Source organism: Rhodococcus maanshanensis NBRC 100610 (assembly GCF_001894865.1).
GTDB classification, from domain to species: domain Bacteria; phylum Actinomycetota; class Actinomycetes; order Mycobacteriales; family Mycobacteriaceae; genus Rhodococcus_G; species Rhodococcus_G maanshanensis.
In genome coordinates this window covers 1-55,335 of sequence record NZ_BCXA01000013.1, presented here as the reverse complement: position 1 = coordinate 55,335, position 55,335 = coordinate 1, and the positions used below count along the sequence as shown (strand labels likewise).

Genomic DNA, 55,335 nt, shown 5'->3' with positions numbered 1-55,335 from the left:
TTACGGCCTAGCGTCGGTCACATGACCTTCGAGCCGATCGTGCGGCAGTCCGCGTCAGGAGCCGTGTTCGAACAGATCACCGCCCGCGTCCTCGGCGGCGAGCTCGCCGTGGGCGATTCGCTACCGAGCGAGCGCCACCTCGCGGAGGCGCTCGGGGTCTCGCGGCCCGCAGTCCGGGAGGCGCTGCAGAAGCTGGCCCACTCCGGCCTCGTCGAGGTGCGGCAGGGAGATTCGACCTCGGTCAGGGACTTCCGGCGCCACGGCGGCCCCGAACTGCTGCCGAGGCTCCTCATCCGTGACGGGCAGCCCGACTGGGCCGTGGTGCGCAGCGTCCTCGAGGCCCGCACCATGATCGGCGCCCAGGTCGCCCGGTTGGCGGCCGCCCGGTCGGGGGCCGAACTCGTCGCACAGATGCGGGATGCGGTGCACGCACTCGACACGGACGCCGACCCCGTCGCGATGCAGCGGCACGCACTGGCCTTCTGGGAATGCGTCGTAGACGGCGCCGACTCCATCGCCTTCCGCCTGATCTTCAACAGCCTGCGCCAGGCCTACGAACCCACCATGGCCGCCCTCGGCGAGGTGATGAAAGCCGAAGTGGGCCAAACGGATGCGTACATCCACCTCACCGACGCCATCGCCGCGCGGGACGAGGAGGCCGCGGAGCGCCTGGCCGTCGAGCTCCTGGAACTGGGCACCACCGCGATCAGCACCATCATCGACAGCCTGGAGGGAACGAGATGAGTACGGCCACACGACCCGCGCGCGGCAGGAAGCCCGTCGATCTACGCACCGCCGCAACGGAATTCTGGCGACACCCCTCCCCCTGGATGATCTCGGCGATCCTGGTGGCCGCCCTGGGCGGCCGCCTCGTGGTCGGCGACTGGCAACTGAGCGACGCCGTGCTGCCGGTCGTCATGCTTGCCGCGTTCCCGTTCGTCGAGTGGACCATCCACGTCTGCATCCTGCACTGGCGACCGAAGACCGTCGCGGGCCTTACGCTCGACTCCCTGCTCGCCAGGAGCCATCGCGAGCACCATGCGGACCCGCGCGACGTGCCACTGATCTTCATCCCCTGGCAGACCCTGGTCTGGCTGATCCCGACGCTGGCCGTGCTGGCGGCACTCGCCTTCCCGCGACCGGGCCTCGCCCTGACCTTCCTCACCGTGATCGGTGCGATCGGACTCGTGTACGAGTGGACGCACTACCTGATCCACAGCGACTACCGCCCGAAGTCCCGTGTCTACCATGCGATCTGGCTCAACCACCGCCAGCACCACTACAAGAACGAGCACTACTGGTTCACCGTGACCACCTCCGGCACCGCCGACCGGGTCCTGCGCACCTACCCGGATGCCAAGCAGGTGCCGACCTCACCCACCGCGAAGAACCTGCACTCCGGCGCCGGAACCGGCGGCTAGGGCGCGCGCTGCTTGAGCACCTGCGGCGCGATCGGGGCCGCGGGCCACAGGCGCAGGTGATAGCGGTCGTCGCCCTCGAGCCCGTCTTCCGACAGGGTGTCGAGCCCGCCGTAGTACACGCGCACGCGGTAGCTTCCGGGCGCGATCGGGATGCGGGCTGCATCGGGCAAGTAGTCGGTGCAGCCGGCGATCACCAGCTTGTCGCCCCGGACCTGGAGGCTGCATTCGGTCGCATGGTCCCAGTCCGCGAGGTCGAGCGCAGGCTCGGCATCGAGAAGCTCGACCGTGACCGGGACGTCCATGTTGCGCGCAGTGCCCACGCCCACCGCGCCGTCGCCCACGGCCAGCATGCGCGCGACCGCTTCGTCGGTCCAGGCGTCGGACAGGTCCCCGTCGGTGGCCTCGTCCTGCAAGTAGAACTGGAAGTAGTCGGCAAAAAGCTCGTAGCGGTGCATGCTGAGAGGATACGAAACGGACAGGCCCGGGGGATCTGTCGAATTGCACGAACCTGCGCACTGAGCCTGTCGATCACGCGCTCGGACGGTCTCGCGGTGGACTCGGCACCAGCATCCACCGACTCTCCGACGGCAACGGTCGACCACTGGTGCTGCGATCACGCGGGTTAGGAGACATGCCCTAGGCCGTGCCCCCTGGCGAGCGGTCCACGGCATCGAGGGCCGCGAGGTAGCCGAACACGATCGCGGGTCCGATGGTCGCGCCTGGACCGGCGTAGGTGTGGCCCATGACGGGCGAACTGGTATTGCCCGCGGCGTAGAGCCCCTCGATGATCGACCCGTCCTCGCGCAGCGCCCGGCCGGCGCTGTCGGTGTTGACGCCGCCCTTGGTTCCCAGGTCTCCCGGCACCATCTTCGCGGCGTAGAACGGCGCCTTGGTCAGCTCGCCGAGGCTGGGATTGGGCTTGTTGGTGATGTCGCCGTAGTAGTGGTCGTACCTGCTCTCCCCGCGGTGGAAGTCGGGATCGGTGCCAGTACGCGCGTTGGCGTTGAACCGCTCGATCGTCTCCGTGAGGGCGTGCTCGGGCACGCCGATCTCGAGCGCCAACTCGGCGATGGTCCCGGCGGTGACGATCGCGCCCGATCGCAGCCAGGATCGGGGTAGCGGCCTGCGGGCGGGGACACCGGCGAACAGATACCGATTCCGGTAGGTCTGGTCGAAGATCAGCCACGCCGGGAGGTTCTCGGCCGGACCGTCGCCCTGCCCGTACGGACCGCCGAACATCGCATGGGTCGCTTCGACATACGGAAGGGACTCGTTCATGAACCGCTGCCCCCGGTCGTTGACCATGAGGCTGCGCGGCAGCGACCGCTCGGCGAGGGCGAACCACGGTCCCTTCGGCAGCGGGATGGACGGGGCCCACCAGGCGTCGTCCATGTAGGAGATCGCCGCGCCCGACTCGAGCGCGGCGGTGATCCCGTCGCCGGTGTTGGTGGGGGCGCCCATGGTCCATTCCGGACTGCTGGGTGCCCGGTGATACTTCTCCCGCATCGCACCGTTGTTGTCGAATCCGCCGCACGCCAGCACGACCCCGCGGCGAGCGAGCAGGCGCGATCGGGTTCCGCCGTGCTCGACGACCACACCGGCCACCCGGTCTCCGTCGGTGATCAGGTCCGTCATCGCCGTGTCGAGCCGCACGGGCACGCCCGCGTCGCGCACGCCGATCATCAACTGCGACATCAGGGCCGGGCCGAGCCCGAGCAGCTTCTGTCGGCGTGCCTTGGCCAGCATCGACCGAGCACCCACCTTCAGCATCCGCGCAGGTCCGCGCCAGCTTCGCAGGCCGGTGCTGAGCCACCGATAGTCGGACTGCTGGACGACGACGTTGAGAGGCGCCTTCATGTAGGGCGGGTGCAGGGTGGCCAGGTCCTCGTCCGCCAGGGCGCGCGCATCGAACGGAGCAGGCTCGCACGAACGCCCGGTGGCGCGGCCTCCCGGCGCCTCCGGAAAGTAGTCGGAGTAGTCCCGCACCCATTCGAGATCGAGCGCCGAGTTGTCGATCAGGAAGTCCAGGGCCTCGGGCCCGTGATCCACATACGCGGCAATGCGATCCGCGTCGGCGTCCTCCCCCACGATGCTCGTCAGGTACGCGCTCGCCGCCTCGCTGTCGTCGGCGGGCGCCTGGCCGCGCAACACCGAATTGCCCGGTATCCACACCCCGCCGCCCGACCGGGCGGACGAGCCGCCCCAGAACTGCGACTTCTCCACGATCACCGTGGTGAGCCCGTGCCTCGCCGCGGTGATGGCCGCGGCCATCCCCGCCGCACCCGACCCCACCACGACCAGGTCGACGACCTCGTCCGCGCCGCCGGACATGTTTTCGGTCGACTGTGTCATTTCGCCACCCCCGAGTACTTGTTCGTCGGAATCATCATGCGAATCATCAGCTTTCGACTCCCTTGCCCTCATTGCCATCCGCCATGCCCCATCGGGGGTGCAGCACCGCATCGAGCGCCCCCTCGACGCAGACCGGGAGCGATGCCCCGCGGTTGCGTGGACTGCGAATCCACTGGCGGTAGCCGAACTCCGCGGCGGCGAGCATCAGGTGCACGAGAAGACCTGGGCGACTGTCGACCTCGGGATCGCGCCCCATTCGCTGTGCGACGAGCTCGACGAGCCTGGCCCGGTGCTCGGGCGCGATCAGCGTGACGCGATCCATCAGGTGGGGCGCGGTCCGGAAGGCCGCACGCCAGCGATCGATCTCCGATGCGCCGAGGGTGGTCGAGCGCGACAGGATCGCCCGCGCCAGCGCCACGTCGGCCGGCTCGGATTCCGGCCGCTGTTCCACGAGCGCCACGATGCCTGCACCACCTTCGTGCACCGGCTCCAGCAGCAGGTCTTCCTTGCTGCGCACGTGACGGAAGTACGTACTCGGCGACACCCCCGCGGCCGCCGCGATCTGTTCGGTCGTCACGGCATCGAAGCCGTCCCTGGCGAACAGCTCGAACGCGGCGCGCTGGAGGTCCGCACGGACCTGGAGCCGCTGCCTCTCACGAAGCGACATGGACAACGCCTTTCTCCCACACCGAAACCGGCCCGACCGCGCCGAGGCGATACATGCGATTGAATCGCCGATTGACAGCATCTACGAATGTGACAGTTTCTGTCAAGAACGGAGATGCTCTCGTGCCCGGGCTCGAACGGTTCATCGGAAAGCGCGCCTCACGGATCGGAGGGCGCTCGTCAGGGCAGCAGCCCCCGGCGCCTGGCCTCGACAACGGCCTCGTGGCGGCTGCCCACCTCGAGCTTGGCCATCAGGTTGCGCATGTAGGTCTTCACCGTCTCGACACTGAGCGAGAGGCGATCGGCGATCTCCGCGTTGCGGCAGCCGAGCGCGACATACGAGAGCACGTCGAACTCGCGCGCGGACAGTGTCACCGACGGATCCGCACCGCCTGCGGTCAGCGACCGCAGGGTCTCCTCGACCGCGCGCAGCTGCGCGCCGAGCGCCTCGTCGGCGACCCTTCCTGCGAGGTCGCGCAGCGCGAGGTAGCTCTCGATGATCCGCTCGGACGCCGCCGCGCCGCGTCGGTGCGCCCCCGGCCCCGCACCTGCGTTGGCGAGCATCGTGACGCGGCGGTCCACCTCGTCGCGGATCTCGATCTCCCGCGCCAGCCGGGTCGCGGACCGCATCACCTCGCCCGCCATCACGTCGCCGATCGGTTGTCTCGATCGCAGGCCTCCGTAGATCGCCGCCCGCGTGGCACCGCGCACGACGACCGGGACCGCGAGCAGGGACTCGATGCCCTCCCTGGCGACCTGGACGTCGTAGTCGTGGGTGATGTGGCTGGAGTTGAAGTAGTCGGCGGCGGCCTCGGGACGCTGCTCGGCCATGGCGCGGCCGCCCAGCCCACAGCGGGCGTCGATCACCAGGCCACGCAACACCGCGCTGCGGGTCCCCGCGAACCCGGACAGTCGCATCCGGCCGTTCTCGACGGCGCCTGCGAACAGGACGGGGAAGGGCGTGCGACCGCGCAGGAGCCGCAGCTCACCGCGCAGCGCGTCCTCGTCGCTCGGTCTCATCACGTCGTTCATCAGCACATACCCACTTTGTAGGGTAGCGGCCGCGCGCGAGTGGGCCATAGCGTCGTCGGCAACCGTCTGTAAGCCCCGTCACACGAGGTAGCCGCATGCCCACCACCCCGACCGCCAACCACTCCGAGCTCAGCCCGCTGCGCTTCCTGGAACGCTCGGCGGCGGTCTTCCCCGACCGCACCGCGATCATCCACGGCCACCGGCACTACACCTACCGGGAGTTCGCGGCGGAGGTCGAGCAGCTCGCGCACGCGCTGCGCGAGCGGATCGACCCCGGCGACCGGGTCGCCTACCTCTCGCCGAACACCCCTGAACTGCTGATGGCGCATTTCGCGGTGCCGCTGGCCGGGGGTGTGCTGATCGCGCTGAACTCGAGGCTGGCCGGGCCCGAGCTCGAATACATCCTCGAGCACTCCGGCACCCGCATCCTGTTCGTCGACTCGGAGTTCCTCGGCTCGGTCACCACAGTCCGCGACCTGGTCTCGTCGGTGCAGGAGATCGTCGAGATCCCCGACTCCACCATCACCGTCACCGACCCGGTGACCGGCGTCGCCACCGCCCTCTACGACGACTTCCTGCGCACCGTCGACGGCGTGCAGGAGCCGCTGGTGTGGGGCGTCGACGACGAGCAGCGGATCATCGCGATCAACTACACCTCGGGGACCACGGGAAAACCCAAGGGCGTCATGTACTCACACCGCGGGGCCTACCTGAACTCCTTCGGCGAGACCTTCCACAACGGGTTCACCGGTGACACCAAGTACCTGTGGACGCTGCCGATGTTCCACTGCAACGGGTGGTGCACGCCATGGGCTGTCACCGCGGCAGGCGGCACCCACGTGTGCCTGCGCGCGGTGCGGGCCGACGCCATCTGGGATGCGATCGACACGCTCGGCATCACCAACCTGTGCGGCGCGCCGACCGTGTGCTCGACCATCGCCGACGCGCCGCAGGCGCACCCCCTTGCGACCCCGCTGCGGATCACCACCGCGGGGGCTCCCCCGTCCCCGACGGTGATCGGGCAGCTCGAGACGCTCGGCGCGACGGTCGTGCACGTCTACGGCCTCACCGAGGTGTACGGGCCGTACACGATCTGCGAGTACCAGGAGTCCTGGGACGAGTGCTCGCCCGAGGAACGCGCGGTGCTGATCTCGCGGCAGGGCGTCGGCATGCTGCAGGCCGAGACGGCACGCGTCGTCGATCCGCAGATGCGCGACGTGCCTGCCGACGGCGAGACGATGGGCGAGATCGTGCTGCGCGGCAACAACGTGATGCTCGGCTACTACCGGGACCCCGAGGCCACCGCGGAGGCCTTCGCGGGCGGCTGGTTCCACACCGGCGACCTCGGCGTCATGCACCCGGACGGCTACATCCAGCTCAAGGACCGGGCCAAGGACATCATCATCTCCGGCGGCGAGAACATCTCCACCGTCGAGGTGGAGCAGGCCATCGTCTCGCACCCGGCGGTCGCCGACGTCGCGGTCGTGGGGGTGCCCGACGAGAAGTGGGGTGAGCGGCCCAAGGCATTCGTGCTGCTCAGGCCCGGCGCCGAGGCGACAGTGGACCAGCTCGTCGCGCACACCCGCGGCCTGCTCGCCGGCTACAAGGTGCCGAGGGACATCGCCTTCGCGACGGACCTACCGCGCACCCCGACCGGGAAGATCCTCAAGTACCAGCTGCGGTCCGGCGCCGAGGCCGCTACCCGCGGGTAGCAGAATGACCCCCGAGACAAGACGACCGACACGCGTTTGGAGATGACAGTGGAGCTAGTCGGAGTGATCGGTGGCGGCACCATGGGTGCCGGCATCGCAGAGGTGTGCGCCAAGGCCGGGAGCTCGGTTCTCGTCCTGGAGACCAAGCAGGAGTTCGCGGACGCCGCCCAGGCCAGGATCGCGACGTCGATCGGCCGTGGCGTCGCCAAGGGCAAGATCACCCAGGAGGAGGCGGACGCCGCGATCGCGCGGGTGCGCGTGACCCTCGACATCGAGGAGTTCGCGGACCGCGACCTGGTCATCGAGGCCGCCCCCGAGATCGAGTCGCTGAAGTACGAGATCTTCGGCAAGCTCGACAAGATCGTCAAGCCGTCCGGCATCCTGGCGACCAACACCTCCTCGATCCCCGTCATCAAGGTCGCGGGCGCCACCCAGCGCCCCGAGCAGGTCGTCGGCGTGCACTTCTTCAACCCGGTGCCGGTGATGCCGCTGGTGGAGATCATCTCCACGCTGGTGACCTCCCCCGAGGCCGCCAAGGCGGTCACCGACTACGCCAAGGACACCCTGCGCAAGACCACCGTGCAGGCCGGGGACCGCTCGGGCTTCATCGTCAACGCGCTGCTCATCCCGTACCTCACGTCGGCGATCCGGATGCTCGAGTCCGGCTACGCCACCGCCGAGGACATCGACGCGGCCATGAAGGGCGGCTGCGGCTACCCGATGGGCCCGCTCACGCTGCTCGACACCGTCGGCCTCGACGTCACGCTGGCCGCGGCGGAGTCGCTGTACGCCGAGTTCGCCGAGCCGCACTACGCCCCGCCCGCGCTGCTGCGCCGGATGGTCGAGGCCGGTCGCCTCGGCAAGAAGTCGGGCCGCGGCTTCTACGATTACAGCAAGTAGGCGCTTCGCGCCTGTGCGCGGTTGACGAGTCCCCTGGACTCATCAACCGCGCACGGGCGGCGCAGCCGCCCGAGGGAGGCAACGATGACTCTGCTGATACCCAGCCGATTCAACGGCCCGGACAACTCCGGCAACGGCGGCTACGTCGCCGGCCTGCTCGCCGCCACCCTCGACCCGGGACCGGTCACCGTCTCGCTGCGCCGGCCGCCGCCGCTCGACACCCCGATGGATGTGGCCACCGCGGACGGTCGCTCCGTTGCGCAGGACGCCGACGGCGCCATCGTCGAGGCCCGGCTCGCCGCCCGAGGGGAGGAGCTGCCGCGGGTGCTCGCGGTCGACCTGCCCGCCGCGCGGGCGGCGGCCGAGCGGTTCCCCGGCCACGTCGCTCACCCGTTCCCGCGCTGCTTCGTGTGCGGCAGCGCCCGCGACCGCGGCGACGGCCTGCGGCTGTTCTCCGGGCCGCTCGGCGACGGGCGCTCCGCGTGCGTCTGGCACGTCGAGCCCGACATCGCCGGGCAGCCGGAGTTCGTGTGGGCCGCACTCGACTGCCCCGGCGCGTGGACCGCACACGACAAGATGCCGATGGTGCTCGGCTCGATCACCGGGCTGGTCTCGACGCTGCCCGAACCCGACGAGGACTGCGTCGTCCTCGGCGAGTTCCTCGGCACCGAACGTCGCAAGGTGTGGACCGCGACCACCGCGTACGGGTCGGACGGCCGCGAACTCGGCCGCGCACACGCCACGTGGATCACGATCTAGCGGCGTAGCGTTCGGCGCATGGACGCGCTGGGTGCGACGGTCCGCCTGCGCTCGACCAAGGGCCGCTGGGTGGTGCTCGCGACGGTCCTCGGCTCCGCGCTGGCCATGCTCGACGCGACCGTCGTCAACATCGCGTTGCCGCGGATCGGCGAGGACCTCGACACCGACGTCGCCGGCCTGCAGTGGGTGCTGAGCGGGTACACCCTCACCCTGGCCTCCCTGATCCTGTTGGCGGGCGCGCTCGGCGACCGCCTCGGCAGGCGCAAGATGTTCATCTGGGGCACCGTCTGGTTCGCCGCCTCCTCGCTGCTCTGCGGGCTGGCGCCGAGCATCGAACTGCTGGTGCTGGCCCGGATCCTGCAGGGTGTCGGGGCCGCCCTGCTGACCCCGGGCAGCCTGGCGCTGCTGTCCGCCGCCATCGACCCCGACGACCGCGGCGCGGCGATCGGGCTGTGGTCCGGGCTCGGCGGTGTCGCGGGCGCGGTCGGTCCGCTGCTCGGCGGCTGGATCGTCGAGGTGTCGAGCTGGCGGGTGGTGTTCCTGATCAACCTCCCGCTCGCGGCCGCGGTGGTGTGGGTCGCCGCGCGGCACGTGCCGGAGAGCCGCGACCCGCACGCCCACGGCCGGCTCGACGTGCTGGGCGCCGCGCTCGCCGCCCTCGCCCTCGGCGCGCTGACCTACGGCCTGATCGGCGGGCAGTGGGCCGCCGTCGTAGTCGGGCTGCTGCTGTTCGCGGCGTTCGTCGTCGTCGAGCGGCGCTCCGGCAATCCGCTGGTCCCGCCCGCGCTGTTCCGCTCGCGGGTGTTCGTCGCCGCGAACCTGGTGACCCTGGCGGTGTACGCCGCCCTCGGCGGGGTGTTCTTCCTCCTCGTGCTGGAGCTCCAGCTCGCGGCCGGCTACTCGCCGCTGGCCTCCGGCCTCGCCACCCTGCCCATCACCGGCCTGATGCTGGTGCTCTCGTCGCGGGCGGGCCGCTTCGCCCAGCACCACGGGCCGCGCCTGTTGATGACGGTCGGGCCGCTGCTCGCCGCGACGGGCCTGCTGCTGATGCTGCGGATCGGCCCAGGCGCCTCGTACCTGACCGACGTGCTGCCCGGCGTCCTCATGTTCGGGCTCGGGCTGTCGGCGCTGGTGGCGCCGCTGACCGCCGCGGTGCTCACCTCGGTGTCGACCGACAGGGCCGGGATCGCGTCGGGGGTGAACAACGCGGTCGCGCGCAGCAGCCAGCTGCTCGCGGTCGCGGCGCTGCCGGGGCTGGCCGGGATCGCGGGCACGGGCTTCGCCGATCCGGAGGCCTTCTCGCACGGATTCGACATCGCGATGCTGATCTGCGCGGGCCTGCTGGTGATCGGCGCGGCGCTGGCCGCGGCGATGATCCCGGCGGGGGTCCCCGCGGTGGTCGACGAGGAATCCGTGGCCTGCCGCCCGCACTGCGACATCTCGGCCCCCGCCGTGCAGCCCGGCCGGAGGCCGTGACGCATGCCCGGTTCATCTGGGCGTCCGCCGATCGTGGAGGATTCGCGACGCCGTGATCGCGAGCACGATCACACCCAGTCCGGTCCGACCAGAAAAGAGTCCCCACCCGATGCCCCGTCACCGCCGAATCCCCACCCTCGCCGTGACCGCCGCCTGTGCGGTCGCGTTGTCCGCCTGCAGCACCGCCGACGTGACGGACGCCGCGGCACAGCTGTCGGCGCGCGCACAACAAGCCGTCGACGGCTCCGTCGCCGCCCGCGATGTGTTGAGCGCCGAGAACGGCATGGCGGCCGCAGCCGCGGCCTGCGAGCTGTACGCCGGATGGGAGGGCATGAACGCCGACGTGCGGTCCGCGCTCGCCCCGGTGGTCACCGACCAGCTCGAGCGGTACACGACCGACGGCGACCCGGTGGTGGCATCGGTCGTGCAGCTGACGATCGCCCTCGTCGGCGGCGGCGCGGTCGACGCGAACCAGACACTGGTGGCCCAGCTGCAGGAGTCGTGCCGGGCACTCTGACACCGTTCGGTCTTCCCAAACGACACCACGGCTGGAAGCGTGGTCGGTGAGCTTCGAACCATCTGTGAAACCAGAGGAGCAGACATGCCGACTCGTTCGAGCTACAAGCAGGGAACCCCGAGCTGGGTCGACCTGTCCACCACCGACCCCGAGGCCGCGAAGGCGTTCTACGCCGGGCTCTTCGGCTGGGAGTTCGAGGACATGCCGACCGCCGAGGGTGGCATCTACTCGATGGCGAAGCTGCGCGGCGAGTACGTCGCCGCGGCCTCCGCGATGCCGCCCGATGTCCCGGAGGACCTGCCGCCGGTGTGGAATACCTACCTTGCGGTCGACGATGTCGACGCGGCCACCGCGCGGGTGACCGCCGCGGGCGGCCGGGTGTTGGCCGGCCCCTTCGACATCGACCCGTCGGGCCGGATGGCGTTCGTCGTCGACCCGGTCGGCGCCGCGGTCGGCCTGTGGCAGGCAGGCACCCACATCGGTGCGGGACTCGTCAACGAGGCGGGCACGCTGATCTGGAACGAGCTGATCACCGCCGCGCCGGACGAGGCGCTCCCGTTCTACGAGGCCGTGCTCGGCCTCACCGGGACGACCACGGACATGGAGGGCGGGCAGTACACGGTGCTCCAGGTCGGCGAGGATCAGGTCGGCGGCTGCGCCCGGCCCCGGGTGCCGGGTATCCCCGCCCACTGGCACATTTACTTCGCCACCGAGAACGCCGACGACACCGTCGCGGCGATCAGGGCGTCCGGCGGCAAGGTCCTGGCCGAGCCGTTCGACGTGCCCGAGGTCGGCCGGATGGCCGTGGTGTCGGACCCACAGGGGGCGGTCTTCAGCGTGATCCAGCCACCGGCCGGACAGTGAGAACCCGAGGAGCCTGACATGGCGCTGGGATGGCTGGAACTGCAACGCCGCTCCCACGTCGAGTTCGGGACCCGCATCGAGGCGGTCACCGACTGGTCCGCCCCGACCCCCGACAGCGACTGGGACACCGAGCAATTGGTGCGGCACGTGATCGCCGAGCAGCAGTGGGTGCCGCCGCTGCTCGGTGGGCTCACCGTCGCGAAGGCGCAGGCGCACGTGCACCCGCTCGGCGACGACCTCGTCGCGGAGTGGCGGCGCTACTCGGGGCTGGCGACCGCGGCGTGGGCCGTGGCTCCGCCCGCCACCGAGGTGCACCTCTCGTACGGCACAGTGGCCCTCGAGCGGTACCTGCGCGAGCAGGTGTTCGACGTGACCGTGCACAGCTGGGACCTGGCCAGGGCGGCAGGCCTCGACGAGGACCTAGACCCCGAGCTGGTCGCCGCGGTCTGGGAGGAGGCCGAGGCGCAGCGCGAGATGCTGAGTGCCAGTGGACTGTTCGCACCTCCCGTCGCGGTGCCGAACGACGCGCCGCTGCAGGTGCGCCTGCTGGCCCTCACGGGGCGCGATGCCCGTTCCGTGCCAACACCGGACCGACCGGAGGATGATGATGAGCGTGCCCACTGACCCGAACGCCCCCGACATCAAGCCCCGCAGCCGCGACGTCACCGACGGCCTCGAGAAGACCGCCGCGCGCGGCATGCTGCGGGCGGTCGGCATGGGCGATGCCGACTGGGGCAAGTCGCAGATCGGGGTGGCGTCCTCGTGGAACGAGATCACCCCCTGCAACCTCTCGCTCGACAGGCTCGCCAAGGCATGCAAGGACGGCGTGTTCGCGGGCGGCGGCTATCCCCTCGAGTTCGGCACCATCTCGGTCTCGGACGGCATCTCGATGGGTCACGAGGGCATGCACTTCTCGCTGGTCTCCCGCGAGGTCATCGCCGACAGCGTCGAGACGGTGATGCAGGCCGAGCGGCTCGACGGCTCGGTCCTGCTCGCCGGTTGCGACAAGTCGCTGCCGGGGATGCTGATGGCCGCGGCACGGCTCGACCTCGCCAGCGTCTTCCTCTACGCCGGCTCGATCCTGCCCGGCATCGCGAAGCTGTCGGACGGCAGCGAGCGCGAGGTGACGATCATCGACGCGTTCGAGGCGGTCGGCGCGTGCTCGCGCGGGCTGATGAGCCGCGAGGACGTGGACGCGATCGAGCGGGCCATCTGTCCCGGCGAGGGCGCCTGCGGCGGGATGTACACGGCCAACACGATGGCCAGCGCGGCAGAGGCGATGGGCATGTCGCTGCCCGGCAGCGCGGCACCGCCCGCCACCGACCGGCGACGCGACGGCTACGCCCGGCGCAGCGGCGAGGCCGTGGTCGAGCTGCTCCGACGCGGGATCACCACCTCGGACATCATCACGAAGGAATCGCTGGAGAACGCGATCGCGGTGGTGATGGCCTTCGGCGGGTCCACCAACGCGGTCCTGCACCTGCTCGCGATCGCACACGAGGCGAGCGTCGACCTGAGCCTGGACGATTTCGCCCGCGTCGGCGCCCGCGTCCCGCACCTGGCCGACGTGAAACCCTTTGGCAAGCATGTGATGACGGACATCGATCGCATCGGCGGCGTGCCGGTGATGATGAAGGCCCTGCTCGATGCGGGCCTGCTGAACGGCGACTGCATGACCGTCACCGGGCGCACGGTGGCGGAGAACCTCGCCGAGATCGCCCCGCCCGACCCCGACGGCAAGGTGGTCCGGGCGATGAGCGCACCGATCCACCCGACCGGCGGCATCACGATCCTGCGCGGGTCGCTGGCGCCCGGCGGCGCGGTGGTCAAGTCGGCCGGTTTCGAGTCCGACGTGTTCACCGGCACGGCAAGGGTTTTCGATCGTGAACGGGCCGCACTCGACGCCCTCGAGGACGGCACCATCACCTCGGGCGACGCCGTCGTGATCAGGTACGAGGGGCCAAAGGGCGGGCCCGGCATGCGGGAGATGCTCGCGATCACCGCGGCCATCAAGGGCGCGGGCCTCGGCAAGGACGTACTGCTGCTCACCGACGGCCGCTTCTCCGGCGGCACCACCGGGCTGTGCGTCGGGCACGTGGCGCCCGAGGCCGTCGACGGTGGCCCGATCGCGTTCGTGCGCGACGGCGACCAGATCCGGCTCGACGTGGCGTCGGGCAGGCTGGACGTGATGGTCGAGGAGACCGAGCTGACGCGGCGGGCGGAGGGCTGGTCGGCGCTGCCGCCTCGCTACACAAGGGGCGTGCTGGCCAAGTACTCGAAGCTGGTCGGCTCGGCGTCGCGCGGAGCCGTGTGTGGCTGAGGACACCGCGAACGGCCGCCCCACCCCGCCCGAATTCGCACTGATCCAGGCGGAGGTGGAGCGGAACCTGCTCGGCGGCGACGTCAAGTACACGCGCGCGCAGGCGACCGCGGCGGCAGGCGTGCCCCTCGAACGCGCACAACGGCTGTGGGTGGCGATGGGCTTCGCGGTGGACTCGAACCCGGACACGCCGATGTTCACCGATGTGGACGTCGACGCCCTGCGCACCATCACCTCGCTGGTCGACATGGGAATCATCGACGCCGAGCTCGAGGTGCCGGTCACCCGAGCGCTGGGACAGTCCTTCGCGCGGCTGGCGGAGTGGCAGCTCGGGCTGCTCAACAGCCACATCCTCGACCGGGTGAAACAGGCGGGCGGATCCGATCAGGCCGACGTCCTCGCCGTCGCGGCACAGGCGACCCTGGTCGCCGAACAGATGCTGCCTGCGCTGGAGAAGCTGCAGTCGTATGTGTGGCGCAGGCACCTCGCCTCCAACGCCGCACGGTTTCTCGACAGCGCGGGCGACGGCACCGACAGCCGCACCCTGGTGATCGGATTCGCGGACATGGTCGGCTACACCAGCCTGACCCGGCGCATCGACATCGATGAACTGACCCGCCTGCTCGAGGACTTCGAGTCGACCGCGATGACGGTGATCAACCAGGGGCGCGGTTGGGTGATCAAGAACCTCGGTGACGAGGTGATGTTCGCGGTCGAGGACCCCGCCGACGCCGCGCGGATCGCGCTCGCGCTGCAGGATGCCGCCCTCGCCACCGTGGACCTGCCCGCCCTCCGGGTCGGCCTGGCCATGGGCCCGGTCCTGCTGAGATTCGGTGATGTGTACGGGTCCGTGGTGAACATCGCTGCGCGCCTGACCAGTTCGGCCCGGCCCGGGGCCGTGCTGGTCGACGCCACGCTCGCCGCGGCGCTGGAGGGTGAGGACGATCTCGAGCTCAGGTCGCTGCGGTCGCTGCGTGTGCGTGGGTTCAGCCGTCTCAAGGCATACGCGCTGCGGCGAGCACACGACACCTGAGCCGGACCGTCGCCGAGCGTCAAATCTGTATTCACCGGCCCGTCACCTCTGACCTGCACACTGCGGCCCATGCCAGCAGTACGTCCCCAGGCCGCGCCCCTGCGCGGCCGGTACATCTGTCTCGAACCCCTTTCTCCCGCAGACCTTCCCGAGCTCTGTACGGCGATCGCGGACCCCCGGGTGTTCGCGGGCGGTTTCGGCGGCGGCAGCGCGGGCTACCGGCCCGACCGGGACGACTTCCTGGCCTGGGCGAGGGAGTACCTGCAGTTCGACCGCTGCAACGTCTACGGGGTCCGGGTCCGCGGTGGCGCGCACGACGGCGCCCTCGTCGGCACCACCTCCCTCGGCGACTTCGACGAGGCCACCGAATCCGCACACATCGGCTGGACCGCCTACGATCCCCGGGTCTGGGGCAGCGCGGTCAATCCCGAGGCGAAGCTCCTGCTGTTCGGGCTCGCCTTCGAGAGCGGCTTCGGCCGCGTCAAGATCCAGGCCGACGCCGCGAACGTCCGCTCGCGCTCGGCCATCGAGCGGCTGGGCGCCGTGCTCGAGGGCGTGCTCAGGCGAGACAAGCGGAGAGCGGACGGCGCCTGGCGCGACACCGCGATCTACTCGGTGCTCCGCGCGGAATGGCCGGCAGTGCGGTCCGGGCTACACGCGCGGCTCGACGCGCTCGGGGGCGAACCCATCGGGTACCGGGCCGTCGACCAGGCGCTCAGCGCCTGACCGGCCGGGCAGGGGACTGCCGCGTTCACCCCTGCCCGCGCAGTCGCTCCCCCTCCGCCTCGAGCAGCTCCTCGTAGGCCGCCGCCAGCTCCCGCAGCGCGCCTGCGCAGTCCCCGGTGTACGCGGGTCCGTGCATGAGCCCGAGGGTCCTGGGCGCTAGGTCGGCGAGCCCCCGGATGGTCGGGCCGAGGGCGGGGGTCAGCGCCGTCGGGTGCGCCATCTCCTCCCCCGCCAGCGTGGGGCCGACGATCTCGCTGTCCGTGACGGCGGGGTGCCTGCCGAACGCGGAGAACAGATCGCCGCACAGCAGCGTCGACGTCGTCTCCTCGTATACCAGGCAGGCGTCCCAGCCGTGCGGCACGTGCGGGGTGTCGATGTGACGCACGCGCCGAGCGCCCACCTCGATCACCTCGCCGTCCTGCAGCGGTCGGGGCCGCCGGTCCGCCAGATCGTCGACCTGGACAAAGCAACTCAGCGCGCCGTGTGCGACCTCCGCGTTGGGCGCGGCCGCCAGCCACGAGTTCATCGACCCGCACTCGTCGGCCTCGACGTGGCCGAACGTGATCCACCGCAGCCGCTCGAGTGGGAGCACCCGGCCGACCGCCGCGGAGGTGAAAGGGAACAGCGCGCGCTGGCCCATGTGGAACAGCAGGGGTTCGTCACCGTCGATCAGGTACTGGTTCATGACCAGGTTGGCGTCGCTGACGTAGGTCGAGAATCGGTAGACATCCGGTGCGATCTCGGTCGTCTCTGTGTCCATGTCCGGCTCCGCTCGCGTCACGGCCCCCCGACTCAGCGTGCGCGTCCGCGATGGCGAGCACAAGGCCCGCAGCGGCTACCGGAACGCCGACGCGCCTGTCAGCGCCTGCCCGATCACCAGTTGGTGCATCTCGGAGGTGCCCTCGTAGGTGAGGACCGACTCCAGGTTGTTGGCGTGCCGCAGCACCGGGTACTCGAGGGTGATGCCGTTGGCGCCGAGGATGGTCCGGCATTCGCGGGCGATCGCGATGGCCTCACGGACGCTGTTGAGCTTGCCGAGGCTCACCTGCTCCGCACGCAACTCGTGGCGATCCTTGAGCCGCCCCAGGTGCAGCGCCAGCAGCTGCCCCTTGCCGAGCTCGAGCGCCATGTCGGCCAGCTTCGCCTGGGTCAGCTGGAATGCGGCCAGCGGCTTGTCGAAGACCTCGCGGCTGCCCGCGTAGTCGATCGCGGTCTCCAGGCAGTCGCGGGCGGCTCCGAGCGCACCGAAGACGATGCCGAACCGGGCCTCGCCGAGGCAGCTGAGCGGTCCCGACAGCCCGCGCGCCTCGGGCAGCATCGCCGATTCGGGGAGCCGCACGTCCTCGAGCACGAGCTCCGCGGTGACCGAGGCCCGCAGGGACAGCTTGTGTTTGATCTCGGGGGCCGAGAATCCGGGGCTGTCCGTGGGGACCAGGAATCCGCGGATGCCGTCGTCGGTGCGCGCCCACACCACGGCGACGTCGGCGACCGATCCGTTCGTGATCCACATCTTGGTGCCGCTGAGCACCCAGTCGCCGCGGTCCCGCTTGGCGGAGGTGCGCATCCCCGCGGGGTTGGAGCCGAAGTCGGGTTCGGTCAGCCCGAAGCAGCCGAGCGCCTCCCCAGCGGCCATCCGCGGCAACCACTGCTGCTTCTGCTCCTCCGAACCGAAGCGGTGGATTGCAAACATCGCCAGCGACCCCTGCACCGACACCAGGCTCCGGACGCCCGAGTCGACGGCCTCGAGCTCCAGGCAGGCCAGTCCGTAGGCCGTCGCGCTCGTGCCTGCACAGCCGTAGCCGTCGAGGTGCATGCCGAGCAGCCCCATCCCGCCCAGCTCGGCCGCGAGCTCACGCGCAGGCAGCGTGCCCTGCTCGAACCACCCCGCGACGTGCGGCCGGATCCGCTCCGCGGCGAACCTGCGGACGGTGTCCCGGATCGCCAGCTCCTCGTCGTCGAGCAGCGAGTCGAGCGAGAACAGCTGGGAGACGCTCTGGGGCACGGACATCGAGATACCTCCGCTGCGATCAGGCGCCCGTCGGCGCTGGTTCGATCAGACGCCGTCGGCGCCGAGCGCGTCCAGCGTGCTCTGCGCCTCGGCGAGCTGCCTGCTCAGTTCCTCGACCCGCTTGGCGGCGGCATCGCGCGCCGCGGTGAGCACGGAAGCCACCGCCTGTTCGGCAGCGGGATCACCGAGCTCGCGCACCGCTCGCTCCACCGCATCGGCCGACACGGGGGCCGCGCGGCCAGGGCGCCGCTCGCCGTGGGTCACGGTGACCGTCCACTCGTTGCCCGCCTCGGCGTGCAGGGTGACGCTCACGCTCGTCGGATCCTTCGGCCGGCGTACACGTTTCGCGGGCGTGGCCGCCGGTCCGTCCTGGTGAGCCGATTCCGGCTTCGGCGCGAGCGTCATCGATGCGGGGGTCTTCGGTGCGGTCACGGGCGCCTTCGATCGGGTCGGGGTTGGTGCAGGTGCCGCGGGCTGCGCGGTCTTCGCCGGGCCTGCGGCCTTCACAGGGGCCGTCGTCGCCGGTTCAGCCTTCGCCTGTGTGGCCTTCGTCGGCGTGGCCTTCGCGGCGGCCGCCTTGGCGGGAGCAACCTTGGCGGGAGCAGCCTTGGCGCCCTTCGCCTTTGCCGGGGCCGCGGGGATCCGGGTCAGCCGGAGCTCATCGGCCTCGAACGGCAACTCGTCGTTGACGCCCTTCGGCCGCAGCATCAGCGTGGTGCCCTGCACGGAGAGCACGCGCGCGGAACAGCCCGCGGCCAGGTTCAGGCTCGGTGTGGGTTCGATCAGGTAGACGGTGGCGCGCTTCCCCGCGGCGAGTGCCTCGGTCAGCTCGATCAGGTTCTGTGCGGTGAGGCCGTCGCCGCTTCGCTTACGTGGTGGCATTCCGGGTTAGATCGGGCGATAGCCCGCGCCAACGCCACCACGGGCGTTGATGTCGGCCATGATCACATCGATATTGGTGCCGAGTTCCGGTCCGATGCATGCGAATCCCACGTAGGCGTTGACCATGCCGACCAGGGTAGTGCCCCGGACAACCGGGCTTCCGGAGTCACCCTCGATAACGCACATCTGGGTCCACGTCTCGTTGGTCTGGACCAGGTCACCCCACGTGATACCGCAGGTGTTGCCGGTGCGCAGGCCCTCCTTGCACACGATGTCCGGGAAGTTGGCCGGTGCGCCGATGCCGGTGATGGTGACGCCGCCGACCCGGTTGACCGGGACGACCTTGGCCGGGTTGAACTCGATCACCGCGTAGTCCCACTGGGTGCTCTTGCTGACCATGTGGCCGACGATGCCGGCTTCCTCGTTGTGCGAGGACGTGATTGCCATGCCCGGCTCGCCGCAGTGTCCTGCCGTGATACCGACCAGTCGACCCGCTCCGTCGTGCCCGATGGTGGTCAGCGTGCACATCGCCTCACCGCCGACGATGATCCCGGATCCACCTCCGAGCACCGCTGGACCGGCGGCCGCCGCGGGGCCGACTCCGACGAGGGCGACCATGGCCGCCACCATGGCGAATAGCACTGCGAGTCTTTTCAACATCGTCTGTCCCCTCCGGACGTCTGTCGTCGTCATGTCTCGGCCCCATCTCACCATTGATGATCGACTGGTTTTGTCGGCTGGGCCTCACGATCGAGCCGTGGGGTGCCTTCGATCATAGATCCGCGACTGCGTCGGCACCCAGCCTTTAGAGGGTGGAGGATTGTCCCGCCGACGCGCGGGCCGCCAGGAAGTCGTCGACGATCCTCGCGCAGGCCTCGGGGCCGAGCGGCCGCAGCGTCGCGAGTTTGGTGAACACCAACGGGCCGAGGAGCTGCGCCAGGGCCAGCTCGTAGTCGGTGTCCCCGAGCAGAGCCCTTGCCTCCGCGGTCGCGAAGATCCTGTCGAACGGGGTCCGGTACTGTTCGGCGATCTGGCTGCGCAACGAGCGCAGCTCCGGGCGATCGGCACCGCCCGCGCCCTCCTTGGCGGCGCGTTCGTCGAGCCCGGGCCCCATCCCGAGCCAGCACAGCGCGGTCAGCTGCATCGGTGCGGCCTCGATCAGCCGCGCCTGGTCCGTGAGCAGAGCGATGAGCTGCGCCCGCAGGTCACCGCCCTCCGGCACCGTCGCCGCAGGCGAGATCAGCCGGCCGAACGCGGCCGCGACCAGTTCGGTTCCGCTGTCGAAGTGCCGGTACAGCGTCGCGCGGGCCACCCTGGCCGCCCTGGTCACCGCGTCGATGGTGACGGCCTCGGTGCCGCCCTTGGCCAACAGCGCGGTGGCCGCGTCGAGCAGTCGCGCACGCGAGCGGACCTTGCGGGGGTCCTCGCGGGAATCGGTTTCGGCCGCCTCGGCGGGCTCGTCGCCCATGCCACCTCCAATGACTGCGGGGTTGTGGAACCGTCGGTCTTCAAACGATACTGACAGTCTTGTTTTCTCCACCGGAGGCGCTGATGAACCGTCCGACCGAGTCCGCCAGGACCAAGATGTCCGCACGAGAAGTATGGACGCTCACCGTGGTGTGCTCGGCCGTGGCGATGGTCATCGCGGCGGCGGCCGGACTGAACTCGGCGCTGCCCGCCCTCGCGCTCGACACCGGCGCCACCCAGAGCGAACTGACCTGGATCGTCGACGGCTACACCCTGACGCTGGCCGCGCTGCTGCTGCCCGCCGGGGCACTCGGCGACCGATACGGCCGTCGCGGGGTGCTGCTGGTCGGGCTGCTGATCTTCGCGGCGGCCTCCGCGCTGCCGATCTGGCTCGACTCCCCGCAGTGGCTGATCGGCTCGCGGGCGATCGCGGGGATCGGCGCGGCACTGGTGATGCCCGCGACCCTGTCCCTGCTGACCGCGAGCTTCCCGCCCGAGCAGCGGTCCCGCGGCGTCGCGATCTGGGCGGGCGTCGCGGCGTCCGGCGGCATCGCGGGTCTGTTGGTGTCCGGCCTGCTGCTCGAGAAATGGCAGTGGCAGTCGATCTTCGTCGGGTTCGCCGCGGCCGCGGTCGCCCTGTTCGCGATCGCCTGGACGGTGCCCTCGTCGCGCGAAGAGGACTCGCCGCCGTTCGACCTACTCGGCGCGGTGCTCGCCGTCGCGGCCGTGGGACTGGTCGTGCTCGGCCTGCTCGAGGGTCCGGCCCGCGGCTGGCTCGACCCCGTCGTGCTGCTCGCGGTGGTCGGCGGGCTGCTCGCGGCTGTCGCGTTCGCGATCGTCGAGATGCGACGCGCGCATCCCCTGCTCGACGTCCGACTGTTCGGCGTGCGCGGGTTCGGCGCTGGTGCGGCCTCACTGACCCTGCAGTTCCTCGCCTCCTTCGGATTGTTCTTCCTGGTCATCCAGTACATGCAGCTCGTGCTCGGCTACAGCCCGTTGCAGGCCGGAATCGCACTGGCGCCCATGGTCGTTCCGATGGTCGCGGTCTCCGCGATCACGCCGTGGCTGATCCCGAGGGTCGGCCAGCGCGCGCTGGCACTGTGCGGACTTGCGCTGGCCGGGGTCGGCCTGATCCTGCTCGGCGGGCTGGACATCGACGGCGGGTACGGCCAGGCGGTGGTGGCGTTGCTGATGTTCAGCGCCGGCCTCGGTCTGTGCTCGGCGCCTGCCACCACCTCGATCATGGAGAACACGCCGGACGACAAGCAGGGCGTCGCCTCCGCGGTCAACGACACCGCGCGCGAGATCGGCGCGGCGATCGGCATCGCGGTGGCGGGCAGCCTGCTCGCCGCCACCTACACCCGCGAGATCGCTCCCGCCGTCGCCGCGGTGCCGGAGGTCGCCAAGGAGCCGGTCGGGGCGTCACTGGCTTCGGCGCTCGAGGTCGCCAAACGTGCTGGCCCGCAAGGCGAGCAGCTCGCCGATTTCGCTCGCGACGCCTTCATGGCCGGAATGTCGCACTCGTCGTATGTCCTGGCCGCGGTGATGCTGGTGTCGGCGGTGCTCGTCGGCGTCTGGGCACCGGGACGCGTGCGGACCGCAGGAACCGATGCCGAGGCGGCACCGACGGAGCTGGTCGCGGCGGCCGAACCCGAGTGATCCGGCGCCTCTGGGGGGGTGCGTTCCCGGGCGGGTGAGCGTCAGGCGCCGGTGACGGTGAGAACCAGCAGCGCGAGGTTCAGGGCGACGATGACGGCCGTCGCCGCCCAGGCCGCGACGGTGGTACCGCGCCGGTTGAGGTGCTCGCCCATCAGCCCGCGCTCGGAGGTCATCCGCACCAACGGCACGAGCGCGAACGGGATACAGAAGCTCAGCACCACCTGACTGATCACCAGCGACAGCGTCGGATCGGCGCCCATGGCGAGCACGACCAGCGCCGGGATCAGCACCAGGATCCGGCGCAGCAGCATCGGGATCCGGAAGTGCAGCAGGCCCGACATGATCTCGGCGCCCGCGGCGCAGCCGACGGAGGTGGACGCGAGACCCGAGGCGAGCAGGCCGATCGCGAAGATCACCGCGACCGCGGGGCCGAGGGCGCCGGAGATGGCCGCGTGCGCGCCCGCGATGGTGTCGGTGCCCTCGATCCCGCGCAGCGCGGACGCGGCCAGCAGCAGCATCGCGATGTTTACCGAGCCTGCGACGATCAGCGCGCCAACGACATCGATCTTGGTGGCCTTGAGCAACCGGGGCAGCCTGCCCGGCTCGATGTCGCGGCCGTGCCGATCGCGCGCGAGCGCCGAGTGCAGGTAGATCGCGTGCGGCATCACGGTGGCGCCGAGCATGCTCGCCGCCAGCAGTACGGTCTCGGTGCCCTCGAAGCGCGGAACCAGGCCCGCCAGCGCCTCGCCGCCCGACACGTCGGTGAACGCCAGCCCGCTGACGAAGCCGAGCGTGATGATCGCGAGCATGCTCATCACGACGAACTCGAAGGTCCGCTGGCCGCGGCTCTGGGTGGCGAGGATCGCCATCGAGACGACGCCGGTGATGAGGCCGCCGAGCGGCAGCGGCACCCCGAACAGCAGGTTGAGGGCGATCGCGCCGCCGATCACCTCGGCGAGGTCGGTGGCGACCGCGGCCAGTTCGGCCTGGACCCAGAAGGCCTTGCGCTGAGCGGGGCGGAGTCGATCGCCGAGCAGCTCCGGGAGCGAGCGCCCGGTGACCAGGCCCAGCTTCGCGGACAGGTACTGCACCAGCACGGCCATCGCGTTGGCCAGCACCAGCACCCACACCAGCAGATAGCCGTACTTGGCGCCCGCCGTCAGGTTCGAGGCGACGTTGCCCGGGTCGACGTACGCGATCGCGGCGACGAATGCGGGCCCGGCCAGCGCGATGAGACGGCCCTTGGCCGAGCCGGTACGCCTTGGCGCTCGCTCCGGCGTCGCGGCGCCGAGCTCCTCCACTGACAACGCCGTCTCCCCTGTCGATTCGTGCATCCACCACTCTAGTTCGCAAGACCATATCAGGAAGTTCGGGTGACCAAACTCCTCTCCACCGGACAGCTGTCCGGTGACAGTTGTCACACCACGGGGGTAGATGTACAGTCGCAGTACCTGTTACTCGGTGTCACACAAATGGAGGACTGCTCATGACAACCGCGATGCCGCTGCAGCGCCCCGCGATCTCCGACCGCGAGGAAACGGCGAAGCGGTTGCTGGCGTCCTCCGCCCGCAAGTCCTACGACCCGATGATCGAGGTGGACTGGGAGGCACCGGTACCGGACGACAAGTACGGCCTCACCCCCGAATGGAGCACCCTCTACGGCACCGCGCTGTGGGAGGAGATGACCCTCGAGCAGAAGGTCGAGCTCACCAAGCACGAGGCGGCCAGCGTCTCCAGCGTCGGCCTGTGGTTCGAGATCCTGCTCATGCAGATGCTGCTGCGCGACGTCTACGGCCGCGACAAGCACTCCCGCCACGTGCAGTTCGCCCTCACCGAGGTCGCCGACGAGTGCCGCCACTCGGTGATGTTCGCCCGGGCAGGCGAGCGATTCGGCATGCCCAGCTACGGCCCGCACCCCGTCATCCACAAGCTCGGCCGGATCTGGGGCGGATTCTTCAAGGGCGCCAACGCGTACGCCAGCGTGATGGCCGCCGAGGAGATCCTCGACATGATGCAGCGCGACTTCATGAAGGACGAGCGCGTGCAGCCCGTCACCCGCACGGTGAGCAAGATCCACGTCCTCGAGGAGGCCCGGCACATCCGCTTCGCCCGCGAGGAGGTCGGCCGCCGCCTACAGGGCGCGAGCTGGACCCGCCTGCAGATCGAGCGGCTCAACACCGCCGTCGTCGTCTACTTCGTGATGAAGTCGATGATCCGCAAGGACGTCTACGCGAACGCCGGCCTCGAGCCCGAGCGCGCCATCGCCGAGGCCAAGGCCAACCCGCACTACAAGGACAAGGTCCGCACGTCGGGCACCAAGCTCATGCAGTTCCTCGACAGCGCCGGCCTCGTCGGCGGTCCGTCCAAGCGCCTCTACAAGCGGGTCAACCTGCTCTGATCGCGCGGACGGTCCGAGCCCGACCGGCGATCCGCCCCGCAGTCCCAGCTCCCGCACCTAGGAACGACTCCCATGGCATACGTGATCACCCAGGCGTGCTGCAACGACGCCTCCTGCGTTGCGACCTGTCCGGTGAACTGCATTCACCCGACGCCGGACGAGGCGCAGTTCCGGACCACCGAGATGCTGTACATCGAGCCGGACACGTGCATCGACTGCGGGGCCTGCGTGGACGCCTGCCCGGTCGCCGCGATCTTCCCCGAGGACCAGCTGTCCGAGGCGGATGCGCGATACGCGGAGATCAACGCGAACTACTACGAGAAGTACCCGCTGCAGGAGGGCTGGAAGCCCCTCCAACCGACCGAGGCCAAGCGCGTCGATCTCGGCACCCTGCGCGTCGCGATCGTCGGCGCGGGGCCTGCCGCGTCGTACGCCGCCGAGCAGCTCCTGGTGCACTCGGACGTCGAGGTCGAGGTGTTCGAGAAGCTGCCGACCCCGTGGGGGCTGATCCGCGCGGGGGTCGCACCCGACCATCCCGGCACCAAGGTCATCACCGACGCGTTCGAGTGGACGGCGGCCAAGGACGGCTTCCAGTTCCACCTCAACGTCGAGGTGGGCAAGCACCTGAGCCACGACGAGCTGATGGCCAACCACCACGCGGTGATCTATGCGGTTGGCGCCTCCAGCGACCGCAGACTCGACATCCCGGGCGAGGACCTGCCCGGCAGCCACGCCGCCACCGAGTTCGTGGCCTGGTACAACGGCCACCCGGACTACGCCGACCGCGACTTCGACCTGTCCGGCGAGCGCGCGGTCATCGTCGGCAACGGCAACGTCGCGATCGACGTCGCCCGCGTGCTCACCATGGACGTCGCCGAGCTCGCCGAGACCGACATCGCCGATCACGCGCTGGAGGCCCTGCGCCACAGCAACATCCGCGAGGTTGTGCTGCTCGGGCGTCGCGGGCCCGCCCAGGCCGCGTACTCCACCCCCGAATTCCTCGCCCTCGGTGAGCTCGAGAATGTCGACGTGGTGATCGACCCGGTCGAGCTCGAGCTCGACGAGCTCAGCGCCCGCCTGCTCGAGGGCGGCGAGTACGAGCCGTCCACCGAGTTCAAGGTGCAACTCGCGCGCGAATTCGCCGAACGCACGAGCACTCCCGGCCACAAGCGGATCGTCTTCCGCTACCTGGCCTCTCCGACGGGCCTGCTCGGCACCGAGCGCGTCGAGGCCGTCACCGTCGCGCGCAACGAGCTGGTCGCCGGCGCCGACGGCGCGCCGAGCGCCCGGCCGACCGCGGACTCCGAGACGATGGACGCCTCCCTGGTACTGCGCTCGATCGGCTACCGCGGGCGTCCGCTCGCGGGCGTCCCGTTCGACGAGCGCCGCGGCACCATCCCGAACGACAACGGCAGGGTGCTCGAGTCCGCCGGGGGTGCGCCCGTCGACGGCGTCTACGTCACCGGCTGGATCAAGCGCGGACCGTCGGGCGTGATCGGGACCAACAAGGCCTGCGCCAAGGAAACCGTCCGCGGGCTGCTCGAGGACTTCCAGTCCGGCAGCCTCAGCCGACCGGTCGGCAGCCGCAAGGACCTGACCAAGCTGGTCGCGCAGCGTCAGCCCGCCCGGATCGACTACCGCGGCTGGCAGGCGATCGATGCAGCCGAGCGCGCCAGGGGCGCCGCCTCGGGGCGCCCGCGCGTCAAGATCACCGATGTCGACGAGATGCTCGGCGTGGCAAAGGCGCTGCGCGCCCGTGCGTGGTTGCCGAGTCCCAAGACTCGCTAACCGCGCACGGGCTGCCTTGTGCCCAGGCCGACCCGCCGCACCAGCTGCGCGGTCACCGGGGTCAGCACGATCGCGACCGCCGCCGCGATCGACGCGCCGAACACCAGGCCCGCCGCCACATCGTGCGGGTAGTGCACGCCACTGACCACGCGCAGCATCGCGACCACGACCGCGGTCGCGGCGGCGAGCACGCAGAGCCACACCCGGCGCGCCGCATAGCTGGCGAGCACCACCGCGGTCGCCAGCGCGGCGGCGATGCCGGAGTGGTTGCTGGGGAAGGACCAGTCGCCGAGCGGCGGACACTCCGCGAGAGCGTGTACACCGGGGACGGCGGTGCACGGCCTTTCCTCGGTCACCACCGATTTGACCGCCAGTGTCGCCAGTGCCGACGCGGCCGCGCCCGCCCCGCCCGCGAGCCCGACCGCAAGGGAGTGCGTGTCGCCGCGGCCCCACCACAGTGCCGCCGCGAGCATCGCCGCGAGCGCCAGCAGCAGCACCTCCGCCGCCAGCTCGGTGAGGGTGCCCATCTCGCTCGGCCACGTGCTGGTGACGGCGTCCACCTGTCGGTACAGCGACGTCGAGGCGCCGAAGACCGGGTTGGTGGCGACCTCGGACGGGCCGAACACCGCAAGGATCCCGACGGCGAGGATCAGGGCGGCAACGGCGAGCGGCCAATGCCGCGGCGGGGAGGGGAGGCGTTCACGCATCCGCGGGAATTTACCCAGGGAAACTGGCAGGAAACTGAGAGTGACGACTTCGCCCCGTGAGTCCTCCGGCCCCAAGGGGGACCAGAAGGACTCACGGGCGCAGGAGGCGCCTATCCCCAGCGGGATTGGCCGCCGTCGAGCGGGATGGTGGCGCCGGTGAGGTAGCGGGCGTCCTCGCCGACCAGGAACACCACCGCCCTGCCGATGTCCGCCTCCGGCTCGCCGACGCGGCCGAGCGGGATGCCGGCGACGAACTCGGCGGCTTCCTCCGGGTTCTTGTCCATCCACCACTCCAGCGCCGGCGTGAGCGCGTGCGGGGCGACGTTGTTCACGCGGATCCCGTCGGCGCCCCACTCGCCTGCGGCGGCCCGGGTGAGCACCCGCATGCCCTCCTTGATGGCGCCGTACACGCCGTAGTTGCTGGCGTCCCAGCGAACCGCCGCCGAGGTCACCAGGTTGATGACGGAGCCGCCGCCGCGCGCCTTCATGTGCGGGTGGCAGGCCTGCATCAACCGGAGGGTCGCGAGGGGTCCGGAGGCGAAGGCGCGCTTGAAGTCGTCGTCCTTGACCTTGAGCAGCGGGCCGGGCCTGCTGTCGTTGGCGTTGTTCACCAGGATGTCGATGCCGCCCAGTTCGGTGACGGTCTTGTCCACGGCCGCCGTGATGTCGTCGCCGTCGGAGACGTCACAGCGCACCGGGATCGCGGTGCCGCCGAACTCACGGATGGCCGCGACCGTGGTGTCGAGCTTGGATTCGGTCCGGCCGGCCACCGCGATCGCGACGCCCTCCTTGGCGAGGGCGAACGCGATGCCCTGACCGATTCCCTGACCCGCGCCGGTGATCAGCGCGACCTTTCCCTCGAGAGTCCCCATGTGCCAGTGCTCCGATCTGTGAGAGTGCTTGTGGCTCAGCCGAGCTCGGGATGGGTGGCAATGTAGCGCGCCGGGTACTCGCCGCCGCCGTGAACGGCGATATCGGCCCCGTTCACGTACGAGGACAACGACCCACCGAGGAACAGGCAAGCGCCCGCGATGTCCGCAGGCACCGCCATCCGGCCGATCGGCAGCGTGCGGGCGACCGCCGCTCCCCCGTCCTCGCCGTACACCGACGCCGCGGCCTCGGTGCGGATCAGCCCGGTGGTGATGTGGTTGACCCGGACCTTGGGCGCCCACTCGAGCGCCAGCGCCCTCGTCAGCACCAGCAGCCCACCCTTGGCCGCCGAGTACGCGGCGGTGCCGGGTTGCGGGTCGTGCGCGGAGACCGAGCCGATGTTGATGATCGACCCACCGTCCTCCTGCGCCTGCATCAGCCGGTTCGCGGCCTGCGCAACATAGAAGGGCGCCAACAGGTTCAACGCGACGATCTTCTCGACGAACCGGGGCGAGACCTCGGCCGCGTCGGCATCGGGCGAGCCGCCCGCGTTGTTGATCAGCACGTCGAGCCCGCCCATCGCGGCATGTGCGCTCTCGACCATGGCGCGCACCCCGTCGGCGTCGCGGACGTCCACGGGCAGGAACGCCGCCCGTCGACCGTCGGCCTCGGGCACCGTCTCGGGTTCGCTTCGCGCGCAGACCGTCACCTGCGCGCCCGCCGCGAGGAACGTCTCCGCGGTGACGCGGCCGATCCCCTTCGTGCCCCCGGTGATCAGGACCGACTTGCCTGCGAAGTCGGCGGGGTTGGCGACAGCCATCGCGGTCAGCCCGCGAACCGGGCGCGAGCGCCCGCGATCGCCACGGTGTCCGAGCCGACCTCGAACTCGACCGCGTCGCCGTCGCGCCAGCCGCGCACGGGCAAGGCCTGGCCGGGGAACACCGGCGCGGAGAACCGTCCCGACAACTCCACCAGGTCGGCGGGGTGTGCACCGAGTGCGCGTGCCAGCGGCAGCGTGCTCGCGGCCAGGGTGCACAGGCCCTGCAGGATCGGCCGCGGCTGGCCGATGCGCTCGGCGGCGGCCGGGTCGATGTGGATGTGATGGAGGTCGCCGGTCAAGCGGTAGAGCGCGGCCTGGGTCTCGAAGGTCGCCAGCTCCGCCGACAGGTTCGGCTCACCCTCCGGCGCGGGGGGCTTGGACGGGCCCCGCTCGCCGCCGAATCCGCCGTAGCCGGGCGCGAACAGCGACCAGGTCGCCACGAAGTACTCGCATTCGACCTTGACCTCGAACACGGCCGCGGCACCCTTGTCCCAGACCTCGCCGACGGAGGCGGTCAGGCTCAGCTCACCGCTGCGCGGCAGGGGCTTGAGCACCTTCAGTTCCTGCGACCCGTGCAGCGCGGTCTTGGTGTCGAAGGCGCCCCGCGAGCCCAGCTCGTCGGGGGCCCACTGCGCCAGCGTCAGCGCGAATGTCGGCAGCACGCGCAGTCGGTCCTCGAACACCAGGTCCAGCTCGGTGGCCTCGGCCCCGACCGCGAGCGCGTACATGATCGCGTCGCGCTCGGTGTAGGTCACCGTGCGGGTGCCGAGGTCGACCCCGCGCCACGCGCCGGCCTGCTTGTGCTCCACTGCCGTCATTCTTCGGTCCTTCCAGATGTTTCGGGTCAGGCGGCGCCGAGAATCAGACCGCTCGTGGGAACCGCGGTTCCCGCCGTGACGATCACGTTCTCGACCCCCTCGGGCTGGTTGGTGGACGTACCCCGCAGCAACCGGACCGCCTCGGCAATGCCGTTGACGCCGTGCAGGTACGCCTCACCGACCTGGCCGCCGTGCGTGTTGCTCGGCAGCCGTCCACCGATCTCCAGATTGCCCTCGCGGATGAAGTCCTTGGCCTCGCCGGTACGGCAGAAACCGAGTTCCTCGAGCTGCGGGAGCACCAGAGGGGTGAAGTGGTCGTAGAGGATCGCGGCGTTGATGTCGTCCGGTGTCAGACCGCTCTGGCCGTAGAGCTGACGACCGACGAGACCCATCTCCGGGATGTCGGCGATGTCGGGGCGGTAGTAGCTCGTCATCATGTGCTGGTCCTTGCCCGAACCCTGCGCGGCACCCTTGATGATCGCGGGCTTGTTACGCAGATCCCTTGCGCGCTCGGCCGAGACGATGACGAGGGCCTGGCCGCCGTCGGTCTCCTGACAGCAGTCGAGCAGGTGCAGTGGCTCGGCGATCCACCGGGAGTTCTGGTGGTCCTCGAGCGTGATGGGCTTACCGTAGAACCACGCGGCGGGGTTGTTCGCGGCGTGCTTGCGCGCCACGACAGCGACCCGACCGAAATCCTCACTCGTCGCACCGTACTGGTGCATATACCGCCGGGCGAACATCGCGACCCACTGGGCGGGAGTCGCCAAACCCTGCGGGGTCAGCCATGCGTACGCGGCCCGGTCGGCGGTGCTGTCCATGGGCCGATCGTGCTGGCCGAGACCGAAGCGGACCCCGGAACGCTCGTTGAACGCGCGATAGCAGACCACCACGTCGGCGACACCGGTCGCGACGGCCATCGCCGCCTGCTGCACCGTGGCGCACGCCGCGCCGCCGCCGTAGCCGATCCGGGAGAAGAACTTGAGCTCGCCGAGGCCGCAGTTGCGGGCGACGAGGATCTCGCCGTTGGTCTCCATCGTGTAGGTGGCGAGACCGTCGACCTCGGACGGGTCGATCCCCGCGTCGGCGAGCGCCGCGGTGACGGCCTCGCACGCGAGCTGCAGCTCGGAGCGGCCTGACTCCTTCGAGAACTCGGTGGCACCGATGCCGACGATCGCGGCGGCACCCGAGAGTGGGCTGACGGCCATCAGGCGTGCCTCCCTTCGGCGGCGGGGTACGCGACGGTGACGGTGCCGGACAGGTGGGTGCCGAGGCTGTTGGCGCCCTGCACCCTCACCTCGACGATGCCGTTCTCGGCCGAGACCACCTCGCCGGTCATGGTCATCGTGTCGCCCGGGTAGTTCGGGGCACCGAGGCGGATCTTCACCCGGCGCACGGTCGCGAACGCTCCCGCCCAGTCGGTGACGAACCGCCCCGCAAGACCGTTGCTGGTGAGGATGTTCATGAACACGTCCTTCGAGCCGCGCTCGCGCGCCAGCTCGGGGTCGTGGTGCACGTCCTGGAAGTCGCGCGTCGCGATCGCGGTGGCCACGATGAGCGTGCGGGTGAGCGGGATCGCCAGCTCGGGCAGCACCTCCCCGACCGCGATGTCGTCGTAGCTGCGCCCGGCCAGCGCGGGCGCGGTGGCGGTCATGCGACCACCTCGACGCCCGCCGCGAGCTGCGCGCCGAGGCGGGCGAGATCGGACGCGGACCCGCCGAGGGTGGCGCCGATCTGCTTGCCCCACAGCAGGTGCCGGTGCACCGGGTAGTCGGTGTCGACACCCATGCCGCCGTGGACATGGGTGGTGCGGTGCACCACCCGCTGGCCGCCGTCGGTGGCCCACCACTTGGCGACGAGCACCGACGTGCCGAGCTCCTGGCCCTCCGCGATCCGCCACGCCGCCTGCCACAGCGTCACCCGCATGGCCTCGAGGTCGATGTAGCAGTCGGCCAGCTGATGATTGACGGCCTGGAACGTCGCGAGCGGACGCCCGAACTGCATGCGGCCGTTGAGGTACGTGACGGCCTGCTGCACGGCGCCGGAGCCGACACCGAGCTGGATCGCGGCGAGCGCGAGCTCGACGCGGCCCTGCAGCCACTGGGCGGTGCTGCCGTCGGCGGGGCCGAGCAGCTCCGCGGGGGCCGACTCGAGCGTGACGTTGCCGCAGATCTCCCAGGTGGTGGACTGCGTCTGCTCCACCGTGACACCGTCGGCCGTCAGGTCGACGACGAACAGCGCGGCACCGGACGGCGTGGTGGCCGAGACGATCGCGCGGTCCGCGACGTGCGTGATCGGGACGACGGCCTTGGCGCCGGCCAGGGTCCACCGGCCGCCCGCCTCGGTGGCCGTGGTCCGCGGGTCGCCCGCGACGTACGGCCCGAACTCCTCGAGACCGATCGTCAGGAAGGTGGTGCCCCCGGCGACACCGGGGACCAGCGCGGTCCGCTGCTCGTCGGTGCCGAACTCGGCGACAGCGAGGGCCGCGAGAGCCGACTGCCAGATCGGCACGGGCGCGACGTGCCGCCCCTGCTGTTCGAGCAGTACGTACAGCTCGGACAGGCCCATGCCGCCGCCGCCGAGGTCCTCGGGCAGGGCGATGCCGAGCAGGCCCGTGGTCGCGAGTTCGCGCCACAGCTCGCGGTCGATGCGCTCGTCGCTCAGTTCGACCTGCTTGACGCGGTCGATGCCGGCCTTGCTGGTGAAGACCTCGTCGGCGAGGTTGCGAATCGCCTCTTGCTCTTCGCTGAAGTTGAAGTCCATCAGTGCTCCTCCCGTGCGGCCGGACGGAACGCGGGCAGCGTCAGATCCGGGTCGGCGTCGATCCAGTCCAGTTCCACCGGCATGCCGATCTCGACGTCGTCCGGCGCGACACCTGTCATGTTCGCGATCAGGCGGGTGCCCTCGTCGAGTTCGACGGTCGCCACGACGAGCGGATACTCGAAACCGGGGATCTGCGGGTGGTGGTTGACGACAAAGCTGTAGACGGTGCCGCGGCCCGAGGCGTCGACGGTGTCCCACTCGAGCGAGCGGCAGGCGCCGCACATCGGTCCGGTGGGATGGCGCAGCGTCCCGCAGGCGGCGCAGCGCTGGATCACCAGGCGGTGTTCCTTGGCGGCCTCGAACCAGAAGGCGTTGTCGGCGTTGAGCGCCGGGCGCGGACGCAGGCCCTTGGGACCTTCCGCAGCCTTCGGCTTGAATCGCAGTGTGCGCCACCGCTGGGTCGCGACCACCTCGTCGTCACCACCGTGCGCATTTGCGGCACAGCCGCGGCGGTACGTCTTGAGCGTCGTGACGAAGTGGCCGACGCCGAGGCCCGTCTTCTTCTCCTCGGAGATCGACTCGATCACCTCGGTGAGCGAAACCCGGTCGCCGGGACGCAGTTCCACGAAGAACTCGAAGTCCGAGTCGGTCGCGACGACGGAGGTGAAGCCGGCGTCGTCGAGCGTGGCGATCAGGTCGGTCCACACCTGGGACGGATCGTTGTTCGCCATCTTGTCGGTGAAGGTGCGCATGGTCCACACCTGCGCCATCAGCGCGGGCGCGACGGCACCGTCGCGACCGGTGGCACGGGCGGCCTCGTCGTCGAGGTAGATGGGGCTGGTGTCGCCCATCGTCTGGACCCAGTGCCTGATCATCGGGGTGTTGACCTCGTCCGGACCCCAAGTCGTCGGCGTCAGGACCTGACCCTCGAATGCCCTCAGCTTGGTGAGGAATTCGCTCACTTGACCCTCTTCTCACGCACGAGGCCGAGGCCCATGGTGCCGACCATGTCGCGCAGCACCTCGTTGACGCCACCGCCGAAGGTGTTGACCATGCCCTGGCGGGAGATCTGCTCGATCTGACCGGCCAGCAACGCACCCGGCGAGTCGGGCCGGATGCGGCCCGCGGCACCGAGGATGCCGAGCAGCGTGCGGTAAACGTCGATGTGGGTCTCGGTGCCGTACGCCTTGGTAGCCCCGGCATCCGCACCGGACAGGGTGTCTGCCGCGACGGCCGCCGTCATCTTCCAGTTCAGCAGCCGCATCGCCTCGAGCTTGGCGTGCGTGCGGGCGAACTCCTGCTGCACCCAGGGGATCTCGATGGCGCCGTTCTCCTTGGCCCAGTCCAGCACCTGGTGCCACAGGCCATAGGTGCGGCCACCGATCGCGGCGAGACCGATGCGCTCGTGGTTGAGCTGCGCGGCGATCAGCTGCCATCCGCCGTTGACCTCGCCGATGACGTCCTTCTGCGGAATGCGGATGCCGCTGTAGTAGGTCGAGGTGACCATGAGTCCGCCGACGGTGTTGATCGGCGACCACGAGAAGCCGGGGTCGCCGGTGGGGACGACCAGGATCGAGATGCCCTTGTGCTTGGGCGCCTCCGGATCCGTGCGGCACGCGAGCCACACGAAGTCGGCGGTGTTGGCGCCCGAGGTGAAGATCTTGTTGCCGTCGACCACCCACTCCTCGCCGTCGAGGACAGCGCGGGTCTTGAGCGAGGCGAGGTCGGTGCCCGCCTCGGGCTCGGTGTAGCCGATCGCGAAGACGATGTCGCCCGCGAGGATCCCCGGCAGGAACCGGTCCTTCTGCTCCGGCGTGCCGTACTTCATCAGCGTCGGTCCGACGGTGTTCACCGTGACGAACGGGAAGGGCAGCCCGGCGCGCTGCACCTCGTCGAAGAACACGAACTGCTCCTCGATGGAGCGGCCCTGCCCGCCGTACTCGACCGGCCACCCGATGCCGAGCCAGCCGTCGCGGCCGAGCAGCCGGACGATCTCGCGGAAGTCTTCGCCGCCGACACCCTGCTCACCTGCCGTGCGGCGCTTCTGCTCCGGCAGCAGTGCGGCGAAATACGCGCGCAGCTCGCGGCGCAGCTCGGTCTGCGCGGCAGACTCCATCAGATCCATCGATGCTCTCCCCAATCTCGCGGCGTGCGCGGATCACGTGCGCTCGCGCGAATGGGACGCTACGGAGCGGCGCGGATCCGGTCCGGTTCAGTCTCACTCAGCGGTAAATCCTGCGGGCCGTCTTCGTCACCTGGGATGAACACCCCGACGAGCAGCGCGACCAGCGCCGCGGCCGATCCGATCCCGAAGACCAGCGCGTACGCGCGGGCCGTAGGGAACTCCACGCCCGCGACCTGCATCATCGACGCGGTGGTGACCGCCGCGACGACCGCGCTGCACGCGGAGGTACCGATGGATCGGGCCAGCGAGTTGAGGCTGTTCGCGGCCGCGGTCTCGGACACCGGTACGGCGCGCATGATCATCGCCGGAACCGCCCCGTATGCGAATGCGGCGCCGATCGCGGTCACCGCGATGCACGCGACGATCACCCCCAGCTGGTGCGGCACCAGTGCGCGGGTGAGATTGGCGACCAACAGGATCCCGGCGCCCAACAGGAATGTCGTCCGTGGCCCCCTGCGCCGCGAGATGTGTGCGGACACGGGCGAGAACGCGATCATCATCAGGCCGCCGGGCAGCAGGGCGATCCCGCTGAGCGTCAGCGACATCCCGTAGCCGTACCCCGTCGCGGTCGGCGCCTGGAAGATCTGCGCGCTCACCATGAACGAGGTGAACATGGCGAAGCCGATCAGGATCGAGGCGATGTTCGTCAGCAGCACCTGCCGTCGGGCGGAGACGCGCAGATCCACGAGCGGCCGCTTGACACCGTCCGAGGCCAGCCGCAGCTCGTAGACGCCCCAGAGCAGGAACAGGGCGGTCGACCCCGCGAACAGCCCGAGAATCACCGCGCTGGACCAGCCCCAGCTGTTGCCCTGGGTCACCGCGAGCAGCAGGCAGATCAGCGCCGCGGACAACCCCACCGCCCCCACCAGATCGAATCGCCCTCCGGTCCGCACCGGCGACTCGGGCACCAGAAGCCAGATGGTGACGATCTCGATGATGCCGAGCACGGCGGCACCGCCGAAGAGCCAATGCCAGCTCAGGTGCTCCGCGACCACTCCGGTCAGCGGCAGCCCGATGGCGCCGCCCGCGCCGAGGGTCGAACTCATCAACGCGATGCCCGAGCCGACCCGATCGGCAGGCAGCTCGTCGCGCATGATGCTGATGCCAAGGGGGATGACGCCCATCGCGGCGCCCTGCAGCGCCCGGGCGACGAGCACCACCGCGAACTCGTCGGACACCGCACCGAGCGCGCTGCCCAGCACCATCACGGCCAGCGCGATCAACAGCATCCGGCGCTTGCCGAACATGTCACCGAGCCGGCCCAGCACGGGCGCGCAGACCGCGCCCGCGATCAGGGTCGCGGTCACCAGCCACGCCGCGTTCGAGGCGGAGGTGTTCAGCAGACGCGGGAACTCGGGCAGCAGCGGCATCACGATCGTCTGCATCAGCGAGACCGCGATGCCACAGGAGGCCAGGGCGATGACCACGAGTCGGGCGGACGTCGACCTCCCGACAATCGGTTGTGTGGCCAACATTCCTCCAGACAGAGTTCTCGACCCCGATCATGCGCCCTCGCAGCCGGATCCCGGAGTGCTTTTCCCGCTCAGCGGGCTCGGCCGGGCTCCGCACCGGCAGTCGGGGTCGCATACTCGGGGCATGAGCACTCAAGACCACACCGACCGACTCGATCTCGCCGATCTGGTCGGAAGATACGCGGCGGCGGTCGACGGCCGCGACACCGCTGCCCTCGTCGCGCTGTTCACCCCGGACGCCGAGTTCGTCCAGCCCGCCGCGCTCGTTCGCCGTGGCCAGAGCCCCGTCGTCGCGGGTGCCGAGCAGATCGCCGCGACGGTCCTCGGAGCGGTCGGGCACCTGCACTCGACGCATCACGCGGTCGGGCAACAGGTGCTCACCGTGGACGGCGACACCGCGGCCGGCCTGGTCTACTGCCAGGCGCACCACATCTACCGCGTCGAGGACGGGTTCCGCGACAACAGCCTCGCCATCCGCTACCGGGACACCTACCGGCGGGTGGACGGTCGATGGCTGGTCGCGCGCCGCGAGCTGGCGGTCGACTTCGCCGAGGACCGGCCCGTGACGGTGCCGGGCGCCTGACCATCCCGCGGTCCGGGAAGGATCGGCCCCGGATTTCGGGGCCGATCCTTCCCGGGACACTCGATCAGGGCACGCCGAGCAGGCGCAGACCGGCCGCCGTCGCCGCTGCGGCCAGCACGGCCACGAGGAAGGGCGCCTTGCGCCAGGCCAGCACCCCGCCGACCAGCACGCCCAGCGGTCGTGCGATGCCCGCCGCGCCGTGGTCCTGCGTCAGCGCCGTCGTGGCCGCGACCGCGACCAGCAACACCACCGCCGCCGTGCCCATCAGCTTCTCCACCCGGTCCGGCACGACCACCCTGGTCCGCAGCGCGGGGCCGGCGAACCGGAAGGCGAACGTTCCCGCCGCCAATACCAGAACCGAAACCATCAGTACCGCAGACACGTTCACCCGACCGCCACCCTTCGCGCGCCGCCCGCGCATAGCCCCACGAGCGCCAGCAGCACCGGGATACCCGCGGGCAGGAACGGAGTCACGGCCAGCGCCACGCCCGCCCCGACCAGTGCGGCCCGGGCGGTGGCCAGATCGCGCAGAGCCGGAATCACCAGCGCCAGGAGCACGGTGGGGAACATGGCATCGAGCCCGAGGACGTCGGTGTCGCCGATGACGCTGCCCGCGGTCGCACCGATGAGCGCCCCGAGGGGCCAGCAGACCAGGATCCCGATGCCGCACAGCCAGTAGGCGGCGCGTCTGCGCGCCGCGTCGTCCTGACCGAGGGCGAAGACCGCGCTCTCGTCGTTGAGGATGTGGCTGCCCAGCAGCCGTCGCCAGCCCCCGCCGGTCACGCCGCCGACCGCCAGGCCGAACGGCAGGTGCCGCGCGTTGACGAGCAGGCCGGCGGCGAGCGCCGCGAGCGGGCTCCCGCCTGCCGCGACGATGCCGACGAACAGGAATTCCGAGGCGCCTGCGAGGACGAGCCCGGCCATCAGCACGGGTAGCCACGGCGCGAACCCGAGACCGACCGCGATGGCGCCGTAGGACACGCCGACGATCCCGTCGGCGAGACACACCAGGGCGATGTCCGCCCGGAGCCCGCGATCCAGTGTTCGCCATGTCGAACGCATGACTTTTATAATGAACACACACCAAGCGTTCGTCAAGTCGAACAATACGACCGATACAGTGAACGCATGGCACCGGAGGGGAAGGCACCGCTGGACGCGATCGCGTCCGCGCTGCGGCAGGAACGCGAGCGGGCCGGGCTCTCGCTCACCGAGGTGGCCCGGCGCGCCGGGGTGGCCAAGTCGACGCTGTCCCAGCTCGAGGCGGGCACGGGTAATCCCAGCGTGGAGACGCTGTGGGCACTGTGCACCGCGCTCGACATCCAGATCTCGCAACTGCTGGACCCGCCGCGACCGCGGGTCCAGGTGATCCGCGCCGACGAGGGCCCGGCGCTGCACTCGGATCGGGCCGACTACCAGGCCACTCTGGTCGCGTCCTGCCCGCCCAACGCGCGCCGCGACGTCTACCGGATCGCGGCCGAACCCGGTCCCGCGCGCGAATCGCAACCGCACCCGCCCGGCGTCATCGAGCACGTCGTGCTCAGCGCAGGCCGGGCCCTGGTCGGGGTGACCCAGGAACCCGTCGAACTGGGCCCCGGCGACTACATCGCGTATCCGGGCGATGTCGCCCACGTGTTCCAGGCGCTCGAGCCGGGCACCCGCGCGGTGATGATCTCCGAGCACTCCTGAATCCAGTCCCCACGTGTCGCCTCCAGCAGGCACGAGAAGGCGTCAACGGGAACCGGATCCCGTCGGCGTGCGTCCAACAGGACATGACGCAGACTCTGAACTCGACAGCCCACGATTCCGGAATCAGCGAGCGGTGGATGGTCCGGTTCGACTTCTTCGCCGAACACGGTCTTCCCGGGTTCTGGAAGAACAGCCCCGAGTGGGTCGCCGCATTCAAGGCACTGCCCTTCGGTCGACGAATGACCATCCAGTTCAACTGGCCGGCAGCGCTTTTCGGCGTCTTCTACCTGTTCGCCAAGGGGCTGTGGCGGAAGGCGGTGACATTCATCGCGCTCGGCGTGGCCTATGGCGTGGTCGCGGTGTTCGCGGACACGCCCGCATGGGTGGACCGGGGCGTGGCAATCGGCCTCACCGTCTTCTGTGCAACCCGGGCGAACGTGTACTTCTACGAGAAGAAGGTCCTCGGCAAGCACACCTGGTCGCTGTAGCAGGGCCGTCGGGGTCGGTGCATCCTGGAGACATGACCGAACGCAAGCCGTGGGACGTCCCGTTCGAGTCGTGGGTGGAGCGTCAGATCCGCGTCGCCCAGGAGCGCGGCGACTTCGACAACCTGCCCGGCGCAGGCAAGCCCATCCCGCACCTCGCCGACGACGACGAGCTGTGGTGGGTGAAGAACAAGCTGCGGGCGGAGGGCCTGTCCACCGAGGCCCTGCTGCCACCCGCGCTGCAGCTGCGCCGCGAGGTCGAGCGGCTGCCCGACACCGTCGCGGACCTGCCGACGGAGGCCGAGGTACGGGAGGCAGTCGCGGAACTCAACCGCCGCATCGCCGACTACCTGCGCGCGCCGAGCACGCCGCGGGTGCCGGTACACCGGGTGGACGCCGACGCGGCCGTGGCCGGCTGGCGGACCGGCCGCCGCCCCCGCACCGGGTGACCGCTGCCGTCACCCGATTCCGGCATCCCTCAGGCCAGGCCCAGCCGCTTCGAGCACTCGGCCATCTCGTCGAGCACCGCGTCGAACGTGGTGGCGTGTCGCGACGCGGAGAGCAGGATCCGATCCGACCCGAGCGAGAACGCCCAGTCGATCTTCGACCCGTCCACCCGCGTCAGCAGGTGGCCGAGCACCAGCGCGACCTCGGACGGGTCGCGCCCCGCCTCGACCGCGGACGAGCGCATCAGCGCCACCGCGGCGTCGAGGTCCGCACCGCCGAGACCGAGCGGCTGAAAACCGTTGCCCAACCGCCCCGCCCGCCGCGCGGCGGCCTTGCTGTGGCCGCCGATGTACAGCGGCACACCGGACTCGCGGACGGGCTTCGGGAACGAGTACGCCCGCTCGAACCGGTAGTGCTCGCCCTCGAAGTCGACGCCCTCGGACCCGCCGGCCCACAACGCGCGCATCACCGCGATGGCCTCGTCGGCGACCTTCCCGCGGCGGTCGAACCGGCCCCCGCAGGCCTCGATCTCCTCACGCATCCAGCCGACACCCAAGCAGATCCGCAGCCGACCACCCGATAACCGGTCGAGCGTCGCGAGCCGCTTGGCGAGCACAACGGGGTTGTGGTTGGGCAACACCAGGACCCCGGTCGCCAGACCGAGGGTGGTGGTGGCGCCTGCGACGAACGAGAGCAACTCGAGCGGATCGGGCAGCGGGCAGTCGTCCGGCAGGTGCGACTTGCCGGTCGGCGAATAGGGGTACTCGCTGTCGGTGTTGCCGATCACCACCGAATGCTCGACCGCGGAGATCTCGTCGAATCCGAGGGACTCTGCCGCCCTTGCGAACTCGAGCACCTTGTCCGGATCGCCTGCCATACCCAGTTCCACCGGGAAGACCACACCGAGCTTCACGTCACGCCCTTCCGTCGTTGTCAGACCGTGAGGGCGTCGACCAGTTTCGGCGCCCACACCACCTTGCCGATGAACCTGTCCGCTCCTGGATCGGTGGCCAGCCACACCGCGGCACGGGCGGGCACCGTTGCGGGGACGGCATCGAAGCCGCTGTCCACTATCGCATCGGTACCGCCCCGCGCCTGACCCGACTCGGTCACCACGAACCCGGGACTGAGGTTGAACGCGCGGATCCCGCTGCCGCGGTACTCCGCATTCACCGCGCCCGCGAGCCGGCCGAACGCGGCCTTCGACGCCGCGTACGACAATCCCCAGCCACCCTCGCCTGGCGCCGCGGGCGGGTCCATGCTTGCCGAGCCGGACACCAGATCGATCACCACTCCCGACCCACGCGCCACCATCTGCGGCAGCACCCGCTGGACGAGCGCGAGCTGGTGCAGGAAGTTTCCGCGCACCATCGTCTCGGCGTCGGACACGTCGATGTCGAGGATCCGGTCCATGTTGCCCGCGGTCTGCGCGTACGCGTTGTTGACCAGCACGTCCACCCCGCCCCACCCCTCCAGCACCCGATCGGCAGCGGCCGTCACCGAGCGCAGGTCGAGCAGGTCCATCGGCACCGGCATGGCCCGCACCCCGAGGGCCTCGATCTCGGCAGCGGTGGTCGCGAGGCTGCCGGGAACCGGGATCGGGTCACCGTGCGTGCGCGGAGCGACCCGACCATCACCCTCCCGCACGGTGCGTGCCGTGAAGGCCACGTCGAATCCCTCGCGGGCGAAGGCGAGGGCGATCTCGCGCCCGATCCCCCGGCTCGCGCCGGTCACGAAGGCCACGCGACGATTCGTCGTCGAATCAGACACCGAGGAACCGCTCCCGACCGGAGGCCTGGAACTCGGACTCCAGCCGTCGCTTGTCGTCGTCGGACATCGGCCGGTAGCTCGGACCGCCGCGTCCCTCCCACCGGAACACCGGCTCGTCGGTGCGCCAGAGCTCTGCCTGCAGCTCACGCTTGAGCACCTTGTTGGACCCGGTCACCGGCAGATTCGTCGAGACCCGGACGAATCGCGGCGCCGACTTGGTACCCAGGTCGTCCTGGGTGCCGAGGAACTCGGCGAACTCCGCCGGATCGAAGTCGGTGTGGTCGGCGACCTCGATCGCGGCCATCACCTGGTCGCCCGAGCGTGGATCCGGCACCGCGTACACACCGGTCGCGATGACCTTCGGGTGCCTGCGCAGGACCCGCTCGATCATCAGCGCGGAGGTGTTCTCCCCGTCGACCCGGATCCAGTCGCCCTTGCGGCCTGCGAAGTAGATGAACCCGGCCTCGTCGATGTAGCCGAGGTCGCCGGTCCAGTACCAACCGTGCTTGATCCGGTCGGCGATCGCCTGTTCGTTCTTGTAGTAACCCTCGAAGCGCTTGGCGCCGCCCTTGTCGATCATCTCGCCGATCGCCTCGTCCGGGTTGAGGACGCGACCGTGCTCGTCGAGCTTCGCCCGCGCGCACTCGATGCGGGTGTCCGGGTCGACGACGGCGATCTCGTCGTGCGCAGGCCTGCCGAGCGCGCCCTCGGGCGCCTCCGGGTCGAGCTTGACCGAGCCGGCACCCTCCGACGAGCCGTAGCCCTCGAACAGCTCGGCCCCGAAGCGGCGCACGAACTCCGACTTGTCCTCAGGAGAGGCCTCAGTGCCGAATCCGCGGACGAGGGCGTTGTCGATGTCGTCCGCCCGCTCGGGCGTGGCCATCAGGTAGGACAGCGCCTTGCCGACGTACGTGAAGAACGTTGCGCCGAAGAACTTCACGTCGGGCATGAACCCCGTCGCGGAGAACTTGCGCGCCCGCGGCAGGCACACGGTCGCGCCGTTGGCCAGCGCAGGCGCCCACAACGCCATCAGGGCGTTGCCGTGGAACAGCGGCATGCAGCAGTAGTCCACGTCCTCGCGGACGTGTCCGTACTTCACGGTATTCGCGTACGCCAGGCGCGCGAGCCTGCCCTGGCTGCATCGCACGGCCTTGGACATGCCGGTGGTACCGGAGGTGAACAACAGCAGGAACAGCGTCGACTCGGAGACCTCCGCGGCCGGCACGGGGTCCGCGACCCGATGCGCCGCAACGCGTTCCGCGTACGCCGGATCGTCGACGAGGAGGAACCGGTCCTCGGCCAGCCCGAGATCGAGCCCGCGAAGCTGTGCCATGCCCGCCGTGTCGGTGACGATGAGCTGGCAGTCGACGTAGCGGACCTCGGCCTCGAGCTCCGCGCCGCGCCTGGTCGGGTTGATGCCGACGATCGCGGCCCCGCTCATGGCGGCGCCGCCGAGCCAGAACAGGAACTCCGGGGTGTTCTCGAGCAGCACCCCGATGTGGAACGGGCCGTCGATGCGCAGTGCGGCGGCCATGGCGCCGCGGGCCGCGCTCTCACGAACGGTCTCGTCCCAGGTCCAGTCCCGCTCGTGGGTGCGCACGCCCAGGTGCGCGTCCCCGAGCCGGTCCATCAGCATCTCGGCGATCGTGGCGCGTTCCAACTCGACTCCTGTACTCGGTACCTCGGTACTCACAGCATCGGTTGCCACCCTCGTCACGCGGGCACCGGGGGGTTCGCGGGCTTCGGGTTCAGCACGCAGTGGGTGCCACCGTAGATGGCGCACATGCATTTGTTGCAGTGATTGCACAGCGACTTGGTGTTCTCGTCCTCGCGGATCCTGTTCACCATCTCCGGGTCGCGCAGCAGCGCGCGGCCGACGGCGACGAACTGGAATCCCTCGGCCATCGCCTCGTCCATCACGGCCTTGTTGGTCACGCCGCCGAGCAGCACCAGCGGCATCGTCAGCTGCGAACGGAACTGCTTGGCGTCCTCGAGCAGGTAGCCGTCCGTGTACGGGTACTCCTTGAGGAAGTGCTTGCCGACCAGCTGGATGCCGAGCTTGGTCGGCTGCGGCATGACGGCGGCGAACTCGCGCAGCGGCGCGTCGCCCTTGAACAGGTACATCGGGTTCAGCAGCGAACTGCCCGCGGTCAGCTCGAGGGCGTCGAGGGAGCCGTCCGCCTCCAGCCACTTCGCCACCCGGATCGACTCGTCCAGCCAGAAGCCGCCGGGCGCACCGTCGTCCATGTTGAGCTTCGCGAGGATGGCGATCTTGTCGCCGACGGCGTCGCGGACCGCGCGGGCCGTCTCCAGCGCGAACCGGGCCCGGTTTTTCAGCGACCCGCCGTACTCGTCCTTGCGCTTGTTGACCTTCGGGCTGAGGAAGGAACTGATCAGGTAGTTGTGGCCGAAGTGGATCTCGACGGCGTCGAACCCGGCCTCCACCGCGCGGCGGGCCGCGTTGGCGTGTCCCTCGGTGATCCGGGCGATGTCCGCCTTGGACGCCGGCTTGGAGAAGTTCTGGGTGGTCATCCGGAACTGACGCGAGGGCCCGAGCGCGGGGTGGCCGATGTACTTCGAGGCCGCGACAGGTCCGGCGTGGCCGATCTGCGCGGACACCGCCGCCCCCTCGGCGTGCACGGCGTCGGTGAGCCTGCGCAGGCCAGGCATCGTCTCGTCGGTCCACTGGATCTGGCCGGGTGAGGTGCGTCCGTCCGGGGCGACCGCGCAGTACGCGACCGTCGTCATCCCGACGCCGCCCGCGGCCGGGCGACGGTGGAAGTCGATCAGCTGGTCGGTGACCAAGCCCTTGGGGGTGAGGCCCTCGAAGGTCGCGGCCTTGATGACGCGGTTGCGCAGCGTCAGCGGGCCCAGCTTGGCGGGCGCGAGCGGATCCGGGGCGGAAATCTTGGGCGAACCGAGATCGGTGGTCATGACACTCCTCGTGCAGCGATGTCCCCCGACGCTATCCAGGCCGTTCCCGGTCGACGGCCGAAGTCCCGGTCAGTGGAAATGCGCTCCGGACCCACCCCTTCCCGTGAGATGTTCCGTGCAGTTCAATAGCTGCAGAAAGGCACCTTCGATGACCACTGCCACGGATCCCCAGGAATTTCTCGCCGCCGTCATGGCCCGGCTGACGGGCCCCGGCGGACCGTTCGAGATCGCGGAGGAAGAGGTGCTCGGCACGCGGATGCCGGTGATGGTCAATCGGGGCAGGGCCGTGGGCGAGCTGGTGTCCGCGTCGGCCGCCTACGGCGACCGCGACTACCTGGTCACCGAGGACCGCCGGATGTCGTTCGCCGAGCACGCCGCCGCGGTCGCGTCGCTGGCCGTGGCCCTGCGCGACGAGTACGGAATCGGCAGGGGCGACCGGGTCGCGATTCTCGCCGCCAACACCATCGAGTGGGTGGTCGCCTTCTGGGCCACGCAGACCCTCGGCGCCATCACCGTCGGGCTCAACGCGTGGTGGGTGCCAAGGGAGATCGAGTACGGGCTGCGGCTCTCCACCCCCAAGGCACTGATCGTGGACGCGAAGCGGGCCGCGTTGATGACCGAGGTCGACACCGACATCCCGGTGATCACCATGGAGACGGACCTGCCCCGGCTGATCGCCGCGCACCCCGACGCGGAACTGCCAAGGACCGGCGTCACCGAGGACGACCCGGCGGCGCTCCTGTACACCAGCGGAACCAGCGGAAAACCGAAGGGTGCCTTGCATTCCCAGCGAAACCTGCTGGCGGTTGCCGACTATCACCGGTTCGGCGACGCGCTGGCAGCGGCCTTCGCCGGCAAGGAGTACCGGGAGCCGAGCGACCTCCGCTACCTGTTGACGTCACCGCTGTTCCACATCGCCAGCCTGCACAACCTGGCGGTCCCTCGACTCGCCACCGGCAGCGCCGTGATCATGTACCAGGGATCGTTCGATGCCGACCGGGTGCTTGGCATGATCGAGCGCGAGAAGGTCACCAACTGGGGAGCCGTGCCCACCATGGCATCTCGGCTCATCGAACACGGCAACGTGCGCAAGTACGACACCTCGTCCATGACCTCGTTCTCGCTGGCGTCAGCGCCGTCGTCGGTGGCGTTCAAGGAGCGGCTGAGCCGCGAGGTTCCGTTCGCCCGCGACGCCCTGGTGGACAGCTACGGCCTCACCGAGTGCAGCACGGCCATCGCCGTCGCCACCCCGATGGACATCGAACAGTTCCCCGGCACCCTTGGCCGCCCCATCATCACGGTCGCACTGGAGATCCGGGATCCGCTCGGGACGCGCCTGCCCGACGGCGAGGAGGGCGAGGTCTGCGTGCGCAGCCCCTTCGTGATGCTCGGCTACTGGGAGAACCCCGAAGCCACCGCCGCCGCGATCACCGACGACCGTTGGCTGCGCACAGGCGATTTCGGCAGGATCGAGGACGGCCGGCTGCGGCTGACCGGACGGCGCTCCGACCTGATCCTGCGCGGTGGCGAGAACATCTACCCCACCGAGATCGAGCAGACCCTCGACGAGCACCCCGATGTCGTCGAGTGCGCGGTCCTGGGGGCCTCGCACCCCGATCTCGGGCAGGAGGTCGCCGCGGTGGTGGTCCTCGCTGATGGCGCCACCGCCGACGAGGACGAGCTACGCCGTTTCGCCGCCGAGCGGCTGTCCTACTTCAAGGTACCGACGCGATGGCGGCTGACAACGGACCCGTTGCCGCGCAACGCGACCGGCAAGATGGCCCGCGGCAAGATCGAACCATAGGGAGATGGCGTGACAGGCACGGACGGATCCGTACCCACCCGGTCGGGGTCATCGGCACTCGATGACCTTCTCGACAAGCAGGCCATCTACGAGGTGGTGATGCGCTATTGCCGCGGTATCGACCGGCTCGACTTCGACCTGGTGCGCGGCGCCTACCACCCGGACGGCGTCGACCACCACACCGGTTTCGACGGCGGGGTCGAGGAGTTCATCGCCTGGGTGCGCCCGAAGCTCGCGCTGTTCGGTGGCACGATGCACACCATCGGCAACCATCTCGTCGAGTTGCACGGCAACCGCGCGATCAGCGAGTCCTACTTTGCGGCGACCCATTGGGGCCATCCCGAGTTCGGAGACTTCACCAGCGGGTCACGCTATGTCGACTTGATGGAGCGGCGCGAGGGTCGATGGGCAATCGTGGAGCGCTGGGCCGTGCGCGAGTGGACCCGTTCGGACGAGGGCCGCATGATCACGCCGGAGGCCGCCGGCCCACGCGGCCGCCGCGACGGCACCGACCCGCTGGTCGAACTGCAGTCGCGGCTGGCCGCGCGGTAGCGGGACCCGGGACCATGCGGCGGGCTCGGCGGGCGATCAGCTACCGAACAGGGATCCGACGGACTCCAGATACATGCCGGCCGAATCAGCAGAACCCCTCTGAGGGGTGTCCGGGCTGGCGGCGAGTTCCGTCGCACCGTCCGCATCGACGCAGGTCGCGGTGACGTTGTACTTCCAGTCCCAGTTGAGCACCGGCGAGGTGTACGTGCCGACGCCCGGGCTTCCGGTCACCACCACCTCGCCACGGGTCGAGTACCTACCGAAGAACTCGGTCACGTCGACATGGCATCCGACCAGCGTCGGAGAACTGACTTCGGTGAGCTCCACCTTGATGGTGCCGTTCGGCATCGTCCATGCGTGCAGGTAACCGGCCACCGTTGCGGAACCGAGCGCGGGATTGACGGACAGGGCCAGAGCGGCGAATCCGACGACGGCGCCGACGCGGGCAATGCTCTTGCGGGAAGTCTTCACAGTGTGTCCATTTCTTGACGAGGGGTCTGTTCCGATGGAGCACGCGCAGGCATGACAGCTGACATCATGCACCGCACCTCGCGATCCGAACCTCGTTCTCGAACGATTGGGCAAATTCGTCCACTTCGTCCAGTTGTACTGTTTAACAACAGATTTCACGGAACCACACTGTTTCCTCACGGACCCCGGAGCGCGCATGTGCTCGCTCCGGCGTCCGATGGAGGCCTGAAACCGCCGCGTCGATCAGCTGCCGGTGGTGAACTGGACGCTGCCCAGGTTGATGCCGCTGCTACCCGTGCCGTCACCGACGGTGACCTCCTCGCCGCCCGCGGGCGTCAGGTAGCTGAAGCCCTCGGCGTCGAAGCAAATACCCTCGACGCGGTAGGTCCCGTCCTTGAGCGCGGGCGACGTGTAGGTCCCCGAGGCCGGGTTGCCCGACAGCCAGGCCGAGTTGCCGGCCACCCACTCACCGGCAAGATCCTTCACCTGACCGGAGCATGCGAGCAGGGTCGGTGAGCTGACGCCGGTGAACTCCACGACCACGCTCTTGCCCTCGACGTGCACGGCGGCAGAACCGGCGACCGCGGCGGAGCCGAGGGCGGGGTTGGCGAGCAGGGCGACGGCGGCGAACCCGATGGCGGCGCCGGCACGAGCGATGCTCTTGCGGGATGTCCTCACTACATGACCTTTCATGTCGGTTTCTCCAGGTCGTCGGACCTGGGCAAAGGGAAGAAGTCGAACTGCGGCTGCCATCATGCACGGCCGTCGGGGCCGCAGCCGGACTTCCCGCATTTTCACCGCCTGCGACTACCCGTCGAATTAATGTGCCTGCCTCGATCATTCGATCGAGGTGCCCGATGCTGGTAGCAGCCGACGCGGGGGCCGTAGTATCGGCACGTGTCGCAGATCAGCGGTACCGACGATCTGGCCTCGGCGCTCGCCGCGCTGCGGGCCCGGGTCGCGGGCGAGGTGGACGCGAGCACCCGGCGCCGGGCCGAATACAGCACCGATGCCTCCAACTACCGGGTCGTACCCGATGTGGTGGTTTTTCCCCGTTCCGAGGACGACGTGGCGGCGGTCCTGGACGTCGGCCGCACCCACGGCCTTCCGGTGACGGCCCGGGGGGCCGGAACCTCGGTGGCGGGCAACGCGATCGGATCCGGGCTGATCCTCGACTTCAGTAGACACCTCGACCGCATCGTGGCGCTCGATCCCGACCGGCGGACCGCGGTGGTTCAGCCAGGGGTGGTGCTGAGCACGCTCCAGCGGGCGGCCGCGGCCCACGGATTGCGGTTCGGCCCCGACCCGTCCACACAGGACCGCTGCACCCTCGGCGGGATGATCGGGAACAACGCCTGCGGACCTCGGGCCGTCGCCTGGGGCCGCACCGCCGACAACGTCCATGCCCTCCGGATCCTCGACGGCACCGGGGCGGAGCGGCGCCTGGCCGATGACCTCACGGCCGCGCCGGGGCTCGACCGTCTGGTTGCCGACAACCTCGCGGTGATCCGCACCGAACTGGGCCGCTTCGAGCGGCAGGGGTCGGGGTACGGACTCGAGCACCTGCTCCCCGAGCGCGGGCACCACGCGGCCCGTGCCGTCGTCGGCTCCGAGGGCACCTGTGGCCTCATCCTCGACGCGACGGTCGGGCTCGTGCCGGTCCCGGCCGCCACCGCGCTCGCGGTCCTCGGCTACCCCGACATGCCTGCCGCCGCGGACGGTGCCGCCGTGGTGCTGACCGGCCGTCCGCTGGCGATCGAGGGTATCGACGCGCGACTGGTCGAGGTGGTCCGCAGGCACAAGGGCGCAGGCGCGGTTCCTGACCTGCCCCGCGGCGCCGGCTGGCTGTTCGTCGAGGTCGACGGCTCGACACCGGCAGAGGCACTGGCCAGGGCGGCCGAGATCAGCCGCGGGGCGGGCGCCCTGGACAGCCGCATCGTGGCGACCGGCCCGGAGTCGGCCGCGCTGTGGCGAATCCGCGCGGACGGTGTGGGGCTGGCCGGACGCACCGTCGACGGCCAACCCGCCTGGCCCGGCTGGGAGGACGCCGCGGTCCCCAGGGAGCGCCTCGGCGCCTACCTGCGCGACTTCGCGGAGCTGACCGGCAGGCACGGGGTCGATGGACTGCTGTACGGGCACTTCGGTGACGGCTGCGTACACGTCCGACTGGACCTGCCCATCGCCGATGCCCCGCAACGCTTCCGGGCCTTCCTCGTCGACGCTGCCGCTCTTGTCGCGGGTCACGGCGGCTCGCTGTCCGGCGAGCACGGCGACGGTCGCGCCCGCTCCGAACTGCTTCCGCTGATGTACTCGGAATCGGCGCTGGCCGCGTTCGCCGGCTTCAAGGCGGTCTTCGATCCCGGCAACGTCCTGAACCCGGGCGTGCTGGTGGACCCGGCGCCCGTGGACACCGCGCTGCGAGTGGCGCAGGCGCCGCCGGTCCCCTTCGCAGGCGGCCTGGCGCTGGCCGCGGATCGCGGTGACCTGAGCATGGCGGCCCATCGCTGCGTCGGCATCGGCAAGTGCCGCGCGGACACCTCGGGCTCGGGTGGTTTCATGTGCCCGTCGTACCTCGCGACCGGCGACGAGAAGGACAGCACCCGCGGCCGGGCGCGGGTGCTCCAGGAGACGATCAACGGGTCGCTGGTGACGGGCGGCTTCGGATCGCGGGAACTGGAGGAGTCCCTCGACCTGTGCCTGTCCTGCAAGGCCTGCGGCTCGGACTGCCCGGCCGGGGTGGACATGGCCGCGTACAAGTCGGAGGTGCTGTATCGGCGATATCGGCGCCGGCCGCGCCCCCGCACCCACTACGTGCTCGGGATGCTGCCGCGGTGGTCGCGGATCGGCCGCCGGCTGCCGTCGATCGTCAACGCGGCGAGCGCAATCGGTCCGCTGCGCCGGACCGGTCTGCGGATGGCCGGCCTCGACCCGCGGCGTGAGGTCCCCCGGTTCGCCGACCAGAGCTTCCGGCGCTGGTGGCAGCGACGGCCCGCCCCCACGGGATCCGGCCGCGAGGTACTGCTGTGGATCGACACCTTCACCGAGGCCTTCTCCCCCGAGGTGGGTCAGGCGGCGGTCGCCCTGCTCGAGGACGCCGGCTATCGGGCACTGATCACCCGACGGTCGGCCTGCTGCGGGCTCACGTGGATCAGCACCGGCCAATTAGACGGCGCCCGAGGACAATTGCTCGGCACCCTGGACCAGTTACAGCCCCACCTCGAAGCGGGTCGCCCCATCATCGGCCTCGAGCCGTCGTGCACCGCGGTGCTGCGGTCGGACCTGCTCCAACTGCTCCCGGACGATCCCCGATCGACACTCGTCGCCGCGTCCACGCACACCCTGGCCGAATTCCTCACCACCGCAACCGATACCGAAGGAAAACCGTGGTCGCCACCCCGTCTCGACGGGGTCCGGATCGTCGCGCAACCGCACTGCCACCAGCACGCGGTGATGGGCTTCGCGGCCGATCGAGCACTGCTGGCGCGGGCGGGTGCCGAGGTGCTGGAGGTCGCCGGGTGCTGCGGCCTGGCCGGGAACTTCGGGATGGAACGCGGCCACTACGACGTCTCGGCCGCGGTGGCCGAGAACGGGCTCCTGCCCGCGCTCCGGGAGGCCGGGCCCGATGCGGTGCTGCTGGCGGACGGCTTCTCCTGCCGCACCCAGGCGGACCAGCTGGCCGGCCGCGACGGCGTCCACCTTGCGCAACTGCTGGCCGGCACGCTCGAACCCGGCATCGACTGATTCCCGCGTCGAATCCGCAAAGTCCTGGAGATTTCAGTGACAGGATCAGTCCGCGTCGCTAGCCTCACCCGCGTTGTGCGTGACTCGGGTTGATCGAGCGGTTCCGCTCGGAAGGGATGGGGCAGATGGGCAACGAAGCGAAGACGAGATCACGGGGCCGCCGAATGCGGATGCTGGCCGGGGCGGTGGCCACCGCGACCGTGGCGGTGACCATGCTGGCGATGCCGGCGACGGCCTCCGCCGCTCCCACCGTGCAGAAGCCGACGATGACCACCACCCTCGACGGCAGCAACCTCACGATCAGTCTGGGCAAACCGGCCTTTGACTACAAGCCCGTCCTCGGCACCCCGGGCGCGCCGAACGCGGTCATGACCCTGCTCGGCCTCGATGCCGGTAGCCTCGCCGGCATCGTCTGCGCCCTCAACGACTGCGAGAACGGCGGCAGCTGATCGCGCCTTCGGCGCCCGTGAGTCCTTCCGGTCCGCCACGGGGCCAAAAGGACTCACGGGCGGCGCCGACGACTACCGCGGTCGCGGCACCTTCTTGTCGATGAACAGGCCCTCGACGGACACGCACACCTCGCCGTCGGCGGTGATGCTCCCGATGGTGTGGATCTTGCGGCCGTCGACCGATTCCTGGCGCCCCTGCACCGTCAGCGGCCGGAACAGCGGGGTGGGACGGTGATAGCGCACGTTCAGCTGCGCGGTCATGCCGTCCTTGCCCGCCCAGGCGTTGGCGACGCCGAGCGTGTGGTCGAGCAGCAGTGCGGACACTCCACCGTGCACGCAGCCGGGTGGGCCCTGGTACGGGATCGTCAGCGTCACCTCGCCCCGCACCGAGCCGTCGGCCATGCCGGCGAGCACCAGCGGCGGGGCGATCGCGTTCTCCGGCCCGGTCACCGGGTCGTGCCGGGTCACGCCCTCTCCGCTCCACATGTCCACCATTCGCTCCCTGACCTCGGGCGCGTGCTGCTCGAGGTGCTCGGCGATGCCGTTGAGCTCCTCGGCCACCCGCTCGAGGTTGGCGTTGGCCCGATCGGTCAGCAGCAGGGCCTCCAGCACCCGCCGGGCCGCAGCAGTGGCCCGGTCCACCGGCGTGTCCTGCGGCGCGGACGTCAAGACCGTACCGTCGGAATGACTTTCGACGGTGGGGTGATTACCGAGGTCCATCAGTTGATCTCCATCGTCGCGTGGGTGAGGACCGGCCCTCCGTCGCGTTCGGGGCAGGTCGCGAGCAGCGTCAACCGGTCTCCGTCCTGCCAGACGGAGGTCTCGATCGTCTCACCCGGGTAGATCGAGCCGGCAAACCGGACCGAGTAGCTCCGCACCCGGGCGGGATCGGCGCCGAGAACACCGTCGACGACCGCCTTGCAGACCATGCCGTACGAAGCGAGCCCGTGCAGGATCGGCCGGTCGAAGCCGGCCATCTGCGCGAACGCCGGGTCGGCGTGCAGCGGGTTCATGTCCGCACTGAGGCGGTACACGAGGGCCTGCTGCGTGCTGGTCGGCGAGACCAGCACCCGGTCGGCCGCGCGCTCGGGTACCGCGGTGGTCACCTCAGGTCCGGCGTCGCCGCCGAATCCGCCCTCACCGCGAGCCCAGATCTGCATTCTCGTGGTCCACAACGGGTTTCCATCCCGATCGGTGGCGGACTGTTCGAGCACGATGACCGCGGCCTTGCCCTTGTCCCACACGTCGGCGACACGCGAGGAGACGCGCGCCGAACCCGACATCGGGATGGGAGCGTGCAGCGTCAGCGCCTGCCCTCCGTGCAGGATCTTCCGCAGGTCGATGTCGATGCCCGGCATGTTCATCCCGGCAGGCCTCAGGTTGCCTGCCGAGATGCCCTGGCCCGCGACCATCGCGAACGTCGGCAGGACCCGCAGGCCCTTCTCGTAGACCCAGCCGAGCTCGGCCGGATCCAGCGAGTTCACACCGGCACCAAGGCCCAGGTGGTAGAGCAACACGTCACGCTCGGTCCAGTTGGCCTCGCGAACGGTGGGTTCGGCGGCCAGCGCGGCCGCCACATCGATCGGCATGCTGGCTAGGACTCCTTCGAGATGGTCCCGGCCTGGTACAGCGTGACCACGCACGCGCCACCGAGACCGAGGTTGTGCTGCAGGCCCACCCGGGCGCCGTCGACCTGGCGGGCATCCGCCTTGCCGCGCAGCTGCCAGGTCAGCTCGGCGCACTGCGCCAGGCCGGTGGCGCCAAGCGGATGACCCTTCGAGATCAGGCCGCCGGACGGGTTGACCACCCACTGGCCGCCGTACGTGGTGGCGCCGGACTCGACGAGCTTGCCGCCCTCGCCCGCACCACACAGGCCGAGGCCCTCGTACGTGATGATCTCGTTGATCGCGAAGCAGTCGTGGAGCTCGATGACGTCGACGTCCTCGATGGTGAGACCGGACTCGGCAAACACCCGCTCGGCCGCGGCCCGCGTCATCGGGGCGCCGACCACGTCGATCATCGACCTGTCGGCGAACGCCTCCGCGGTGTCCGTGGTGAGCGCCTGCGCCACGATCTCGATCGCCTGGTCCTCGAGGCCGTGCTCGCGCACGAAGCGCTCGCTGACGACGATCGCGGCGCCCGCACCGTCCGAGGTGGGCGAGCACTGCGAGCGGGTGAGCGGCGCATGGATCATCTTGTCGTCCAGCACCTGCTGGAGCGTGTACTCGTCGCGGAACTGCGCGTACGGGTTGTTCACGGAGTGCTTGTGGTTCTTCACCGCCACGGACGCGATCTGCTCGACGGTGGTGCCGTAGCGCTCCATGTGCTCGAGCGCGGCGTTGCCGAACAGCTGCGCCGTCATGGGACCGCGGCCCCATTCGTGCTTGGCCGTCATGATCTTCAGGTGATCGTCGAGCGTGGAGACCTTCGGCACGGTGCCGTCGCCGACGAGCGACTTCTTGGTCATCTTCTCGAAACCGACTGCGAGAGCGACGTCGACGATGCCGCCCTGCACCCACTCGCGCGCCATCATGAGCGCATTCGAGCCGGTGGCGCAGTTGTTGTGGACGTTGACGATCGGGATGCCGGTCAGCCCCGTCTCGTACAGCGCCCGCTGGCCGGCGCACGACGGCTGGAAGACGTAACCGACCGCGGCGCGCTGCACCTGGTCGTACGAGACGCCCGCGTCCGCGAGTGCGGCGCCGACGGCTTCGGACACCATGTCCGGGTACTCCCAGTCGCGGCTCTCGATCTTCTCGAACTTGGTCATGCCGACGCCGACAACGAAGGTGCGATTCATAACTGTTGCTACTTTCCGGGCTCGGGGTCTCGGGGGAGACCCAGGATTCGCTCGCCGATGATGTTCAGCTGCACATTGGTGGTACCACCCGCAATGGACATGCACTGCGAGTTCAGGAACATCTGTGTGCTCGACATCCGGTCCTGCTCGCCGAGCAGGGCGCGTGGGCCTGCCCAGTCCATCGCGACCTCCCACACCTGCTGGATGTGCTCGACACCGAGGAGCTTGGCGATCGACGATTCGGCGCCGGGCTGGGCTCCGGTGAGCGAGCGCAGGGTCGTGCGCAGGCCCATCAGGCCACCGGACTGCGCGTCGCACAGCACCTTGCCGAGAACGGTCATCTGTTCGGCATCGAGGCCACCCGGGATCTCGGCGGCCATGTCGAGCAGCGCCTCGCCACCCGAGCCGAGGGAGGAGTCGTTCGACAGCGAGACCCGCTCGTTCGCGAGGGTGGTGCGGGCCAGCTTCCAGCCGTCGCCGGGCTCGCCGACCAGGCACTCGTCCGGGACGAAGACGTCGTCGAAGAACACCTCGTTGAACAGCGCCTCGCCGGTGATCTCGCGCAGCGGTCGGATGTCGAGGCCGCTGCCCGGGATGTCGATGAGGAAGTAGGACAGGCCCTTGTGCTTGGGGACGTCGGCGTCGGTGCGGGCCAGGCAGATGCCCCAATCCGCGGTGCGGGCCATCGACGTCCATACCTTCTGGCCGTTGAGCTTCCAGCCGCCCTCGACCTTGGTGGCCTTGGTGGACAGGCCCGCCAGGTCCGAGCCGGCGCCGGGTTCGGAGAACAACTGGCACCACACGATGTCGCCGCGCAGCGAGGGCGGGACCAGCCGCTCGATCTGCTCGGCGTTGCCGTGCGCGATCAGCGTCGGGACTACCCAGTTGCCGATGATCATGTCGTGCGGCACGAGGTCGGCGCCGCGGAGCTCCTCGGCGATCACGAGCTGGGTGACCGCATCGGCGCTCTTGCCCCACGGGACGGGCAGATGCGGTGAGGTGTAACCCTTCTCGGCGAGGTACGCCTTGCGCTCGGCACCCTCGAGAGTGGTGGCCGGGGCGAGCTCGGCGCGAACGTCGGCGCGGATCTGCTCCGCCTCCGGCGGCAGCTCGACGCTCAGGACACGGCGGGCACCCTCGACCGTCAACTGTGCGACCCGACGCTTCCACGCAGCCGTCGACCCCAGCAGGATCCGCAGCGACTGTGCGCGGCGCAGGTACAGGTGCGCGTCGTGTTCCCAGGTGTAGCCGATGCCGCCGAGGACCTGGATGCAGTCCTTGGTGACCTGGAACGCCGCCTCCGGTGCGACCGCGCCTGCGACCGCCGCCGCCAGCGAGGCCTCGGAGACGTCGACGTCCTCGCCCAGTGCACGGGCCGCGTCCCACGCGGTGACGCGAGCCTGCTCGGCCTGGGCGAGCATGCGGGCGGCCTTGTGCTTGACGCCCTGGAACTGGCCGATCACCCGACCGAACTGCTGACGCACCCGCGCGTAGTCGGCGGCAGTCGTGGTGGCCCAGTCCGCGAGACCGGCGGCCTCCGCCGCGAACAGCGTCGCGGCGATATCGCGGACGCGCCGCGAATCCAGCTCCAGCACATCGCCGTCGGCCAGTTCGAGGCCGTCGACGGTCACCTCGGCGTTGCGGCGCACCACATCGTGGCTGGGCAGTTCGGTGACGTCCAGTCGATCGCGCGGGGCCACGACGAACGCGAGTTCACCCGCGTCGTCCACGGCGAGCAGGAACACGTCGCCCACCTGGCCGCCGAGGATGTGGCTCGACGTGCCCGACAACGTGACCGAGCCACCGTCCCGCACCAGCCTCAACCCGCCCGGCTGTAACGCCACCGCACCGAACAGGCTGCCGTCGGCCAGACCCTCGAGCTCGGACGCTCGACCCGCCTCGTTCAATACCGCCGAGACGATCACGGTCGGCAGGAACGGGCCGGGCACCATCGCGCGGCCGAGTTCCTCTGCGACGATGGCGGTTTCGAGCAGCCCG

Annotated in this window: 55 protein-coding genes and 1 pseudogene; 24 read left to right on the top strand and 32 right to left on the bottom strand. The window is 70.1% G+C overall.

Annotated features, from left to right (window positions below; translation table 11 throughout):
* Positions 1-21: 21 nt before the first annotated feature.
* Together RM1_RS07270 and RM1_RS07265 are read left to right on the top strand one after the other, a co-directional pair.
* Positions 22-744, top strand: a complete 723-nt coding sequence (locus tag RM1_RS07270) for a FadR/GntR family transcriptional regulator (RefSeq protein ID WP_072750669.1) — start codon at positions 22-24, stop codon at positions 742-744.
* Complete coding sequence (locus tag RM1_RS07265) at positions 741-1,421, top strand: sterol desaturase family protein (RefSeq protein ID WP_072750668.1); 681 nt, start codon at positions 741-743, stop codon at positions 1,419-1,421. The genes RM1_RS07270 and RM1_RS07265 overlap by 4 nt, the downstream gene beginning before the upstream one ends.
* On the opposite strand, the gene RM1_RS07260 is transcribed toward RM1_RS07265, so the two are convergent.
* Positions 1,418-1,876, bottom strand: a complete 459-nt coding sequence (locus RM1_RS07260) for a hypothetical protein (RefSeq protein ID WP_072750667.1) — start codon at positions 1,874-1,876, stop codon at positions 1,418-1,420. The genes RM1_RS07265 and RM1_RS07260 overlap by 4 nt on opposite strands.
* A gap of 62 nt (positions 1,877-1,938) precedes the next feature.
* Here RM1_RS07260 and RM1_RS26085 point away from each other — a divergent pair.
* Positions 1,939-2,025: pseudogene (locus RM1_RS26085) on the top strand (IS5/IS1182 family transposase); the annotation flags it as partial.
* A 32-nt stretch (positions 2,026-2,057) separates the two neighbouring features.
* Here the strand turns inward: RM1_RS26085 and kstD are convergent.
* From kstD to RM1_RS07240, 3 genes are all read right to left on the bottom strand, one after another.
* A complete protein-coding gene (kstD, locus tag RM1_RS07250) occupies positions 2,058-3,773 on the bottom strand; it encodes a 3-oxosteroid 1-dehydrogenase (RefSeq protein WP_072750666.1) in 1,716 nt (571 codons plus the stop codon).
* Positions 3,774-3,819: 46 nt separating this feature from the next.
* Positions 3,820-4,440 carry a TetR/AcrR family transcriptional regulator gene (locus RM1_RS07245; RefSeq protein WP_072750665.1) on the bottom strand — a complete coding sequence of 207 codons (621 nt, stop codon included), beginning with the start codon at positions 4,438-4,440 and terminating at the stop codon, positions 3,820-3,822.
* Positions 4,441-4,619: 179 nt separating this feature from the next.
* Positions 4,620-5,471 carry a helix-turn-helix transcriptional regulator gene (locus tag RM1_RS07240; RefSeq protein ID WP_072750744.1) on the bottom strand — a complete coding sequence of 284 codons (852 nt, stop codon included), beginning with the start codon at positions 5,469-5,471 and terminating at the stop codon, positions 4,620-4,622.
* 95 nt (positions 5,472-5,566) lie between these two features.
* Between RM1_RS07240 and RM1_RS07235 the strand changes: the two genes are divergently transcribed.
* The 10 genes from RM1_RS07235 (at position 5,567) to RM1_RS07190 (ending at position 15,778) form a co-directional block, all read left to right on the top strand.
* On the top strand, positions 5,567-7,183 hold the full coding sequence (locus RM1_RS07235) for a long-chain-fatty-acid--CoA ligase (protein WP_072750664.1): 1,617 nt from the start codon (positions 5,567-5,569) through the stop codon (positions 7,181-7,183).
* Between the two features lie 48 nt (positions 7,184-7,231).
* Positions 7,232-8,083 (top strand): 3-hydroxybutyryl-CoA dehydrogenase, encoded by an 852-nt coding sequence (locus RM1_RS07230; protein WP_027503663.1) that lies wholly within the window; start codon positions 7,232-7,234, stop codon positions 8,081-8,083.
* A gap of 84 nt (positions 8,084-8,167) precedes the next feature.
* Positions 8,168-8,842 (top strand): hypothetical protein, encoded by a 675-nt coding sequence (locus RM1_RS07225; protein WP_072750663.1) that lies wholly within the window; start codon positions 8,168-8,170, stop codon positions 8,840-8,842.
* A gap of 18 nt (positions 8,843-8,860) precedes the next feature.
* Positions 8,861-10,318, top strand: a complete 1,458-nt coding sequence (locus tag RM1_RS07220; RefSeq protein WP_072750662.1) for an MFS transporter — start codon at positions 8,861-8,863, stop codon at positions 10,316-10,318.
* Between the two features lie 109 nt (positions 10,319-10,427).
* Positions 10,428-10,835, top strand: a complete 408-nt coding sequence (locus tag RM1_RS07215) for a hypothetical protein (RefSeq protein WP_143069472.1) — start codon at positions 10,428-10,430, stop codon at positions 10,833-10,835.
* Between the two features lie 84 nt (positions 10,836-10,919).
* Complete coding sequence (locus RM1_RS07210; protein WP_072750660.1) at positions 10,920-11,699, top strand: VOC family protein; 780 nt, start codon at positions 10,920-10,922, stop codon at positions 11,697-11,699.
* Positions 11,700-11,717: 18 nt separating this feature from the next.
* Positions 11,718-12,323 (top strand): TIGR03086 family metal-binding protein, encoded by a 606-nt coding sequence (locus RM1_RS07205; protein WP_072750659.1) that lies wholly within the window; start codon positions 11,718-11,720, stop codon positions 12,321-12,323.
* Entirely contained in the window at positions 12,304-14,019 is a 1,716-nt protein-coding gene (gene ilvD, locus RM1_RS07200; protein WP_072750658.1) for a dihydroxy-acid dehydratase, read from the top strand. Before RM1_RS07205 ends, ilvD begins: the two co-directional genes overlap by 20 nt.
* Entirely contained in the window at positions 14,012-15,052 is a 1,041-nt protein-coding gene (locus RM1_RS07195; protein ID WP_072750657.1) for an adenylate/guanylate cyclase domain-containing protein, read from the top strand. Before ilvD ends, RM1_RS07195 begins: the two co-directional genes overlap by 8 nt.
* 69 nt (positions 15,053-15,121) lie before the next feature.
* Positions 15,122-15,778 carry a GNAT family N-acetyltransferase gene (locus tag RM1_RS07190; protein WP_072750656.1) on the top strand — a complete coding sequence of 219 codons (657 nt, stop codon included), beginning with the start codon at positions 15,122-15,124 and terminating at the stop codon, positions 15,776-15,778.
* A 25-nt stretch (positions 15,779-15,803) separates the two neighbouring features.
* Here RM1_RS07190 and RM1_RS07185 read toward each other — a convergent pair whose 3' ends face one another.
* The 5 genes from RM1_RS07185 to RM1_RS07165 form a co-directional block, all read right to left on the bottom strand.
* A complete protein-coding gene (locus tag RM1_RS07185; protein WP_072750655.1) occupies positions 15,804-16,538 on the bottom strand; it encodes an oxygen-binding di-iron domain-containing protein in 735 nt (244 codons plus the stop codon).
* A 75-nt stretch (positions 16,539-16,613) separates the two neighbouring features.
* On the bottom strand, positions 16,614-17,786 hold the full coding sequence (locus tag RM1_RS07180; protein WP_072750654.1) for an acyl-CoA dehydrogenase family protein: 1,173 nt from the start codon (positions 17,784-17,786) through the stop codon (positions 16,614-16,616).
* Between the two features lie 45 nt (positions 17,787-17,831).
* Entirely contained in the window at positions 17,832-18,668 is an 837-nt protein-coding gene (locus tag RM1_RS07175) for a translation initiation factor (protein WP_072750653.1), read from the bottom strand.
* Between the two features lie 6 nt (positions 18,669-18,674).
* Complete coding sequence (locus RM1_RS07170; protein WP_072750652.1) at positions 18,675-19,328, bottom strand: chymotrypsin family serine protease; 654 nt, start codon at positions 19,326-19,328, stop codon at positions 18,675-18,677.
* Positions 19,329-19,473: 145 nt separating this feature from the next.
* Positions 19,474-20,136: a TetR/AcrR family transcriptional regulator gene (locus tag RM1_RS07165; protein WP_072750651.1), complete on the bottom strand. Its 663-nt coding sequence runs from the start codon at positions 20,134-20,136 to the stop codon at positions 19,474-19,476.
* Positions 20,137-20,219: 83 nt separating this feature from the next.
* Here RM1_RS07165 and RM1_RS07160 point away from each other — a divergent pair, with 83 nt between their 5' ends.
* Positions 20,220-21,794, top strand: a complete 1,575-nt coding sequence (locus RM1_RS07160; protein ID WP_072750650.1) for an MFS transporter — start codon at positions 20,220-20,222, stop codon at positions 21,792-21,794.
* A 41-nt stretch (positions 21,795-21,835) separates the two neighbouring features.
* Here RM1_RS07160 and RM1_RS07155 read toward each other — a convergent pair whose 3' ends face one another.
* On the bottom strand, positions 21,836-23,128 hold the full coding sequence (locus tag RM1_RS07155; protein ID WP_083576576.1) for an Nramp family divalent metal transporter: 1,293 nt from the start codon (positions 23,126-23,128) through the stop codon (positions 21,836-21,838).
* Positions 23,129-23,280: 152 nt separating this feature from the next.
* On the opposite strand from RM1_RS07155, the gene RM1_RS07150 reads away from it, so the two are divergent.
* Complete coding sequence (locus RM1_RS07150) at positions 23,281-24,192, top strand: AurF N-oxygenase family protein (protein WP_072750648.1); 912 nt, start codon at positions 23,281-23,283, stop codon at positions 24,190-24,192.
* 72 nt (positions 24,193-24,264) lie between these two features.
* Positions 24,265-25,980, top strand: coding sequence for an FAD-dependent oxidoreductase (locus tag RM1_RS07145; RefSeq protein WP_072750647.1), 1,716 nt, complete (start codon positions 24,265-24,267; stop codon positions 25,978-25,980).
* Here RM1_RS07145 and RM1_RS07140 read toward each other — a convergent pair.
* The 10 genes from RM1_RS07140 to RM1_RS07095 form a co-directional block, all read right to left on the bottom strand.
* Positions 25,977-26,687, bottom strand: coding sequence for a phosphatase PAP2 family protein (locus tag RM1_RS07140; RefSeq protein WP_083576575.1), 711 nt, complete (start codon positions 26,685-26,687; stop codon positions 25,977-25,979). The two genes, RM1_RS07145 and RM1_RS07140, sit on opposite strands and share 4 nt — an antisense overlap.
* A 110-nt stretch (positions 26,688-26,797) precedes the next feature.
* Entirely contained in the window at positions 26,798-27,559 is a 762-nt protein-coding gene (locus RM1_RS07135) for an SDR family NAD(P)-dependent oxidoreductase (protein WP_072750646.1), read from the bottom strand.
* Positions 27,560-27,594: 35 nt separating this feature from the next.
* Positions 27,595-28,377 carry an SDR family oxidoreductase gene (locus RM1_RS07130; RefSeq protein WP_072750645.1) on the bottom strand — a complete coding sequence of 261 codons (783 nt, stop codon included), beginning with the start codon at positions 28,375-28,377 and terminating at the stop codon, positions 27,595-27,597.
* A 5-nt stretch (positions 28,378-28,382) separates the two neighbouring features.
* Complete coding sequence (locus RM1_RS07125; protein ID WP_072750644.1) at positions 28,383-29,195, bottom strand: MaoC/PaaZ C-terminal domain-containing protein; 813 nt, start codon at positions 29,193-29,195, stop codon at positions 28,383-28,385.
* A gap of 26 nt (positions 29,196-29,221) precedes the next feature.
* Complete coding sequence (locus RM1_RS07120; RefSeq protein ID WP_072750643.1) at positions 29,222-30,400, bottom strand: lipid-transfer protein; 1,179 nt, start codon at positions 30,398-30,400, stop codon at positions 29,222-29,224.
* Complete coding sequence (locus RM1_RS07115; RefSeq protein WP_072750642.1) at positions 30,400-30,846, bottom strand: MaoC family dehydratase; 447 nt, start codon at positions 30,844-30,846, stop codon at positions 30,400-30,402. The genes RM1_RS07120 and RM1_RS07115 overlap by 1 nt, the downstream gene beginning before the upstream one ends.
* Entirely contained in the window at positions 30,843-31,955 is a 1,113-nt protein-coding gene (locus RM1_RS07110; RefSeq protein WP_072750641.1) for an acyl-CoA dehydrogenase family protein, read from the bottom strand. The genes RM1_RS07115 and RM1_RS07110 overlap by 4 nt, the downstream gene beginning before the upstream one ends.
* The gene (locus RM1_RS07105; protein WP_072750640.1) at positions 31,955-32,917 is read right to left on the bottom strand and encodes a bifunctional MaoC family dehydratase N-terminal/OB-fold nucleic acid binding domain-containing protein; all 963 of its coding nucleotides are present in this window, start codon (positions 32,915-32,917) and stop codon (positions 31,955-31,957) included. The genes RM1_RS07110 and RM1_RS07105 overlap by 1 nt, the downstream gene beginning before the upstream one ends.
* Positions 32,914-34,080: an acyl-CoA dehydrogenase family protein gene (locus RM1_RS07100; protein WP_072750639.1), complete on the bottom strand. Its 1,167-nt coding sequence runs from the start codon at positions 34,078-34,080 to the stop codon at positions 32,914-32,916. Before RM1_RS07100 ends, RM1_RS07105 begins: the two co-directional genes overlap by 4 nt.
* A gap of 59 nt (positions 34,081-34,139) precedes the next feature.
* On the bottom strand, positions 34,140-35,615 hold the full coding sequence (locus RM1_RS07095) for an MFS transporter (RefSeq protein WP_072750638.1): 1,476 nt from the start codon (positions 35,613-35,615) through the stop codon (positions 34,140-34,142).
* Between the two features lie 121 nt (positions 35,616-35,736).
* Between RM1_RS07095 and RM1_RS07090 the strand changes: the two genes are divergently transcribed.
* A complete protein-coding gene (locus tag RM1_RS07090) occupies positions 35,737-36,195 on the top strand; it encodes a nuclear transport factor 2 family protein (RefSeq protein ID WP_072750637.1) in 459 nt (152 codons plus the stop codon).
* 64 nt (positions 36,196-36,259) lie between these two features.
* On the opposite strand, the gene RM1_RS07085 is transcribed toward RM1_RS07090, so the two are convergent.
* Positions 36,260-36,562 carry an AzlD domain-containing protein gene (locus RM1_RS07085; protein ID WP_037178581.1) on the bottom strand — a complete coding sequence of 101 codons (303 nt, stop codon included), beginning with the start codon at positions 36,560-36,562 and terminating at the stop codon, positions 36,260-36,262.
* 17 nt (positions 36,563-36,579) lie between these two features.
* A complete protein-coding gene (locus RM1_RS07080; RefSeq protein ID WP_072750635.1) occupies positions 36,580-37,257 on the bottom strand; it encodes an AzlC family ABC transporter permease in 678 nt (225 codons plus the stop codon).
* A gap of 66 nt (positions 37,258-37,323) precedes the next feature.
* On the opposite strand from RM1_RS07080, the gene RM1_RS07075 reads away from it, so the two are divergent.
* From RM1_RS07075 to RM1_RS07065, 3 genes are all read left to right on the top strand, one after another.
* On the top strand, positions 37,324-37,884 hold the full coding sequence (locus RM1_RS07075) for a helix-turn-helix domain-containing protein (RefSeq protein WP_027503635.1): 561 nt from the start codon (positions 37,324-37,326) through the stop codon (positions 37,882-37,884).
* A gap of 83 nt (positions 37,885-37,967) precedes the next feature.
* The gene (locus RM1_RS07070; protein ID WP_072750634.1) at positions 37,968-38,372 is read left to right on the top strand and encodes a DUF2628 domain-containing protein; all 405 of its coding nucleotides are present in this window, start codon (positions 37,968-37,970) and stop codon (positions 38,370-38,372) included.
* A gap of 32 nt (positions 38,373-38,404) precedes the next feature.
* A complete protein-coding gene (locus tag RM1_RS07065) occupies positions 38,405-38,818 on the top strand; it encodes a DnaJ family domain-containing protein (protein WP_072750633.1) in 414 nt (137 codons plus the stop codon).
* A gap of 29 nt (positions 38,819-38,847) precedes the next feature.
* Here the strand turns inward: RM1_RS07065 and RM1_RS07060 are convergent, their stop codons facing one another.
* From RM1_RS07060 to RM1_RS07045, 4 genes are all read right to left on the bottom strand, one after another.
* On the bottom strand, positions 38,848-39,729 hold the full coding sequence (locus tag RM1_RS07060) for an LLM class F420-dependent oxidoreductase (protein ID WP_072750632.1): 882 nt from the start codon (positions 39,727-39,729) through the stop codon (positions 38,848-38,850).
* A 20-nt stretch (positions 39,730-39,749) separates the two neighbouring features.
* Positions 39,750-40,559, bottom strand: a complete 810-nt coding sequence (locus RM1_RS07055; protein ID WP_245816112.1) for an SDR family oxidoreductase — start codon at positions 40,557-40,559, stop codon at positions 39,750-39,752.
* A gap of 19 nt (positions 40,560-40,578) precedes the next feature.
* Positions 40,579-42,222, bottom strand: a complete 1,644-nt coding sequence (casI, locus tag RM1_RS07050; RefSeq protein WP_245816128.1) for a steroid-22-oyl-CoA synthetase — start codon at positions 42,220-42,222, stop codon at positions 40,579-40,581.
* 77 nt (positions 42,223-42,299) lie between these two features.
* Complete coding sequence (locus RM1_RS07045; RefSeq protein WP_072750629.1) at positions 42,300-43,520, bottom strand: NADH:flavin oxidoreductase; 1,221 nt, start codon at positions 43,518-43,520, stop codon at positions 42,300-42,302.
* A 148-nt stretch (positions 43,521-43,668) separates the two neighbouring features.
* On the opposite strand from RM1_RS07045, the gene casG reads away from it, so the two are divergent.
* Positions 43,669-45,324, top strand: a complete 1,656-nt coding sequence (gene casG, locus RM1_RS07040) for a steroid-24-oyl-CoA synthetase (RefSeq protein ID WP_072750628.1) — start codon at positions 43,669-43,671, stop codon at positions 45,322-45,324.
* Between the two features lie 99 nt (positions 45,325-45,423).
* A complete protein-coding gene (locus RM1_RS07035; RefSeq protein WP_083576592.1) occupies positions 45,424-45,876 on the top strand; it encodes a nuclear transport factor 2 family protein in 453 nt (150 codons plus the stop codon).
* A 36-nt stretch (positions 45,877-45,912) separates the two neighbouring features.
* Here RM1_RS07035 and RM1_RS07030 read toward each other — a convergent pair whose 3' ends face one another.
* Positions 45,913-46,347: a hypothetical protein gene (locus RM1_RS07030; RefSeq protein ID WP_072750626.1), complete on the bottom strand. Its 435-nt coding sequence runs from the start codon at positions 46,345-46,347 to the stop codon at positions 45,913-45,915.
* A gap of 243 nt (positions 46,348-46,590) precedes the next feature.
* A complete protein-coding gene (locus RM1_RS07025) occupies positions 46,591-47,025 on the bottom strand; it encodes a hypothetical protein (RefSeq protein ID WP_072750625.1) in 435 nt (144 codons plus the stop codon).
* 228 nt (positions 47,026-47,253) lie between these two features.
* Here RM1_RS07025 and RM1_RS07020 point away from each other — a divergent pair, with 228 nt between their 5' ends.
* Together RM1_RS07020 and RM1_RS07015 are read left to right on the top strand one after the other, a co-directional pair.
* The gene (locus RM1_RS07020) at positions 47,254-50,088 is read left to right on the top strand and encodes an FAD-binding and (Fe-S)-binding domain-containing protein (protein ID WP_072750742.1); all 2,835 of its coding nucleotides are present in this window, start codon (positions 47,254-47,256) and stop codon (positions 50,086-50,088) included.
* 125 nt (positions 50,089-50,213) lie between these two features.
* Positions 50,214-50,537, top strand: coding sequence for a hypothetical protein (locus RM1_RS07015; RefSeq protein WP_143069471.1), 324 nt, complete (start codon positions 50,214-50,216; stop codon positions 50,535-50,537).
* A 72-nt stretch (positions 50,538-50,609) separates the two neighbouring features.
* Here RM1_RS07015 and RM1_RS07010 read toward each other — a convergent pair whose 3' ends face one another.
* The 4 genes from RM1_RS07010 to RM1_RS06995 all read right to left on the bottom strand — a co-directional run.
* On the bottom strand, positions 50,610-51,257 hold the full coding sequence (locus tag RM1_RS07010) for a PaaI family thioesterase (RefSeq protein ID WP_072750623.1): 648 nt from the start codon (positions 51,255-51,257) through the stop codon (positions 50,610-50,612).
* Positions 51,257-52,126, bottom strand: coding sequence for a MaoC/PaaZ C-terminal domain-containing protein (locus RM1_RS07005; protein WP_072750622.1), 870 nt, complete (start codon positions 52,124-52,126; stop codon positions 51,257-51,259). Before RM1_RS07005 ends, RM1_RS07010 begins: the two co-directional genes overlap by 1 nt.
* A 5-nt stretch (positions 52,127-52,131) precedes the next feature.
* A complete protein-coding gene (locus RM1_RS07000; protein WP_072750621.1) occupies positions 52,132-53,337 on the bottom strand; it encodes a lipid-transfer protein in 1,206 nt (401 codons plus the stop codon).
* 8 nt (positions 53,338-53,345) lie between these two features.
* A partial coding sequence (locus RM1_RS06995; RefSeq protein ID WP_072750620.1) for an acyl-CoA dehydrogenase family protein occupies positions 53,346-55,335 on the bottom strand: 1,990 nt, incomplete at its 5' end.

Bases quoted from the DNA above. Each gene is read 5' to 3' on its own strand.
- RM1_RS07120 (WP_072750643.1), bottom strand. From the start codon at position 30,400: ATGGCCGTCAGCCCACTCTCGGGTGCCGCCGCGATCGTCGGCATCGGT.
- RM1_RS07085 (WP_037178581.1), bottom strand. From the start codon at position 36,562: ATGGTTTCGGTTCTGGTATTGGCGGCGGGAACGTTCGCCTTCCGGTTC.
- RM1_RS07035 (WP_083576592.1), top strand. From the start codon at position 45,424: ATGCGCTATTGCCGCGGTATCGACCGGCTCGACTTCGACCTGGTGCGC.
- RM1_RS07110 (WP_072750641.1), bottom strand. From the start codon at position 31,955: ATGGACTTCAACTTCAGCGAAGAGCAAGAGGCGATTCGCAACCTCGCC.
- RM1_RS07080 (WP_072750635.1), bottom strand. From the start codon at position 37,257: ATGCGTTCGACATGGCGAACACTGGATCGCGGGCTCCGGGCGGACATC.
- RM1_RS07190 (WP_072750656.1), top strand. From the start codon at position 15,122: ATGCCAGCAGTACGTCCCCAGGCCGCGCCCCTGCGCGGCCGGTACATC.
- casI (WP_245816128.1), bottom strand. From the start codon at position 42,222: ATGCTGATGGACCGGCTCGGGGACGCGCACCTGGGCGTGCGCACCCAC.
- RM1_RS07115 (WP_072750642.1), bottom strand. From the start codon at position 30,846: ATGACCGCCACCGCGCCCGCGCTGGCCGGGCGCAGCTACGACGACATC.
- ilvD (WP_072750658.1), top strand. From the start codon at position 12,304: ATGATGAGCGTGCCCACTGACCCGAACGCCCCCGACATCAAGCCCCGC.
- RM1_RS07015 (WP_143069471.1), top strand. From the start codon at position 50,214: ATGGGCAACGAAGCGAAGACGAGATCACGGGGCCGCCGAATGCGGATG.
- RM1_RS07235 (WP_072750664.1), top strand. From the start codon at position 5,567: ATGCCCACCACCCCGACCGCCAACCACTCCGAGCTCAGCCCGCTGCGC.
- RM1_RS07260 (WP_072750667.1), bottom strand. From the start codon at position 1,876: ATGCACCGCTACGAGCTTTTTGCCGACTACTTCCAGTTCTACTTGCAG.
- RM1_RS07000 (WP_072750621.1), bottom strand. From the start codon at position 53,337: ATGAATCGCACCTTCGTTGTCGGCGTCGGCATGACCAAGTTCGAGAAG.
- RM1_RS07155 (WP_083576576.1), bottom strand. From the start codon at position 23,128: ATGCACGAATCGACAGGGGAGACGGCGTTGTCAGTGGAGGAGCTCGGC.
- RM1_RS07225 (WP_072750663.1), top strand. From the start codon at position 8,168: ATGACTCTGCTGATACCCAGCCGATTCAACGGCCCGGACAACTCCGGC.
- RM1_RS07095 (WP_072750638.1), bottom strand. From the start codon at position 35,615: ATGTTGGCCACACAACCGATTGTCGGGAGGTCGACGTCCGCCCGACTC.
- RM1_RS07075 (WP_027503635.1), top strand. From the start codon at position 37,324: ATGGCACCGGAGGGGAAGGCACCGCTGGACGCGATCGCGTCCGCGCTG.
- RM1_RS07140 (WP_083576575.1), bottom strand. From the start codon at position 26,687: ATGCGTGAACGCCTCCCCTCCCCGCCGCGGCATTGGCCGCTCGCCGTT.
- RM1_RS07070 (WP_072750634.1), top strand. From the start codon at position 37,968: ATGACGCAGACTCTGAACTCGACAGCCCACGATTCCGGAATCAGCGAG.
- RM1_RS07010 (WP_072750623.1), bottom strand. From the start codon at position 51,257: ATGGACCTCGGTAATCACCCCACCGTCGAAAGTCATTCCGACGGTACG.
- kstD (WP_072750666.1), bottom strand. From the start codon at position 3,773: ATGACACAGTCGACCGAAAACATGTCCGGCGGCGCGGACGAGGTCGTC.
- RM1_RS07240 (WP_072750744.1), bottom strand. From the start codon at position 5,471: ATGAACGACGTGATGAGACCGAGCGACGAGGACGCGCTGCGCGGTGAG.
- RM1_RS07100 (WP_072750639.1), bottom strand. From the start codon at position 34,080: ATGGATCTGATGGAGTCTGCCGCGCAGACCGAGCTGCGCCGCGAGCTG.
- RM1_RS07175 (WP_072750653.1), bottom strand. From the start codon at position 18,668: ATGCCACCACGTAAGCGAAGCGGCGACGGCCTCACCGCACAGAACCTG.
- RM1_RS07135 (WP_072750646.1), bottom strand. From the start codon at position 27,559: ATGGGGACTCTCGAGGGAAAGGTCGCGCTGATCACCGGCGCGGGTCAG.
- RM1_RS07245 (WP_072750665.1), bottom strand. From the start codon at position 4,440: ATGTCGCTTCGTGAGAGGCAGCGGCTCCAGGTCCGTGCGGACCTCCAG.
- RM1_RS07170 (WP_072750652.1), bottom strand. From the start codon at position 19,328: ATGTTGAAAAGACTCGCAGTGCTATTCGCCATGGTGGCGGCCATGGTC.
- RM1_RS07145 (WP_072750647.1), top strand. From the start codon at position 24,265: ATGGCATACGTGATCACCCAGGCGTGCTGCAACGACGCCTCCTGCGTT.
- RM1_RS07160 (WP_072750650.1), top strand. From the start codon at position 20,220: ATGAACCGTCCGACCGAGTCCGCCAGGACCAAGATGTCCGCACGAGAA.
- RM1_RS07265 (WP_072750668.1), top strand. From the start codon at position 741: ATGAGTACGGCCACACGACCCGCGCGCGGCAGGAAGCCCGTCGATCTA.
- RM1_RS07180 (WP_072750654.1), bottom strand. From the start codon at position 17,786: ATGTCCGTGCCCCAGAGCGTCTCCCAGCTGTTCTCGCTCGACTCGCTG.
- RM1_RS07065 (WP_072750633.1), top strand. From the start codon at position 38,405: ATGACCGAACGCAAGCCGTGGGACGTCCCGTTCGAGTCGTGGGTGGAG.
- RM1_RS07150 (WP_072750648.1), top strand. From the start codon at position 23,281: ATGACAACCGCGATGCCGCTGCAGCGCCCCGCGATCTCCGACCGCGAG.
- RM1_RS07045 (WP_072750629.1), bottom strand. From the start codon at position 43,520: ATGACCACCGATCTCGGTTCGCCCAAGATTTCCGCCCCGGATCCGCTC.
- RM1_RS07130 (WP_072750645.1), bottom strand. From the start codon at position 28,377: ATGGCTGTCGCCAACCCCGCCGACTTCGCAGGCAAGTCGGTCCTGATC.
- RM1_RS07185 (WP_072750655.1), bottom strand. From the start codon at position 16,538: ATGGACACAGAGACGACCGAGATCGCACCGGATGTCTACCGATTCTCG.
- RM1_RS07090 (WP_072750637.1), top strand. From the start codon at position 35,737: ATGAGCACTCAAGACCACACCGACCGACTCGATCTCGCCGATCTGGTC.
- RM1_RS07210 (WP_072750660.1), top strand. From the start codon at position 10,920: ATGCCGACTCGTTCGAGCTACAAGCAGGGAACCCCGAGCTGGGTCGAC.
- RM1_RS07205 (WP_072750659.1), top strand. From the start codon at position 11,718: ATGGCGCTGGGATGGCTGGAACTGCAACGCCGCTCCCACGTCGAGTTC.
- RM1_RS07270 (WP_072750669.1), top strand. From the start codon at position 22: ATGACCTTCGAGCCGATCGTGCGGCAGTCCGCGTCAGGAGCCGTGTTC.
- RM1_RS07125 (WP_072750644.1), bottom strand. From the start codon at position 29,195: ATGACGGCAGTGGAGCACAAGCAGGCCGGCGCGTGGCGCGGGGTCGAC.
- RM1_RS07220 (WP_072750662.1), top strand. From the start codon at position 8,861: ATGGACGCGCTGGGTGCGACGGTCCGCCTGCGCTCGACCAAGGGCCGC.
- RM1_RS07165 (WP_072750651.1), bottom strand. From the start codon at position 20,136: ATGGGCGACGAGCCCGCCGAGGCGGCCGAAACCGATTCCCGCGAGGAC.
- RM1_RS07005 (WP_072750622.1), bottom strand. From the start codon at position 52,126: ATGCCGATCGATGTGGCGGCCGCGCTGGCCGCCGAACCCACCGTTCGC.
- casG (WP_072750628.1), top strand. From the start codon at position 43,669: ATGACCACTGCCACGGATCCCCAGGAATTTCTCGCCGCCGTCATGGCC.
- RM1_RS07215 (WP_143069472.1), top strand. From the start codon at position 10,428: ATGCCCCGTCACCGCCGAATCCCCACCCTCGCCGTGACCGCCGCCTGT.